The 42640-nt window shown below is 48.7% G+C and carries 12 protein-coding genes and 1 pseudogene (1 of these 13 running past the window's edge); 11 read left to right on the top strand and 2 right to left on the bottom strand.

What is annotated here, in order from left to right; translation table 11 throughout:
• A pseudogene (locus tag KY305_RS17250) lies at window positions 1-150 on the bottom strand (T7SS effector LXG polymorphic toxin); the annotation flags it as partial.
• Entirely contained in the window at window positions 143-427 is a 285-nt protein-coding gene (locus tag KY305_RS17245; protein WP_223063586.1) for a hypothetical protein, read from the bottom strand. The gene KY305_RS17245 and the pseudogene KY305_RS17250, both read right to left, overlap by 8 nt.
• 552 nt (window positions 428-979) lie before the next feature.
• Between KY305_RS17245 and KY305_RS17240 the strand changes: the two genes are divergently transcribed.
• The 11 genes from KY305_RS17240 to KY305_RS17190 all read left to right on the top strand — a co-directional run.
• Entirely contained in the window at window positions 980-1657 is a 678-nt protein-coding gene (locus KY305_RS17240; protein WP_223063585.1) for an MBL fold metallo-hydrolase, read from the top strand.
• A gap of 326 nt (window positions 1658-1983) precedes the next feature.
• Window positions 1984-2853, top strand: a complete 870-nt coding sequence (gene fabD, locus KY305_RS17235; protein WP_223063584.1) for an ACP S-malonyltransferase — start codon at window positions 1984-1986, stop codon at window positions 2851-2853.
• A 136-nt stretch (window positions 2854-2989) separates the two neighbouring features.
• Window positions 2990-3964 carry an acyltransferase domain-containing protein gene (locus KY305_RS17230; protein ID WP_223063583.1) on the top strand — a complete coding sequence of 325 codons (975 nt, stop codon included), beginning with the start codon at window positions 2990-2992 and terminating at the stop codon, window positions 3962-3964.
• A 1-nt stretch (window position 3965) separates the two neighbouring features.
• Window positions 3966-6206, top strand: a complete 2241-nt coding sequence (gene fabD / locus KY305_RS17225) for an ACP S-malonyltransferase (protein WP_223063582.1) — start codon at window positions 3966-3968, stop codon at window positions 6204-6206.
• Window positions 6207-6274: 68 nt separating this feature from the next.
• A complete protein-coding gene (locus KY305_RS17220; protein ID WP_061520602.1) occupies window positions 6275-6523 on the top strand; it encodes an acyl carrier protein in 249 nt (82 codons plus the stop codon).
• A gap of 53 nt (window positions 6524-6576) precedes the next feature.
• Window positions 6577-7839, top strand: coding sequence for a hydroxymethylglutaryl-CoA synthase family protein (locus KY305_RS17215; RefSeq protein WP_223063581.1), 1263 nt, complete (start codon window positions 6577-6579; stop codon window positions 7837-7839).
• On the top strand, window positions 7836-8609 hold the full coding sequence (locus KY305_RS17210) for an enoyl-CoA hydratase/isomerase (protein WP_223063580.1): 774 nt from the start codon (window positions 7836-7838) through the stop codon (window positions 8607-8609). Before KY305_RS17215 ends, KY305_RS17210 begins: the two co-directional genes overlap by 4 nt.
• Before the next feature lie 9 nt (window positions 8610-8618).
• Window positions 8619-9368: a polyketide synthase gene (locus KY305_RS17205; RefSeq protein ID WP_223063579.1), complete on the top strand. Its 750-nt coding sequence runs from the start codon at window positions 8619-8621 to the stop codon at window positions 9366-9368.
• A 38-nt stretch (window positions 9369-9406) separates the two neighbouring features.
• Complete coding sequence (locus tag KY305_RS17200; RefSeq protein ID WP_223063578.1) at window positions 9407-24370, top strand: non-ribosomal peptide synthetase; 14964 nt, start codon at window positions 9407-9409, stop codon at window positions 24368-24370.
• Window position 24371: 1 nt separating this feature from the next.
• Window positions 24372-37796: an SDR family NAD(P)-dependent oxidoreductase gene (locus KY305_RS17195; RefSeq protein ID WP_316252459.1), complete on the top strand. Its 13425-nt coding sequence runs from the start codon at window positions 24372-24374 to the stop codon at window positions 37794-37796.
• A gap of 17 nt (window positions 37797-37813) precedes the next feature.
• Window positions 37814-42640 carry the 5' portion of an SDR family NAD(P)-dependent oxidoreductase gene (locus tag KY305_RS17190; RefSeq protein ID WP_223063576.1) on the top strand. Its footprint extends 5700 nt past the window's final position, so 4827 of the gene's 10527 nt are visible here — the first part of the coding sequence; it begins with the start codon at window positions 37814-37816; its stop codon lies off the right edge, out of view.

Below are 42640 nucleotides of genomic sequence, written 5' to 3'. Positions count from 1 at the left end.
ATAAGAATCTGAAAGCCCGGCATCTTCAATCATAGCTTCTATGCTTGTGAGAAACTCGATTTTCATATCAATCAATTCCAGCCATTCATCTGTGACGCCTGCATGATCTTGAAATAAAGCTTTGATGTTGTCGGCGCCTTTGCTAGTAAAGTAATATAGCCGAGCCTTTGCTTACGCCTTTAACTACTCCGCCCTGTGTTACAGATGCTACACCGCTCGAATCAGAGGAATAGTAATAGGCTACTGGGTTAGAAATGACTTTTAATGTGATGGAATAGTCTTGAGCCTTAATCGGGCCTGAGAGAACAATAGAATTTGTTTTTGGAACCGGAGATGTGTTTATTTCTTTTGCAGATGCTGCCCCGCCAACCGCCAAGGCCAATGCCGAAATAGAAAGCGCTGAAACTACAGTTTTCTTTACATTCATTTTAAAACACTCCTTAAAGATTTTGTCTTGCATAGTAACCATTAGATATTTTCTATATTTCCAACTGTAAATAATTATTAATTATTTGTGAACGATTTAAGCAGAACAATACGGGGGTACTTATGTAACTGTTTCCTTGGGGCTTTAAGGTAAGTTATATCATCATAATTCAACCGGTTAAAATACTATTCTAATATTAACGTTATAACATTTTGATAAAGTGAGGCTGCGATGGTAATGGTTCATAATTACTGGTTCTTCGGTCGTGTCTTTTCATTTCGTTTTTCTTACTATCCCAATCTCAAAAACATCCTTCATTTTCTGAATAAAATTCCCTAAAGTATTCAGGTAAATGAATATTCTTATTTCCTTATATATTAAGATAACAAATTGCCAAAAAGCCTGCCGCTGGGGCTTTTTGTTGATTTGAACAGTTTTTTATCTTTACCGGAAAATCCATGGAAAATCAATGTGCCATCTGATAAAGTGGAAACAGTAGGCCGGACGGGTGTTCATTTGTATGTCCGGATATTACAAATAGGAATGGTGACAATGGATCATACATATGAAGTTCATCAAATCAAAACATTTCACCAGATGTGGTCCAACTATTGTTATATCATCGCGGATCGTGTCAGAAAATCTGCGATCGTTGTTGATCCGTCGTGGGAAATCGATAAAATCACAAATACGTTATATGAATTGGATGTTGATTTGTCCGCTATTTTATTAACTCATTCTCATTATGATCATGTGAATCTAGTCGAACCTTTGCAGCAGATCTATCATTCTGATGTGTACATGTCGGCAGAAGAGATCAGCTTTTATCAATTCCGGTGCAGAAATTTAATAGCTCTCGAAGACGGCCAGACCTTTGCGGCAGGAGGCTTTATAATCAGAAGTATACTGACCCCGGGACACACGGCGGGCGGAATGTGTTATTTGCTTTCTGACCATCTTTTTACCGGGGATACAGTGTTTATTGAAGGCTGCGGCATATGTGAGGACAGAGGGAGCTCTGCTGAAGATATGTTTGACAGTATACAGCGGATTAAAGCTCTCATTCCCCCTGACGTGCGGGTGCACCCGGGGCATTCATTCGGAGAAGAGCCGGGCCAAAAGATGGAACGCCTTCTGAAGTATAATATTTATTTTCAAATTGATAAAAAGGAACATTTCGTGAATTTTCGCAACAGAAAAAATCAAAAAGGACTGTTCGATTTTAAATAACATGTCGGTATAGGGAATTTAGTTCTATTTGACTGTTTTTGCTTATATCTGAAAGAAAATCTATAAAGAAAATGATATATTGTTACCGGTTTTCGGGCGGGATTTGGCCGAGTAACAGGGATTTGCGAGATTGTGCGCAAAATGTGTCGAATGGGCCGTTCTGCTTATTTCCGTTTCGAAAGCCCTGAATCGGCTGCCGGCCTGGAGAAATTAGGCATTATGAAGGAGCGGCCGTAGGAGAAATTAACTTGACATGGTATTTTTGTGAAGTTACTATCAACATGAACATGCTTTCTATCTGAATCCGAGGAAGGATGGCTGAGAAAATGATCACATACTTATTCCCAGGGCAGGGCTCTCAGAAACAGGGAATGGGAAGTTCACTCTTTGACGAGTTTAAAGAATTGACTGAGCAGGCTGATGAAACGCTCGGATACTCTATGAAACGGCTTTGTTTGGAAAATCCGTATTCTAACCTTCACAAAACACAATTCACTCAGCCTGCTTTATACGTTGTCAACGCGCTAAGCTATTTGAAAAAAATCCAAGATTCAAACATTCAGCCCGATTATACGGCCGGCCACAGTCTGGGAGAATATAACGCGCTGTTTGCAGCGGGAGCATTTGATTTTATCACGGGCTTGCAGCTTGTCCGCAAAAGAGGCGAATTAATGAGTATGGCCACCGACGGAAAAATGGCCGCCGTAATGGGTTTAACTGAAAGCCAGGTCGCGGACGTACTCCAAACACATGAATTACATACGGTTGATATTGCCAATATCAATTCCCCTCATCAAGTTGTCATTTCTGGACGTAAAGAAGATATTGAAAGGGCGAAAGCTGTGTTTGAAGGAATAAAAAGTGTTACGATGTTTCACCCTTTAAACGTGAGCGGCGCTTTTCACTCCAGATATATGAGCGAAGCAAAAGAAGAGTTCAAAAAATTTTTACAGTCATTTCATTTTTCTGCTATATCAATTCCTGTCATTTCGAACGTACATGCCAGACCTTATGAACAAGACGGAATCCACTCGGTTCTGGCCGATCAGATCGACCATTCAGTCCGGTGGAACGAAAGCATCCATTACCTGATGAACAAAGGACGGATGGAATTCGAAGAAGTAGGCCCGGGCCATGTGCTGACAGGTCTCATTCACCGCATCAAAAAAGAAACTGAACCTTCAGGCGCCGTTTAGCGGCCCTTAGGAAAAAGTCACCACCTTTTCACAATATGTGCAAGTCAAAAATCATCATGACCACCTCATCTGCACACAACATCATGAATCTCATAAATCAATATTTTAAAAAAATAAGCAGCTAAAAGGAGAACAAATGAATCAGCCAATTGTTTTCATGTTTTCTGGACAGGGCTCCCAATATTATCAGATGGGAAAAGAACTGTTTAACCATAACTCCGCTTTTCGGGAAAAGATGCTGGATATGGACGATTTTGCTGCGAGGCGTACCGGTTTATCTGTCATAAAAGAAGTTTATCATTCGGGCAAGCGGCTGTCTGATCCGTTTGACCGCATTCTTCTTACTCACCCTGCGATTTTTATGGCTGAGTATGCACTTGCTTACGCGATGGAGAAAAAGGGCATCCGGCCTGATTTCGTCATCGGGGCAAGCCTCGGAGAATACGCCTCGGCGGCCGTATCTGGTGTGATGAGCCCGGAAGATGCCTTGGATTGCGTGCAGGAACAGGCCGGAATCATTGAACAAACATGCCGCAAAGGAAGTATGCTGGCGATACTGGGCGATCCGCAATTATATCAAGAATCTCCGATGTTATATGAGCAGAGTGAATTGGCTTCTGTTAATTATCATTCTCACTTTGTCATCTCCGGAGAGCGGGAAAAGGTAAGAGGGATGATGGAATTTCTGAGAGAAAAGCAGATTCCTCATCAGCTTTTACCGGTTTCGTATGGGTTTCACTCAGCGCTTATCGACCCGGCGGAGCATGCATTTAAGCGTTTTTTAGACACGAAGTCAATGCAGCCTCCTTCGATACCCTATATTTCCAGTCTGTCGGGCGGCATCGTAACAGACGTCCAAAAAGATTTTTTCTGGGATGCAGTAAGAAAGCCCATCCGATTTCGGGAAGCGCTTCAATATGCAGAAAGCCGCCAGCAAGGCATGTATATTGATGCAGGACCGTCCGGAACTTTGGCGGCGTTTGCCAAACAGCTGCTTCCCGCAGATTCGGCAGAGCGCATCCGCACCATTATGACGCCGTTTCATAAAGAAATAAACCATTTACAGCAAATAGAAGACATCATTTTATCATCGCCCGGAAGGAGACAATGAGATGATTACCTTTGTTTTTCCCGGCCAAGGTTCTCAGCAAAAAGGCATGGGGGCCGATTTATTTGATCAATATCCCGAGCTGACTGCAAAGGCCGATCATATTCTCGGATACTCGGTGAAAGAACTGTGCCAGGATGGGGGACGTTTACATCAGACACAGTTCACCCAGCCGGCGCTGTATGTCGTCAACGCTCTCTGTTATTTGAAAAAGACAGAGGAAACCGGACTGAAACCGGATTTTGTGGCAGGACACAGTTTAGGAGAGTACAACGCTTTATACGCAGCGGGAGCATTTGATTTTGCGGAAGGCTTACAGCTTGTCAAAAAAAGAGGCGAGCTGATGAGCCGTGCATCAGGAGGCGGCATGGCAGCCGTGATCGGCCTGAATCATCAGCAGGTGACAGACGTTTTAAGAGAATATCAATTACATATGATAGATATCGCCAATATCAACACACCTCAGCAAATCGTGATTTCCGGATATAAAGAAGATATAGAAAAAGCCGCAGCCGTATTTGAAGCGGTCAAAGGCGTAAAAATGGTCCATCGCTTAAATGTCAGCGGAGCCTTTCATTCCAGATATATGCGTGAAGCGAAGGAGGAGTTTACACATTTTATTGAGTCCCTTCACTTTAATCCGCTGTCGATTCCCGTTATTTCAAATGTCACGGCAAGGCCGTATGAACAAGCAAGGATAAAGGAAACGCTGGCGGAACAAATCAGCGGCACAGTGAACTGGACAGACAGTATCCGTTTTTTAATGGGCAGAAAAGACATGAGCTTTGAGGAAATCGGCCCGGGAAAAGTGCTGGCCGGACTTATTCAGAGAATTACGGCTGAAGCAGAGCCGATTACAGAAGAAGCAAAAGCTCCCGCAGTCACCGCCCGGCCAGCCGTTACAGCGGCGTCATTAGGAAATGAAGAGTTTAAACGCGATTACCAGCTGACATACGCTTATCTGGCCGGCGGCATGTACCGGGGAATCGCTTCAAAGGAAATGGTCGTAAAACTGGCCAAAAAAGGCATGATGGGTTTTTTCGGAACAGGCGGTTTAAGCATCCCGCAGGCTGAGGACGCCATTTTGTCGATTCAAAACGAACTTCAGTACGGCGGCGCCTTCGGCATTAATGTCGTACACAGCATGAAGCATACAGATTCAGAAGAAAAAATGATTGACCTTTTACTGAAACACGGGGTCATAAATCTGGAGGCGTCGGCATTTTTAACGGTTACTCCTGCTTTAGTAAGGTTTCGCGCTAAGGGAATAAAGCGCGGTAATGATGGCAAGGTCATTCCGCGCAATCGTATTATTGCGAAGCTGTCACGGCCTGAGGTAGCGGAAGCGTTTTTAAGTCCGGCTCCTGAACATCTTCTTCAAAAACTGGCGGCGGAAAACAAAATTACGGCTGAAGAAGCAGACCTTATGCGGGAAATCCCGGTTGCGCATGACATCTGCGTGGAAGCGGACTCAGGCGGCCATACAGACGGGGGGTCCGCATACAGTCTTATGCCGGCGATGCTGCTGCTGCGGGACGAAATGATGAAGAAATATCAATATGATAAAACCATCCGGGTCGGGGCGGCAGGCGGAATCGGGACTCCGGAGTCTGCGATGGCGGCATTTATGCTGGGGGCTGACTTTATTGTGACCGGCTCGATCAACCAATGCACCGTTGAAGCCGCAACGAGTGATAAGGTAAAGGATCTGCTTCAGCAGATGAATGTGCAAGACACAGCTTACGCGCCCGCAGGGGATATGTTTGAATCAGGCAGCAAGGTGCAGGTATTAAAGAAAGGGCTGTTCTTCCCGACCCGAGCCGGCAAGCTGCATGATTTATACCAGCGTTACAGCTCGCTTGAGGAAATCGACGAAAGAACACTCACCCAAATTGAACAAAAATATTTCAAGCGCAGCATAAGAGACGTGTACGAAGAAGTAAAGGCACGACTTTCAAATGAAGAGTTGTTAAAGGCTGAGCGGAACCCGAAACATAAAATGGCGCTCGTATTCAAATGGTACTTCAGGCAGAGCTCTTCTTTAGCGATTAAAGGAGACCCTGAAGCTAAGGTGGATTACCAAATTCACTGCGGACCTGCATTAGGCGCATTTAACCAATGGATTAAAGGAACGGAACTGGAATCATGGAGAAACCGCCGCGTTGATGAAATCGGCTGCCGTCTTATGGAAGAGACAGCCTCGCTTTTAAATAAAAAAATAAGCGCGTTTCTGGAAATGTGTTGACAAGACGAAATGATAGATTGAAAACATGAAATATTCATAAAACGAAAGAGGACTAGGAGGAAATGTCAATGAATAAAGAGAGAATTTTTGAAATGCTGCAACGCAATATATATGAGGTTTTGCCTGAATTAGAAGGCAGGGAGCTTTCATTTGAAGACCGCTTGGCTGATTTAGGGGCGGATTCCGTTGACCGGGCTGAGATTATTACGATGATGCTGGAGGATTTATCGCTGCAGATTCCCCGCGTTGAGCTGACGGGAGTTACGAATATCGGCGAATTAGCAGAAAAGCTGTATGAAAAAGTACAGGCTGTCTGATTTAAAAAACGAACGAAAAACGGGAATTTAATACATATGTGGAGGCGAAGATCATGGCTGCGGCCGGAATAGAAGCAATCAATGTGTTTGGCGGTACGGCTTATCTCGATGTCATGCAGCTGGCGGCATACAGAAATTTAGACCCTGCCAGATTTGAAAATTTATTGATGAAAGAAAAAGCGGTAGCGCTTCCGTACGAAGACCCCGTTACATTCGGTGTAAATGCGGCAAAGCCGATTATTGACCGCTTGACAGAGGCTGAAAAAGACCGGATTGAACTGCTGATCACCTGTTCGGAGTCGGGCATTGACTTCGGAAAATCACTCAGTACATATATCCATGATCACTTAGGACTGAATCGGAACTGCCGTTTATTTGAGCTGAAACAAGCCTGTTATTCGGGAACGGCGGGTTATCAGATGGCGCTCAACTTTATTTTGTCTCAAACATCCCCGGGAGCCAAAGCGCTTGTCGTTGCGACTGATATTTCCCGGTTCTTAATTGCCGAAGGCGGCGATGCGTTAAGCGAGGATTGGTCTTACGCAGAACCGAGTGCCGGAGCGGGTGCGGTTGCCTTATTGGTAGGTGAAAATCCGATCGTTTTTCAGGCGGATGCGGGTGCAAACGGCTACTACGGCTATGAAGTTATGGATACGTGCCGACCGATTCCCGACAGTGAAGCGGGAGATGCGGACCTGTCACTGATGTCCTATCTCGATTGCTGTGAACAGACGTTTCGGGAGTACAAAAACCGTGTGCCTCTTGCCGATTACAAGGATACGTTTCACTATTTGGCCTATCATACGCCGTTTGGCGGCATGGTAAAAGGAGCGCATCGTACGATGATGCGCAAGCTCGCGAAAGCGAAAAGCGCTGAGATTGAACAGGATTTCCAAAGCAGGGTAGAGCCGGGATTACGTTATTGTCAGAGAGTCGGAAATATTATGGGAGCCGCCGTCCTTTTGGCGCTGGCAAGCACCATCGACCAGGGGACATTTGAAACCTCAAAACGGATCGGCTGTTTTTCTTACGGATCAGGCTGCTGCTCGGAATTTTACAGCGGCATCGTTACGCCTGAGGGACAAATACGGCAGCGGTCATTTGGAATAGAAGAGCATTTGAACAATAGGTATCGACTGTCAATGGAAGAGTATGAAGAATTATTTAAAGGAAGCGGCATGGTGAAGTTCGGCACCCGTAATGTAAAGCTGGATATGAACATGATCCCGGGCATCTCAGACCATCACAAAGGAAGCCCGCGTTTATATTTAGAAGAAATCAGCGAATTTCATCGGAAATACAGGTGGCTGCCGTGACCTATGACACGATACAAGTCCGCTTTCAGCAAAATGTCTGCTTCATTACCTTTTACCGCCCTGAAGCCAATAATACGATTAATGACCGTTTAGTGGAGGAATGCCTGCATGTTCTTTCTGAATGCGAGGCATCGGTTACCGTCGTAGTGCTTGAAGGGCTGCCTGAGGTGTTTTGTTTTGGGGCAGATTTCGGCGAGATGTATCAGAAGATGCGGCAGGGGATTCAGCATGCGGAGACGCAGGAACCGCTGTACCGTTTATGGCTGGCATTAAAGTCGGGGCCGTACATTACAATCGCCCACGTCCGCGGAAAAGTAAATGCCGGAGGAGTTGGCTTTGCTGCCGCCAGCGATATTGTCATTGCAGACGAGTCCGCTTCATTCAGCTTATCTGAACTGTTGTTCGGACTTTTTCCCGCGTGCGTTCTGCCGTTTTTGATTCAGCGGATCGGGTTCCAAAAGGCGCATTATATGACAATCATGACAAAACCCGTTTCCGTCCGGCAGGCACAGGAATGGGGGCTTGCGGATGTTTGCAGCCCGGAAAGCGGCGCGGAGCTGAGAAAGCATTTGCTTCGCCTCCGCCTGCTGTCGAAAAAGGCCGTCATCCGCTACAAACAATACATGGACTCGCTGAATGACCTTGTTCATCGCTCTAAATCAATCGCTTTAGCGGAAAACCAAGCTATGTTTTCAGACCGGGATAATCAATCGGCCATTATCCGTTACGCAGAAACGGGCCGGTTACCATGGGAGAATGAAAACAGTTAGGAGGATATCATGCCGCACGCTGCAGTTGAACTGCTTGAGATCGAACCGGATATTGTCCAAGTGACGATGCAAGACAGAGCTCACAAAAACGCCTTTTCACAAGAGCTGACAGATGGATTAATGAAGGCGTTTGAACGGATACAGGCATCTTCAGCCTATAAAGCCGTTATTTTAACCGGGTATGATAATTACTTTGCTTCAGGAGGCACGCAGGAAGGTCTGCTGAGGATTCAGCAGGGCATTACGAAGTTTACAGAAGACCGCATGTACTCTTTGGCGCTGGAATGCGATATTCCCGTCGTTGCCGCTATGCAGGGACATGGAATCGGCGGCGGGTTTGTCATGGGGCTGTTTGCTGATTTTGTCATTTTAAGCAGAGAAAGTGTGTATACCGCAAACTTTATGAAATACGGGTTTACCCCAGGAATGGGCGCTACATTTATCGTCCCTCAAAAGCTCGGCTTCAGCCTTGGGCATGAGATGCTGATGAACGGCGGCCATTACCGAGGCGGTGAATTGGAGAAAAGGGGAGTTCCTTTTCCGGTGCTGCCGCGCCAGCAGGTATTAAGCCATGCGAAGGAATTGGCCCGTGAGCTTGCGGAAAAGCCTCGAAACTCTTTAATCACTTTGAAAAAACACTTAGTGGCGCCGATTCGCGAGCAGCTGCCTGCCGTTATTGAAAAAGAATTAATCATGCATGACAAAACCTTTCATGATGAAGAAGTGAAAAAACGGATCACGACCATGTACGGAGTGTAAAAATACATCATACATACAGATGAAATGGAGGCAGCTCTATGAAAAGGGATATGAATGAAAGCGGGTTACTCAAACCATCTGTCAGTTATGGAAAACCATTGCGGCTCTCTGCGGATCAGCCGATGACGATTCCTGAAGTTCTGCATAAAACTGCCGCGGCGGCGGGAGACACAAAGGGAATCACTTATATCCAGCCTGACGGTACTGAAGTATATCAGACGTACAGCGGTCTGAGAAAAATCGCTCTTTCAATTGTAAAAGGGCTCCGGCAATCAGGAGTGAAAGCTGCAGATGAAGTAATTTTGCAGCTCAGCGACAATTCTCAGCTCATCCCCGCTTTTTGGGGCTGTGTTTTAGCGGGCGCCATTCCGGTGCCGCTTGCAGCCGCACCGGCTTATACGGAAATGAACAGCGGCACTCAAAAACTGAAAGACGCCTGGACGCTTTTGAATAAGCCGTTTGTCATCACAAGCCGGGAGATGCTGCCGGAAATGACAGAATGGGCGAAGGAGCAGAAACTTGCCGGGTTCTGTGCTTTAGCCGCGGAAGATCTGTCAGCGGCAGATATGGAAACAGACTGGCACCATCCCCGTCCGAAAGACTTGGCGATGCTGCTGTTAACATCAGGGAGCACGGGCACGCCGAAAGCCGTTATGCTCAGCCATGAAAACATCGTGTGCATGGTGAAAGGAAATATTCAAATGCAGGGCTATACAAGTGATGACGTCACGTTTAACTGGATGCCTTTTGACCATGTCGGCGGCATCGGAATGCTCCACCTGCGCGATGTTTACCTTGGGTGTAAAGAAATCAATATACCAAGTGAGTCTATTTTGATGGACCCTTTGAAATGGCTCGATTTAATTGATCATTACCGCGCTTCCGTTACGTGGGCGCCCAATTTTGCTTTCGGTCTTCTTGCAGACTTTGCAGAAGACATTCAAACCCGGAATTGGGACTTATCCTCAATGCGTTACATGCTCAATGGCGGCGAGGCCGCGGTTGCAAAAGTCGGGCGCAGAATCATGGAGCTGCTCGAACCGCACGGTCTGCCCGCTAATGCGATCCGGCCGGCATGGGGAATGTCTGAAACATCTTCAGGCGTGATTTTCTCAGATGAGTTTACACGGGCAAACACGAGCGATGAGGACCGTTTCGTCGAGATCGGGCTTCCGATCCCGGGATTTAACATGAGGATTACGGATGAGCGGAATCAAGTAGTGGAAGAAGGAGAAATCGGCCGGTTTCAAGTGTCGGGACTGACTGTTACGAGCGGCTACTATGAGCGGCCGGATTTAAATGAGAGTGTCTTCACAGAAGACGGCTGGTTTGAAACGGGAGACCTCGGCTTCTTGCGTGAAGGCCGCCTGACGATAACGGGCCGTACAAAAGATGCCATCATCATTAACGGCGTAAACTTCTACAGCCACGCGATTGAATCGGCCGTTGAGGAATTACCGGAAATTGAAACGTCATTTACAGCTGCATGCGCCGTCCGGCCGAATCAAAGCACGACAGACAAGCTGGCGATCTTCTTTGTCACGTCCGTTCAATTGGATGACAACCGCATGGCCAAGCTGCTTCAAACCATTCATCAGCATGTGACACAGAAAGTCGGCGTCACACCTGACTATTTATTGCCGGCGGCAAAAGAAGACATTCCGAAAACGGCGATCGGAAAAATCCAGCGCACCCAGCTGAAAACGTCTTTCGAACAAGGACAATTTGATTCTTTACATAAAAAGAGACAAGGTGCGGACATCTCTTTTTCTGCTGCAGCAGAAAAAGAGATTCAAAATGAATTTATCCGCTTATTGAAAAATGAACTTGAAATAGCAGATGAACTCATCGACGCAGATACTCCGTTTCAAAGCCTTGGAGTAAACTCCATAAAAATGATGAGACTCGCCAGATCGATTGAAAAAACGTATCATATCAGGCTTACGGCGAGGGAGCTGCACCAGCATCCGACGATTGGCGCATTAGCGGCCTATACAGCTGAAAAAGCGCCTGATCAGCTTAATCCGGCGCAGCCTGCACCGTCTGTGGAAACAGAGAAAAAGCAAACGGCGCTTCCTCTTTCTGAGGTTCAAAAAGGGCTGTGGACCCTGCAAAAAATGTCGCCTGAATCATCTTCTTATCATGTTCCGCTCTGTTTCCGATTCACATCAGTAATAGACAAAGAGAAACTAAAGCAGGCTTTTCAGCTTGTATTAGAACAGCACCCGATGTTAAAGCGTGTTGTGAAAGAAACAAAAGGCGATGTTTATTTAATGGAAACAGCGTATCCCTTTGGTGTATCGGAGGAAGACATTTCTGAAGTAAAAGAGTCAGATATACCTGCTTTTATCAGAAAAAAAGTGAAAGAGCCGTTCGTAAAGGAATCCGGCCCGTTACTTCGCGTACAGCTGTTTTCAAAATCGGATACGGAGCATTTCTTACTTACGGTGATCCATCATATCATCTTTGACGGCGTTTCTTCCATTACATTTATTCATAGTCTGCTTGATCACTATCAGGCGCTGCTGCAAGGGAAAGAAGATGATCAATCTGTTTCCTCAGTCACGCACTATGATTTTGCGGCATGGGAAAAGCGGTACTTAGCAGGTGAAGAAAGCAAAGCCTCCCGTTCCTACTGGAAAGAACAGCTCGGAGGAACATTGCCGGATCTTCAGCTTCCGTCAATGCGCACAAGCCGAATGGCACCGGAGTTTGCAGAAGATACGTATACACGCCGCCTCCCGGATCGGCTGCTGCACGGATTGACATCATTTGCTAAGGCTCATTCAACTAATCTGTCAACCGTTTTGCTGAGCTGCTATATGGTGCTGTTAAGCAAATATACGGATAAGGAAGACATTGTGGTAGGCATGCCGGCCATGGTCAGACCGGAAGAGCGTTTTGATGCGGTAATCGGCCATTTTCTCAATATGCTTCCGATCCGAAACAGAGTGAATCGAAAAGAGCCGTTCGCACAGTTGGTGAAAAAGGTGCAGGATACCGTCCTTGACGGGCTCGATCACTCGTTTTATCCGTTTCCGAAAATGGTGCGGGATGTCAATGTGAAGCCGCAGCAAATCGGGTCGCCTATTTTCACTACGGCCTTTTTCTATCAAAACTTCCTGCAAAATACAAGCTATCAATCTATGCTTGATCAATATGAAGAGTTTTCTTGCGAATTTGTCAAAGACATTCATCAAGAAGGCGAATACGACCTTGTGTTTGAATTGTGGGAAGAGAAATCAGGCATGGATCTCACGATGAAATACAGCACAGAGTTATTTGACGAAGCTGGTGTTTCCAGGCTTTTTGACCAATTTGTCCATGCAGCTGAATCATTGACGGGGCAGGCGGACCTGCCGCTGGGGGACATTTCCCCGCTTCCTAAAGAAGAGGAGGAGCTGATCCTTCAGACGTGGAATGAGACAAGCCGCGAGTATCCCGATGTATGCTTCCATGAACTGTTTGAACGGCAGGCGGCAAAAACGCCGGACGCTTGTGCGGTCGTGTATGAAAAGGAAACACTGACGTACCGCGAGCTTGATGAGAAGAGCACGAAGCTGGCGCTCTTTTTACAGGCGCACGGCGCAGGGCCTGACGGTCTCATCGGTATTTATACAGATCGTTCATTAGAAATGGCTGTCGGCCTTCTCGGCATTTTAAAAGCCGGAGGGGCATATGTGCCGCTCGACCCTTCCTATCCAGCAGACAGACTGGAATATATGATTGCCGACAGCGGGATTACGATGGCGCTGACGACGGCTGATTTGCAGGATTCATTAAACTGGAGCAGCGTTCAGGCCGTGGCGGTTGATCGCGATTGGCATGAAATAGAACGGACGACATCAGAAAGAACGGCGTTGAAACGCTTGGTGACACCTGATGATTTGGCATACGTGATTTACACGTCAGGCAGCACGGGTAAGCCAAAAGGCGTAATGATTCCGCACCGTGCGCTGACAAACTTTTTGACTTCCATGGCACAAGAGCCGGGTCTTTCATCAGAAGATAAGCTGCTTGCCGTGACGACGTACTGCTTTGATATCGCTGCTTTAGAGCTGTATCTTCCTTTAATTAAAGGAGCAGAGTGCAACATTTGTAAAACAGAAGATACAAAAGACGCCAAGAAGCTGAAAGAGCTGATAAAGGAGTATAAACCGACGATCATGCAGGCGACTCCGTTTACGTGGAAAATGCTCTTTCATTCCGGATGGACAAATGAAGAACGAATGAAAATTCTTTGCGGCGGCGAAGCGCTTTCTGAACAATTGAAGCAGCAGTTTCTGAGTACCGGCAGTGAGGCTTGGAATATGTTCGGTCCGACGGAGACGACGATCTGGTCCGCGGTTCAGCGCATATCTGAAAACGAAAGCGCGCTTACGATCGGCCGCCCGATCGCCAACACCCGGATTTATATATTGGATTCTCAGCTTAAGCCTGTTCCTCCGGGGGTGTCCGGAGAGCTCTGCATTGCAGGAGACGGACTGGCAAGAGGCTATTTTAATAAGCCGGAGCTGACGGAGAAAGCCTTCGTCAATCATGAATTGGAGCGTGATTCAAAGCTTTACAAAACAGGGGATATGGCGCGCTGGCTTCCTGACGGCCGTATCGAATATATGGGACGGATGGACAGCCAAGTGAAAATCCGCGGCTACCGGATTGAACTGGGGGATATTGAGAGTAAGCTGAATGCCCATCCGGACGTGCAAGAGAGCGTGGTTGTGGTCAACAGTCACACCGGAAGTGAACGGCTGGCAGCTTATTATATCGTACAAAACGGGAAATCACTTCTTTCAGTAAAGGAATTGCGGAATCATTTGAAAAAAGCGCTGCCTGCTTATATGGTGCCTGCTTATTTTATCCGGCTTGAAGAGCTTCCGCTCACGCCAAACGGAAAAGTAGACCGCAAGCGGCTTGCGCAGCGTGACCTGACGGAAAATCCGGCAGAAACGAAAGCTTTCTCTTCATCAGATATTCAGCATACAGTGCTTGCGATTTGGCAGGATGTCCTGAAAAACAGTGAAATTGAGCCTGATGACCGCTTTTTTGACGCCGGCGGAGATTCGCTTCTTGCCGTCACCGCGGCTGATCGGATTACCCAGGAACTGCATTGTGAATTCAGCGTGACAGAGCTTTTTGAATATGCGACGGTTAAAGAAATCAGCCGGTATATAGCAGATCAAAAACCAAAAGAAGCTGCTCTCTCGGCTGTACTGCACAAAAAAACGCGGTCAGATTCCCGGAAAAGGCCGTCTCATGATCTTCCTGATTATTATGAGGACAGTGTCGCGGTTATCGGTATGTCCTGTGAGTTTCCCGGAGCTGAAAATCATTTTGAATTTTGGGATAACCTCAAAAAAGGCAAAGAAAGCATCGCATTTTTTACGAAAGAAGAGCTTCGCCGTTTCGGCGTTTCAGAAGAGCTTGCTGATCATCCCGGCTTCGTCGCGGCGAAATCAGCTATAGACGGAAAAGAGATGTTTGATCCCGGTTTCTTCGGCTTTTCTCCAAAAGATGCCGAATTTATGGACCCGCAGCTGAGGATGCTTTTGCTTCATTCTTGGAAAGCGATTGAAGATGCAGGCTATGTCTCAAAAGAAATTCCTGAAACAAGCGTTTATATGTCGGCGAGCAATAATTCTTACCGCAGTCTATTGCCGGAGGAGACGACAGAACAGCTGGAAACGCCTGATGGCTATGTGTCATGGGTGCTTGCCCAAAGCGGTACGATTCCGACGATGATTTCTCATAAACTTGGGCTGAAAGGGCCGAGCTATTTCGTTCATGCCAACTGCTCGTCTTCCTTAATCGGTTTGCATTCGGCATACAAAAGCTTACAATCCGGCGAATCAAAGTACGCGCTTGTCGGCGGTGCGACCCTTCATACTGAATCAAATGCCGGGTACGTGCATCAGCCGGGACTGAATTTTTCAAGCGACGGCCATATTAAGGCCTTCGATGCATCTGCTGACGGAATGATGGGCGGTGAAGGAGCCGCAGCCGTGCTGTTGAAAAATGCTGCGGACGCTGTAAGGGACGGAGACCATATTTATGCGCTGCTGCGCGGAATCGGCGTCAATAATGACGGTGCTGACAAGGTTGGTTTTTACGCTCCGAGCGTCAAAGGACAGGCTGAAGTCATTCAGAAGGTCATCGATCAAACGGGCATCAATCCTGAAACCGTCAGTTACGTCGAAGCCCATGGCACAGGCACGAAACTCGGTGACCCGATTGAACTGTCGGCACTGGGATCGGTATACGGACAATATACAGATCAAAAACAATTTTGCGGAATCGGCTCGGTAAAAACAAACGTCGGTCATTTGGACACGGCGGCGGGAATGGCCGGATGTATCAAGGTTGTGATGAGCTTATATCATCAAGAGCTTGCGCCGAGCATCAATTACAAAGAACCGAACCCGAACCTTGATTTAGAAAATTCTCCATTTTACGTCGTGGAAGAAAAGAAAGCATTAAGCCGGGAGATCAACACCCACCGCATGGCGTTAAGTTCGTTCGGTCTCGGCGGAACAAACACGCATGCGATTTTTGAACAATATCAGGCATCATCCCGGCAGGAAGACTGGAAAGGCCCGTTCATTATTCCGATGTCGGCCAGAAAGAAAGAGCGGCTCAAAGAGTACGCAAGGCAGCTTTTGGCTTTCTTACAAACGAAGGAGACGACGGACGCTGATCTCGCTGATGCCGCCTACACATTCCAGATCGGAAGGGAAGCGATGGAGCAGCGGGCAGTCTTTATCACAAGCAGCATTGCGGAGCTGAAGCAGCAGCTTGGCGACTTTGTAAACGATAAGCCGTCCATTAAAGGCTGCTTCAGGGGAGAAAAACAGCAGGCGAAAGACATCGCATGGCTTTCCGATGATGATGACAGCGCTGAACTCATTGAGAAATGGCTGGCGAAAGGAAAAGGAAACAAGCTGGCTGAGATGTGGAGTAAAGGCGTCGATATCAATTGGCATAAGCTCTATAAAGATAAACATCCTAACCGCATAAGCATGCCGGTATATCCTTTTGCGAAGGAACCGTATTGGCCGAAAAAAGCAGAGCCGAAAACACCGGCAGCCCAAGCCGGAATCTCAGCTTTACATCCGCTCGTGCATCAAAATACATCTGATTTGTCCCAGCAGCGATTCAGTTCACTGTTTACAGGCTCAGAATTTTTCCTGGCAGATCATGTGGTCAGAGAAAAAGCGGTGCTTCCGGGAGCGGCGTATGTGGAAATGGCATATGAAGCCGTAAAACGGGCGCTTGGCGGTTTATTAGAACATGATGACAGAATCACGTTGCATCATACAGTGTGGCTGAAACCGATTGTTGTCCATGAACAACAGCGGCAAGTGCATATTGCGCTGTTTCCTGAAGAAGACGGAATCATCTCATATGACATATACAGTGTAATGGAAAACGAAGAAGTGCTGCACAGCCAAGGGCGTGCGGAAATCATCAAAGCTGATAAACATCCTAAGGCGGACCTTGCCGCTTTACAAAGCAGATGTGCAGCGGACAAGCTTGAACCGGCCGCCTTTTATCAAGAAGGCAGAAGCAGGGGAATGTTCCACGGCAAGGCTTTCCAAGGCATTAAGGCAGCCTTTATCGGCGAAAAAGAAGTGCTGGCCGAATTACAGCTGCCGTCTTCCGTTTCTCATACGGGCGGACAATTTACACTCCATCCGAGCATGATTGATTCAGCCGTCCAGACAGCCACGATCTGCATTATGCAGGAGTTTGCCGGGCACAAGCTGATTTTGCCGTTTGCGCTTGAACACCTTGAAGTCGTGAAACGATGTACGCCGAATATGTGGGCCCATGCCCGTTTTAGTGAAGGATACCAAAGCGGAGATCCGGTTCAGAAAGCAGACATTGACCTGTTCGACGATACAGGGGCGGTTTGCGTCAAAATGAGAGGTTTTTCAACGAGAGTGCTTGAGGGAGATACAGAATCCGTTCAAACGTTTTCCGTTTCTGAAAAAATCATGTTTGAGCCAGTCTGGAAAGAAGCCGAGCTGTCTCAGGTATCCGGTTTACACGCTGACGAGCATTTGGTCATTCTTTGTGAAGAAGCACGTCATGCAAACGGAGATATTGCTTCCGGCTTGAAAGACGCCGGCTTACTGATGCTCGATAGTGCGGGCAAAACGGCGGCTGAGCGCTTCCAAACGTACGCGCAAACAATCGCTGAGCGGATTCAGCAGATGATGGGCGAAAAACGAAAAGGGCGCATTCTGATTCAAACCGTTATTTCCGCTGACGGCAGCCAGCAATTGTTTGCCGGCTTGTCAGGCCTCTTAAAAACAGCAGAATTGGAATACGGAAAACTGACGTGTCAGCTTATTGAAATGTCAGCGATAGAAGAAATGCCTGCTATAGCCGGGAAGCTGAAAAACGACAGCCAAAGACCTCAAGATAAACATATTCGTTACAAAGGAGAAAAACGATATGTGAAGGCTTGGAAAGAAATACAGCCGGCACTTGAAACCGACGCTGTCTGGAAGGACGAAGGCGTGTATTTGATTACCGGAGGCGCCGGAAGCTTAGGTCTTATGTTCGCAAAAGAAATCACAAATCGTGTGAAACAGCCGAGTCTCATTCTGACCGGCCGCTCAGATATAAACGAAGAAAAACAGCGTGAGATCAGCATGCTTCAACAAGCGGGCGCCAATGTCGTGTATAAAAAGCTTGATGCTGCTGATCGGCAGGCAAACGAAGCACTCATTCAAGAGATAATGCATGATTTCGGGAAGCTGAACGGAATCATTCACGGTGCGGGAGTCATCAAAGACCGTTTTCTGATCCAAAAAACGAGTCAGGAATTCCAAGAGGTTCTGGCTCCTAAAGTATTAGGCGCTGCTTATTTAGATGAAGCCAGCAAAGACTGCGAGCTCGACTTTTTTGTTCTCTTCTCCTCTGTTTCCGGAAGCCTCGGCAATATCGGCCAGGCAGATTACGCCGCCGGCAATGCGTTTATGGATGCATATGCCGCTTACAGAGATTCATTGACAGCTGCCGGCTTGCGGCACGGAAAAACGATTTCCTTTAACTGGCCGCTGTGGAAAGAAGGCGGGATGCAGGCCGGAGCTGAGACTGAACAGATGATGGCTAAAACCTTCGGAATGATTCCGCTTCAAACGGAGACCGGCTTAGCCGCATTTTATGAAGGAATGGCCCATGCGAAGCCTCATCTTTTTGCAGCGGAAGGGATTGCGGCAAAATTGAAACAGACATTCCTGCCCGTTTCTGAACCTGAATCGCCAGAAGAGAAACATACGGCGGCATCCGCCGTTTCAGAAAGCAACTGGCATGATCCGCTGACTCAAATGGTAAGTTCGATCTTAAAAGTCAGCCGTGAGGACATTGATATTGATACAGAGCTGAGCGAATACGGTTTTGATTCAGTTTCTTTCACTGTCTTTACAAATCAATTAAATGAAGCGCATCAGCTTGAGCTTGCGCCGACGATTTTCTTTGAACACGGAACCATCCGCAGCTTAGCAGAATATTTGACGGATGAAGTGAAAGCAGAGCTTTCTTCTGCGGCAAGAGATCCGGAACATGCAATACCTCATCAAGCGCTTCATACCTCTTTGACAGGTATGGTAAGCGAGATTTTAAAAGTTGACCGTGAGGACATTGATATTGATACAGAGCTGAGTGAATACGGCTTTGATTCAGTTTCCTTCACCGTCTTTACAAACCGGATTAATGAAACGCACCAGCTTGAGCTTGCGCCGACGATCTTCTTTGAATACGGAACGATCAACAGCCTAGCCGGGCATTTGGCAAAAGAGTATCACGGCCGATTTGCCGAGACGAAGCCGAAAGAGGTTTCAGTACAAGAGCATCCGGTAGTCCAAAAGCCGAAAGCGGCAAAAAGAAAACGTTTCGCATCGGTTATTACCGCCAAGGCAGAAACACCGAAGCTTACGAAACCTCGTTTTGAACCGGTTGCCATTGTCGGCATCAGCGGCCGATTCCCCGGCGCGAAGGATGTTGATGAATTTTGGAGCAATCTGAAAGAAGGGAAAGACTGCATCACAACGATTCCGAAAGACCGCTGGGATTGGGAGGCGTTTGATGGCGACCCGAATCTTGAAGAAAATAAAACGAATATCAAGTGGGGCGGATTTATTGACGGCATCGCTGAATTTGACCCGCTGTTCTTTGGCATCTCACCGCGGGAAGCTCAGTATTTGGACCCGCAGCAGCGGTTATTATTGACCTTTGCCTGGCGTGCGATAGAAGATGCGGGATGTAAACCGGAGAGCCTTTCCGGCACAAATACGGGTGTCTTTATCGGGACGGGAAATACCGGATATAAAGATTTATTCACAAGAGCCGGACTGCCGCTGGAAGGCCATGCGGCGACAGGCAGCATGATTCCTTCAGTAGGGCCGAACCGCTTAAGCTATTTATTAAATCTTCACGGTCCGAGCGAGCCGGTTGAAACGGCGTGCTCAAGCTCGCTTGTGGCGATTCACCGCGCGGTTTCCGCTATGCAAAACGGAGAGTGCGACATGGCGATCGCCGGCGGGATCAACACGATTTTGACCGAGGAAGCGCACATCAGCTACAGCAAAGCGGGCATGCTCAGTAAAGACGGAAAATGCAAAACTTTCTCTAAAGATGCCAACGGATATGTCAGAGGAGAAGGCGCCGGGATGATCATGCTGAAAAAACTGGCTGATGCCGAACGGGACGGCAATCCGATTTACGGCATTATCCGCGGTACGGCGGAAAATCACGGAGGCCGTGCCAACACATTAACATCGCCGAATCCGAAACAGCAGGCTGATTTATTGGTGAATGCCTACCGGAAAGCGGAAGTTGACCCGAGCACCGTCACTTATATTGAAGCGCACGGAACGGGCACTGAATTGGGCGATCCGATTGAAATAAACGGTTTAAAGGCGGCGTTTCATGAGCTGTCAAAAACAAATAAAGAGCCTGAGGCTGCCAATCATCGCTGCGGCATCGGCTCAGTCAAAAGCAATATCGGCCACTTAGAGCTGGCCGCCGGGATTTCGGGTGTTATGAAAGTGCTTTTGCAAATGAAGCATAAAACATTGGTCAAGAGCCTGCATTCCGAAACGATCAATCCTTATATTCAGCTGAAAGACAGTCCTTTCTATATCGTGCAGGAAAATCAGGAATGGAAGGCTTTAGCGGACAAAAACGGAAAAATCATTCCGCGCCGCGCCGGAGTCAGCTCATTCGGTATTGGCGGCGTCAACGCCCATATTGTCATTGAAGAGTATATTCCGGAAGAAGCCGGTCACCCAGTGCATAAAGTAAACCCGGACAATCCGGCGATTATCCTCCTGTCTGCCAAATCAAAAGCAAAACTTCACGAACAGGCAGTACAGCTGTTGGAGGAGATTCACAAAAAGCCATACACCGATAAGGATTTGGCCGCTATCGCTTATACGCTGCAAACCGGAAGGGACGAAATGGAAGAACGCTTGGCATTTCTCGCAGCAACGATGTCGGAGCTGGAAACGAAGCTGTACGCTTTCACGGAGAATCAACAAGACGCTCAAGGGCTTTACACCGGCCAGTCTCGCAATAAAGAGACGTTTGCCCTGTTTACGGCCGACGAAGATATGGACATCGTCATCGATGCCTGGCTCAGAAAAAGAAAATACGCCAAGCTGGCAGAGGTATGGGTAAAAGGCGGCATGATCAATTGGAACCGTCTGTATGATGACAACAGGCCGCGTTTGATCAGTCTTCCATCCTATCCGTTTGCAAAAGACACGTATTGGCTGCCTGAACATAACAAAAAGCATCAGCCTCATATAGAGAAACGGTCAAAGAGCGTGTTGACGAAACAATGGGAGCTGAGTCCCGCAGAATATCGGGAACCAAGCACACGCCCAGTCGCGATTTTGGCTGACCGGGAAACGATGAATCTGGCAGAAGAAGTTTCAGCGCATTTTCCGAATCACAAGATAATCGGCACGGCAGAACTGTCTGCTGAATATGATTGGAAACGTTTTGCCGGAGTCATCGATCTTCTCGGCGCAGCGAAAGAAGACCATGGAGACATGATTGGAATGAAGTGGCTCCAAAAGCTGATTGAGCATGGCCGTAAAGACGGCATTACGCTGCTTTGCGTAACGAAAGAGTTGGAGTCGTTAGGAATGAAAGGAGCCACTCAAACAACAGGGGCAGGACGGGCCGGCCTGTACCGGATGCTTGCATGCGAGTACAGCCACCTCGTATCGAGACATCTCGATCTTGAAGCGTCTCTGAAGAGTTCGCAGGCCGCGAAACAAATCGCGGATGAATTTAATGTCCGCTCCGATGATGCCGAGATTTGCTGGAGGGACGGCATGAGGTACCGCGCCGTATTAAAAGCCTCTGAAAATCAAGATGTACATGAAGAGCGCCGGACAGATTTCCCTGAAGATCATGTACTTTTCATTACCGGCGGCACACGGGGAATCGGACTGTTATGCGCCCGCCATTTTACCGAACATTACGGAGTGAAAAAGCTCGTGCTCACAGGCCGTGAGACGCTCCCGCCGCGAAAAGAGTGGACGGGCGGCTTGAAAGGGGCTCCGGCTTCTGTAAGAGAGAAAATTCAAGCTGTGCTTGAATTGGAAGCAAAAGGCGTAAAAGTACACGTATTGTCCGTCCCTTTAGCGGATGAAGCAGTGTTAAAACAAGAACTGAACCATATGAAACAGACGCTCGGACCGATCGGAGGCGTTATCCATTGTGCGGGTGTGACCGATAAAGAGACGCTGGCGTTTATCAGAAAAACCGATGAAGATATACAGCGCGTGCTTGAACCGAAAATAGACGGGCTTCAGGCGTTATACAACGTGTTTAGCGGCGAGCCGCTGAAGTTTTTCGTTCTGTTTTCATCCGTTTCAGCGGCAATTCCGGCGCTTTCGGCAGGACAAGCTGATTATGCCATGGCGAATGCGTATATGGATTACTTTGCGAATGCATTCCGCGAGCTTTCGCCGATCGTCAGTATTCAATGGCCGAACTGGAAAGAAACCGGGATGGGCGAAGTGACAAATAAAGCTTATAAAGACAGCGGCTTGTACAGCATGACGAATGCAGAAGGATTACAGTTTTTAGACGGCATTTTAGCCCGATCAATCCGGGGAGCGGTACTGCCGGCTGTTTCAAATCCAGAGCTTTGGAAACCGGAACAATTCATGCGGCGCAGCAAACAGGTTGTGCACGAAAAGAGCCCGGCGGATCAAAAACCGGCGGGGAAAATCGCCGATCCGGCCGAAGATCACACACGATTAGCGAAGAAAACAGAAGCTTGGCTGACAGAGTTATTTTCTCAAGAGCTTCGGATTGATCAAGATCAGCTTGAGACAGATGTATTATTCCAAGATTACGGTGTGGATTCCATCATTCTTGCGCAGCTCTTGCAGCGGATTAACCGGAGCCTCGAAGCGTCATTGGATCCGTCGATTCTTTATGAATACCCGACGATTCAAAGCTTCGCCGTCTGGCTTATTGAAGGCTATGCCGAGTCTTTGTCAGGCTTGTTTAAGATAGAGGCGCCGGAGCCTGCTTTTAAAGCACAGGCTGAGCCGGAAGGTGAAAAACCAGCCGTTGCATTGCAAGAAGAACCGTTTGACGGAGGACCGCACGGTGAGGATATTGCGGTAGTCGGCATGTCGTGCCGACTACCGGGGGCAGACACTTTAGAGGCGTACTGGTCGCTTCTTGCGGAAGGCCGTTCGTCAATCCGTCCGGTTCCGCCGGAGCGCTGGGGTTCAGAGACGTCTTATTACGCAGGAGTGCTTGATAGCATTCATGAGTTTGATCCGGAATTCTTTTTACTTCCTGAAGAGGATGTAAAGGCGATGGACCCGCAAGCTTTGGCTGCGTTAGAAGAGTGCCTGAATCTGTGGTATCACGCGGGATATGCACCGGAGGAAATAAAAGGGGAGCCGATCGGCGTTTACCTCGGCGGACGAAGCCGTCATAAACCGGGTGAAGAGAATCTCTTGGATGCGAAAAATCCGATTGTCGCGGTGGGCCAAAACTATTTGGCGGCCAACTTGTCTCAGTATTTTGACATGCGCGGCCCGAGTCTTGTGCTGGATACGGCTTGTTCCTCTGCTTTAGTCGGCATGAATATGGCCGTTCAAGCCCTTTTAACCGGAGAAATTAAAGCAGCCGTTGTGGGCGGCGTGAGCCTGTTCGAATCTGAAGAAACCCATAAGCTGTTTGATCAGCGCGGTATTTTAAGCGAAGCTTCTTCCTTCCATGTTTTTGATGAACGTGCCGATGGAGTCGTGCTTGGCGAGGGCGTCGGAATGGTTCTGTTAAAAACGGTGAAACAGGCGCTCAAGGACGGGGATTCCATTTATGCCGTAGTGAAGGCGGCTTCTGTCAATAACGACGGAAGAACGGCAGGACCGGCTACGCCAAGCCTGGATGCCCAAAAAGCCGTCATGAAGGCGGCTCTCGCTAAAAGCGGCAAACAGCCGGAAGATATCAGCTATATCGAAGCAAACGGTTCCGGGACAGTCGTAACCGATCTTTTAGAACTGAAAGCCATTCAATCAGTCTATCGGCCTCAAGACGCCGGTCCGCTCGGAATCGGTTCTGTGAAGCCGAATATCGGGCATCCGCTATGCGCGGAAGGCATTGCGAGCTTCATTAAAGTCGTTCTCATGCTGAAAGAGCGCAGCTTCGTGCCGTTTTTATCCGGCGAACAAGAAAATGCACATTTTGACAGAGAAAAGGCCAATATCATATTCAGCCGCGCTCTGACGGAGTGGCCGTCATCCATTCCGGCAGCAGGGATAAACTGCTTTGCAGACGGCGGAACGAACGCCCACGTCATTATAGAAGCGTGGCAGGAAGACGGAGGACGCAAGGTCAAGCGCCAACCTTTGACGCCGCCTGTATTAAAAAAGCGGCCGATTTCGCCGGACAGCCGTGAGCAAATAAAAGAGAAAACCGCGGCAAACATCTGGGATACCTATGAAGTGGAGGTTTAACGTGAAGAACTTCAATAAGCAAATCACTTTATCGCTAAAAAATCCGTTTATTTTTCACCATGCCGTTTACGGACAAAAAGTACTTCCGGGATTGGCTTATATAGATATGTTTTATCAAATTTTCAAAGAGCGGGGCTATTCTTACGCTGAGCTTCAATTGCGCCATTTGTCAATCTATCAGCCGCTTATTGCGAAAGAGGACACTGCCATTAAGCTTACGATCGACTGTACAGAGGTAAAAGAGGGGCGCTGGAAAATCGCCGCAAAAGGAAAAGAGTACAGCGGGGGGCGATTGTCACCGGAAGAACACATATACGTAAAAGCTGAAATGCATTTGGTTTCACCCGCGGTATTTCATGACACGCTTGATCTCAGCCAAATCAAACATGCTGCCGAACAAACTGTCAATTTGAATGGACTGTATGAGCAGTGCAGAAGCCAGGAATTGGTTCACAGCGGATATATGAAAGCGGAGGGAGAAGTGTTTGAGGGGGCAGACGGTGTAACGCTTGCTTTGTCCCTCGGGAAAGACGCGATGGAGCAAGCGCATGGTTTTCTGTTCCATCCGACTCTCCTTGACGGAAGCGGTGTAGGTGCCAATAAATTGATTTCGTCTATGTTAAATGGGGAAAAGAGGCTGTTTCTGCCTCTTTTCTATGAATCTTTTACCGCTTCCGAACCCTTGCAGGCCGGGTGCATCACGAGGATCAAACGTTCGTCGCTTCGGCAGGAAAAAGAGCTTATTTACATCATGCTGGAGTTTTTCAACGCTTCCGGCCAAAAAGTAGCTGAGCTGAAAGATTTCACAAGCAAGCTCGTGCGGGGTGCCGAGCTGATTAATAAAAACCATAAGCCCGAGGCGAAACCTGCGCCTCCCGCTTCCGGCTTAACGGAAGTCTCCGCATCTCTTGAAGGAGAGAATCCGTACGAGGAAGCAGAACAGTATGTCAGCAAACTTATGGCGGGAAAAATGGAAAAGACGATTGAACAGATTGATACGCAGGCCGGCTACTATGAGATGGGTCTGACCTCTTCGGGATTGCTTGACGTCGTCGAAACCATAAGTGAAAAAATCGGTGAAACCCTTTCTCCGACCTTGCTGTTTGAATATACAACCGTAGCAGAATTAGCTGCCTTCCTTACGAAGCAATACGGGGAACATTTCAGCGCGTCACCTGTATCGCCGGAGAAAAAAAGCGAGCCGGCGGTGATGAAACCTGAAATCGGGCAAAGCAGCGTTCCGCAAGATGAGGATATTGCGATTATCGGCATGGCGGGCCGCTACCCGAAGGCCGAGAATATTCATGAATTTTGGGAAAACCTTAAAGAAGGAAAGAACTGTGTCAGCGAAATCCCGGAATCCCGCTGGGACTGGCGCCGTTTTGAAAATGCAGAGTCGCCTTCGGGGAAGAAAATATCAAAATGGGGCGGATTTATTGATGATCCGGATTGTTTTGATCCTCAGTTTTTCCGAATTACGCCGCGAGAAGCTGAAACCATGGACCCTCAGGAGCGGCTGTTCCTCCAAACGTGCTGGGAAACGATTGAGGATGCCGGCTATACGCCGAAGACGCTGGCAGAGCCGCGCGGACGGAATAAGAGGCAGCGTGTCGGTGTTTTTGCCGGGGTGATGCACAAGGATTATACATTGGTCGGAGCTGAGGCTTCATCTGAAGACCATGTGTTTCCGCTTTCTCTTAATTATGCGCAAATTGCAAACAGAGTTTCATATTTTTGTAATTTCCACGGGCCGAGCATGGCGGTTGATACGGTTTGCTCTTCCTCGCTGACGGCAGTGCATCTGGCGCTTGAAAGCATTCGCCGCGGAGAATGTGAAACGGCAATAGCCGGCGGGGTCAATCTGTCGCTGCATCCGAATAAATATTTGACCTACGGCTTGTGGGACATGTTTTCCACCGACGGCCTTTGCCATACGTTCGGGAAAGATGGAGACGGCTATGTTCCGGCAGAAGGACTCGGGGCTGTTTTATTAAAGCCGTTAAAGCAGGCGGTAAAAGACGGCGACCGTATTTATGCTGTTGTAAAAGGCAGTGCCGTTAACCACGTGGGGGCAGTGAGCGGAATTTCTGTCCCGAGTCCTGTTGCCCAGGCCGATTTAATTGAGACGTGTCTGGACAAAGCGGGAATCGACCCGCGCACGGTCAGCTATATCGAGGCGCACGGAACGGGTACTTCTTTAGGTGATCCGATTGAAATTCAAGGGCTGGTGAAGGCGTTCCGCCAATATACACAGGACAAGCAGTTCTGTTCCATCGGTTCAGTGAAATCCAATATGGGGCATGCGGAATCAGCGGCGGGCATCAGCGGTTTAAGCAAGGTTGTCCTGCAGCTTCACCATAAAACACTGGTGCCGTCTTTACATTCAGAGGAGCTGAATCCGTACCTAGACTTCAAACAATCGCCATTTTACGTCCAGCATCAAACAGAAGCGTGGCAAAAGCCTGTCATGACAGAAAACGGAAAAGAGGCTGTGTACCCGCGCCGCGCGGGAATCAGCTCGTTCGGGGCAACGGGTTCAAATGTGCATATCATTCTGGAGGAATTTGTTCCGAATGAATCAGAGCAGAAAAAAACAGAGCCGTCAGAAGATCAGACATTTCTCATTCCGCTTTCTGCCCGAAATGAGGAGCGGCTTCAGGCGTACGCGGCAAAGCTGTCCGAATTTCTCCATTCCGGCCTGCAGCTGAGAGATGCGGCATACACACTCCAGATCGGCCGTGAGCAAATGGAGGAACGGGTTGTTTTCCTCGCTGAGGATATGACTCAGCTGACAGAGCAGCTGAAGGCTTTTGTTCTAGGCAAAGATATCAGCGGGTGCTTCAGAGGCAGGGCGGATAAAGATAAACGGACAGAGCTTGCTCCCGGCTTGATACATCATTTGCTTTCTGACGGCGGGCTGGAGACGATTGCTGAAAGATGGGCCGGCGGCGGCACACTGGATTGGAATCTCTTATATGGAGAAAACAAGCCAAACCGCATAAGCCTGCCGACCTATCCGTTTGAAAAAACACGTTATTGGGTGCCTCAGGCAGAGCCGAGAGAAAAGACGCAGGAACAAACCGCCGGCATTCTGCACCCTTTGCTGCATCAAAATGTATCAAACATGTCAGGTGTCCGCTTCCGGTCATCCTTTAGCGGCACTGAATTTTTCCTGAAGGATCATATCGTAAAAAACGAGCGTACTTTACCGGGCGCGGCCTATCTGGAAATGGTGCGGGCAGCTGTTGAACAAGCGGCAGAAACACGGGAAGAAGGCGTAATCCGCCTGAAACATATCGTGTGGATCCGTCCGTTTACGGCAACGGAAGAAAGCGCCGAATTGTATCTTCGCTTATATCATGAAGAAAATGGCGAAATGTCATATGAGATTTATAAAGAGCCGGACCACCCAGAACAGGAGCCTGTCCTCTGCGCACAAGGAAGCGCCGCTTTTGTTCAAGCGGAAGAACCGGCCGGAATCGAGATTAGGAAACTGAAAGAATCACGCCGTTTGATCACGCCTGCCGAATGTTATCAGGCTTATAAGCAGATGGGGATTGAATACGGAGACGCTCATAAAGCGGTAACGGAAATGTATGCAGGGGAAAACGAAGTGCTGGCAAAGCTGTCACTCCCATTTACAGCTGCGCATACAAAAGATCAATTTGTCCTGCATCCGAGCCTGCTTGATGCGGCATTCCACGCGACGATCGGTTTGAAGCTTGAAAAAGGCGGGATTGACAAAAACCCAATGCTGCCGTTTGCCCTCGAACAGATTGATATCTTCAGAGGCTGTGAAAGCGATATGTGGGTATCGATTACATACAGCGGGGAAAGTAAGCCGGGAGATTCCGTGCAAAAACTGGATATTGACTTGTGCGACGAGCACGGCAATGTATGTGTGAAAATGACGGGCTATTCTGCAAGAACGATAGAAACGGAAAAGACTGAGACACTGTTATTTGAGCATGTATGGGAAGAAAAAACCGTTTCACAAATGAAGGCGCCGATCCATTACACAGCGCATCATGTCCTGATTTCTGACAGGTTTACAGAACAGATGAATAGAATGAAAGCAGACTTCAGCTGTAAGGTGCTCCATGATCATCAAAAGAGCGCAGACGAACAGTTTGAAGCCTGTGCGCTCCAAGCTTTTGAAGTGGTGCAGCAAATCCTCGCCTCAAAATCCGGAGGACGGGAGCTGCTTCAAATTGTTGTGCCGGCTGAAGCCGATACGGAGCTCCTCAGCGGTTTAACGGGGCTTTTGAAAACAGCAGCGCTCGAAAACCCGAACCTGACCTGCCAGCTCATCGAATTGGAGCCCGGCATTAAGGCCGGTGTGCTGTCTGAACACTTGACAGAAAGCAGCTTCTGTCCGGATGACAAGCATATACGCTATCAAAACGGCAAGCGATATACGGCTGAGTGGAAGGAGACCGGTCTGGAACGGTTCGGCGCCGAAAAGCCTTGGAAGGACAAAGGCGTTTATCTGATTACAGGCGGCGCGGGAGGCCTCGGCTTTTTATTCGCACGGGAAATCGCGCAGCAAACGAAAGATGCCGTGCTCATTCTCACGGGGCGCTCTTTGCTTGATGATCAAAAGAAAGCACAGCTTCAAGAGCTGTCCGCGCTTGGCGCGCACGCAGTCTACAGACAAACGGATATGGCCGAAAAACAAGAGGTTCAATCACTCACGGAGGATATCCGGAAGCAATACGGCGGCTTACACGGCATCATCCATAGCGCCGGAACGATAAAAGACAATTACATTTTGAAAAAACAGCAAGGGGAAATCCGGGAGGTGCTGGCTCCGAAAGTCGCCGGCCTGGTTCATCTCGATGATGCGACGAAGCACATTCCGCTGGACTTTTTGATTCTTTTCTCCTCAGGCGCGGGAAGTGCGGGGAGCGCGGGCCAAGCGGACTACGCGATGGCGAATGCGTTTATGAACGCGTTCAGTGAAAAAAGAAACCGGCAGCAAGCGGCGGACGAGCGGTTCGGCCGCACCCTTTCTGTCTGCTGGCCGCTTTGGAAAGACGGCGGCATGAGGGTGGATGCGGAAACAGAAGCGATGCTGACAAAAGAAAGCGGCATGGTTCCTATGAAAACCGAAAACGGTATTCAAGCCTTGTACCGCGGATGGGCGGCAAAGAAAGCCCAAGTCATGGTAACAGAAGGATTCGCGGCGAAAATCCGCGCGTTTCTGCGAAAAACAGCAAGCGATCACAAAGCTGTGAAACCAACGAATCTTTCAGCGGACAAAGAAGAAATGCTCAGAGAAAAAGCAGAGCATTATTTGAAAGACGTGCTTTCCGAGGTGATAAAACTTCCGGTCAGCCGGATTGACGCCAAAGCGCCTATGGAAGACTACGGAATCGATTCCATTATGATTATGCATTTGACGGGCCGTCTGGAAAAGAGCTTCGGTTCATTATCAAAAACATTGTTTTTTGAATACCAAAATATTGAATCATTAACACAGTATTTTATCGAAGCACACCGTGATACCTTACTGGAAATCTTAGGAGTGGAAACTGAGGAAGCCGTTTCAGCGGAGCCTGCTGCTCCTGTGAAAACGGAGGTCAGACCTGCTTCCTTCAAGGCCAAAGGCAAAAAGGGTTTCGCCCGCACACGCACAGAGGCGCCCGAAAAACAGCAGCCTGAACGCGAAGATATCGCCATAATCGGTGTGTCAGGACGTTATCCGCAAGCCGAAAACCTTCAGGAGTTTTGGAAGAACCTGAAGGAAGGCACAGACTGCATTACAGAAATTCCAAGCGAGCGCTGGGATCACAGCCTTTATTATGACGCTGATAAAGACAAAGAAGGCAAGACCTACGGGAAATGGGGAGGATTTCTGAAAGACGTGGATAAATTTGATCCGCAATTCTTTCATATTTCACCCCGAGAGGCAAAAATGATGGACCCGCAGGAGCGGTTATTTTTGCAATGTGTCTATGAAACGATGGAGGATGCCGGCTATACGCGGGAAAATCTGAATAAAAAAGCCGGTGATCCGCTGGGAGCAAATGTCGGTGTTTATGTCGGCGTCATGTATGAGGAATACCAGCTGTACGGAGCCGAGGAACAAGCGCGGGGAAAATCGCTTGCCCTGACCGGAAATCCGTCGTCAATCGCAAACCGGGCTTCCTATGTTTTCGGATTTAACGGGCCCAGCATCGCTTTAGATACAATGTGCTCCTCCTCTTTGACAGCCATCCATTTGGCATGCCAAAGCTTAAGAAACGGGGAATGCGAGGCCGCGTTTGCCGGGGGTGTCAATGTATCCATTCACCCGAATAAGTACTTGATGCTCGGGCAAAACAGATTTTTATCAAGTAAAGGCAGATGTGAAAGTTTCGGAGAAGGGGGAGACGGATATGTGCCTGGTGAAGGCGTGGGCGCTGTTCTCCTCAAACCGCTGTCCAAAGCAAAAGCGGATGGTGACCATATTTACGGCTTGATTAAAGGAACGGCCGTAAACCATGACGGAAAAACAAACGGATATTCCGTCCCTAATCCGAATGCCCAGGCTGCCGTTATAAAACGGGCGCTCCAAGATGCGGGAGCCGATCCGAGGGCGGTCAGCTATATCGAAGCGCACGGCACCGGAACATCACTCGGTGATCCGATTGAAATCACAGGACTTACGAAAGTCTTTTCAGAAAAAACACAAGATAAACAGTTTTGCGCAATCGGCTCGGCTAAATCAAATATCGGCCACTGTGAGAGCGCCGCGGGCATCGCCGGCTTGACAAAGGTTCTGCTGCAAATGAAAAACAAACAGCTCGCGCCTTCGCTGCATTCCAAAACGCTTAATCCGAATATTGATTTTCTCAGTACGCCGTTTAAAGTGCAGCAAACGCTTGAAGATTGGAAGAGACCGGTCATAAATGAAAACGGAGAAAGCACGGAATATTCGAGAATGGCGGGACTCTCTTCTTTCGGAGCAGGCGGCGTCAACGCCCATATTGTCATTGAAGAGTATCTGGAAGAAGAAAAGGATACTGCTTTTGGAGCACCGCATCCGGTCATGATTGTCCTTTCTGCAAAAAATGAAGAAAGGCTTCAGCAACGGGCAAAACGGCTGCTTGAAGCGATTCAAAGCGGACATTATCAAGAGTCAGATCTGAGCCGGATCGCTTATACGCTGCAAATCGGGCGTGAACCGATGGAGGAGCGTCTCGGGCTGATTGTCCGCAATTTACGGGAGCTTGAAGAAAAGCTTGGTGAATTTACCAGCGGCAAGGATTCGATTGACCTGCTGTACCGCGGACAGGTTAAACAAAATAAAGACACGATGGCGCTGTTTGCGGCTGATGAAGATATGGAAAAAACCATTGATGCCTGGCTTGCAAAAGGCAAAGCCGCGAAAGTATTAGAGCTTTGGGTCAAGGGTCTTCCGCTTAATTGGAACAGGTTATACGAGACCGGCAAACCGCGGAAAATCAGTCTCCCGGCTTATCCGTTTACGAAAGACCGCTATTGGATTGACAAATCGGCGGATATGCCTTCCGGCAGACAAATCGAAAAACGGCCGGAGCCGATCACACCGGCAGCCGTCGTAAAGCCGGCCATTGAAGCGCCGCCTGCGGATGAGACTGTTAGTCAGAAGCCGGCACATATCGCATTACAGCCTTTAAACAGACCGGAACCGAAAAGAGCTGCACAGCCTGTTAACCATTCGCCGGTTTCGGCTGAAGCCTTAAGCGGAGAATTAACGGCAAGTTTGGCAGATGTCTTATATATGGATCTTCATGATATTGACCAAGACGACACGTTTATTGACATCGGCATGGATTCGATTACCGGACTGGAATGGATAAAGGCGATTAATAAAACATACGGCACATCCATTACGGTCACAAAAGTATATGATTACCCGACAATCCGCCAATTTGCAGATTTTTTAAAAGACGAGCTTGGCGCGGAAACAGTACATGACCATGCTGAGGCCGTACAGATTGAAATACCGGCAATAGAAAAGCCGTCAAACATTTCGTTACAGTCTTTGACTGAGCGGCAAGGTGTACAGGCGCATGCAGTTGCTGACATCAGAGAGGCGATGTCTGAAACAGCTGCATCTTCTGAGACAGATGAACCGGTTGAGGCGCTGCATGACGAGTTATCAAAAGCGCTGGCTGATGTTCTGTACATGGAGCCTCATGAAGCAGACATTGATGAAGCATTCATTGATTTAGGAATGGACTCCATTACCGGTCTGGAATGGGTCAAGGCCGTCAATAAACGGTACGGCACAGACTGTAACGTCACCAAAGTGTATGATTATCCGACAATCCGCCAATTTTCAGACTTTCTGCATTCAGAGCTGGCCGGCAGGGGCGGAAAAAAGCAGGCGCCTCCAGAACGCCCGCCCGAACTGAAAAAGGAAGCGGCGTCTTCGGAAAAAAAGCAGGTGCAGCCGATCCAAATAACGGTTCAAAAGGAACGTGATACGGAACCTGTTAACTCAGCGCCGAAAGAGGAGAGGCAGGATGCGATCGCCATCGTCGGTATGTCGGGCAGGTATCCTGATGCGCCGGATCTCGGCAAGTATTGGGACAATTTAGTTCAAGCGAAAAACTCAATCCGCGAGATACCGCCTTCCCGGTGGGATGTGAACAAATATTACGATCCGGCATTGAACAAGAAAGGCAAAGTGTACTGCAAATCAATCGGCATGCTGGATGATATTGAGGAGTTTGATCCGCTTTTCTTTAATATTTCTCCTTCAGAAGCCGAACTGATGGACCCTCAGCACCGGATATTTTTACAGGAGGGCTATAAAGCCTTTGAGGATGCGGGTTATAACGCAAGGACATTAAACGGGAAAAAATGCGGCGTATATGTGGGAATTATGAACAATGAATACGGCATGATGCTTAACAAACATCAGTCAGGGGGAAGCGCCACGGGCAACAGCTTCAGCATCGCCGCCGCCCGCCTGCCGTATTATCTCAATTTGAAAGGGCCCGCCATTCCGATAGATACGGCTTGCTCATCTTCACTTGTCGGCACTCATCTGGCGCGCCAGGCGCTGGTAAACCATGAAATCGATATGGCGCTCGTCGGCGGTGTCACCTTGTATTTAACGCCTGAATCATACATCAGCATGTGTGAAGCCGGAATGCTGTCTGCGGACGGTCAATGCAAAGCATTTGATAACAGCGCGAATGGATTTGTGCCTGGTGAAGGTGCGGGTGCGCTCGTTTTGAAAAGGCTTAAAGACGCAGAAGCCGACCAAGACCATATATACGGCGTCATTATCGGTTCAGGCATTAACCAAGACGGCAAAACGAACGGCATTACCGCACCAAGCGCGAAAAGCCAAATGGATTTAGAGCGTGAAGTTTATGAAGCGCACAACATCCACCCTGAAAGCATCAGCTATGCGGAGATGCACGGCACCGGAACGAAGCAGGGCGATCCGATTGAATTAGAAGCTCTATCGTCGGTATTTAAAGAGAAAACGGATCGCAAACAATACTGTGCCATCGGTTCTGTAAAATCGAATATCGGACACACGTCAGCTGCGGCAGGTGTGGCAAGCGTACAAAAAGTGCTGATGTCCATGAAGCATCAGACGCTTGTCCCTACGCTTCATTTCAACACGCCGAATGAACATTTTGCCTTTGATGAGTCGCCTTTATATGTCAATACAGAACTGAAACATTGGGAATCCGGCGATACGCCGCGGCGGGCATGTGTCAGCTCTTTCGGCTACAGCGGCACAAACGCCCACCTCGTTATTGAGGAGTATCAGCCGAAGACGCGCGGGAACAGGCAGCCGGATGAGACAAACATATTTGTTCTCTCAGCGAAAAAGGCGCCGCAGTTAAAGGCTTATGCCGAGTCTATGAAAAACTTCGCAAAAGCGAGCGGAGAGCTGAATCTTTCTGATGTGGCGTATACCCTTCAAACCGGGAGGGACGCAATGGATTACCGCCTCGCTGTTACAGCAGATTCGAAAGAAGAGCTGATCAGGCGTTTGACGGATTTTATCGACGGCAAAACGAGCGAGGGCGTATATTCTGCCCACGTAAAAGCCTCTAAAAGCGAAATCAAAACATTTGAAACGGATGATGATCTGAAGCAGCTGCTTGGATCATGGTTTCAAAAGAAAAAATGGTCCAATATCGCTGAATTATGGGCAAAAGGGCTTCAGGTTGATTGGGACAGGCTCTATAGCGGCGAAAAGCCCCGCCGAATCAGTTTGCCGGCTTATCCGTTTGCAAAAGAGCCGTATTGGCTGCCCCAGCCGAAAGCTGGATTACAAGAAGACGGAAACATGCGGGAGACCCGGCTTTTACAAAAGCAGTGGGCACCGTGCCAAATCCAATCAGTCAAAAGCAAAAACCGCCAAACCGTCATTTTATTAGCTGATCAGAAGACAATAGGGCTTGCTGAGGAAACCGCTAAACATTTTGCTGAATCTGCCATTCTTGATATCGAATCGGCTGATGACGCACATACTGAATGGGATCAGATAGCGGGCGCCGTTGATCTGACCGGATGCGGGGACGAAACGGAGACTTTACAAGGGATCAGCTGGCTTCAGAAACTGATTGAGAACAGCCGCCGTCAAGGGCGTTCAGTAACGCTTTTAAGTGTTACAAAAGGCTTGGAGCCGTTTCAGCAGGAGACGGTTCATCTGTCGGGAGCAGCGAAAAGCGGGCTGTACCGAATGCTGCAAAGTGAATACAAAAGCGTGGCATCAAGGCACATGGATGCAGATCCTTTTACTGAACAAAAGGTGCTTGCCAAGCAAATTGCGGATGAATTTTTTGCCGGCAGCACAGAGCCGGAAGTCTGCTACCGAAACGGGCAGAGATACCGGGCTTGCTACCGGGAAATACCGATGGGTGAGAAAGCTGAGTTGAAGCCCGCTCCGTTTCCGAAAGACCGCGTGCTTCTGATTACAGGAGGGACGAGAGGACTGGGCCTCTTATGCGCCCGCCACTTTACAGAAAAGCACGGAGTGAAAAAAGTAGTGCTGACAGGCCGGGAGCCGTTCCCTCCGCGTGAGGAGCGGGCATCCTTCAAAGCGGCAAACACACCGCTTGCAGAGAAAATACAGGCGATTGAAGAGCTTGAAGCAAGAGGCGTACAAGTTACGGTACTCAACATGACTCTGTCTGACCGCGATGCCGTACAAGCCGGTATCGAAACCATCCGGCGCACGATGGGGCCGATTGGCGGCGTCATTCACTGTGCGGGATTAGTAAATACAACAAATCCCGCGTTTATCAGGAAGACGGCCGAAGACATACATGAGGTGATGGAACCGAAAATCGCCGGTCTTCAAACATTAAGCAGCCTGCTCACAAACGAGCCTTTGCAATTTTTCATCTTATTTTCATCGGTATCAGCCGTCATTCCGGCTCTCGCATCCGGACAATCGGATTATGCGATGGCGAATGCGTACATGGACTATTTCGCGGCTGCTCATCAAGATCAATACCCGATGGTCAGCATTCAGTGGCCGAATTGGAAAGAAACCGGATTGGGGGAAGTCCATACAGAAAGCTTAAAGCAGACTGGACTGTTAGGTTTGACAAATGCGGAAGGGCTTCAGCTTTTAGACAGCATCTTATCGGAAAACATCCGTCCCGCAGTCCTTCCGGCCGTCATTCATGCAGACGGATGGAATCCCGATAGGCTGTTAAATCAAGAGGCCATACAGAGAGAAGCAAAAGACAGCGTGTATAACGGAACAGTGAAACAAACGGCAGGCTCAAGTCTTCTCACTGACACAAAAGCTTGGCTTGTGAAACTGTTTTCCGACGAGCTGAAAATCGCTCCTGATGAACTGGAAACCGATGAACCGTTCCAGGATTACGGAGTGGATTCCATCATATTAGCCCAGCTTTTACAGCAAATGAATCAAGCGCTCAAAGAGGATTTAGATCCGTCCGTTTTATATGAGCATCCGACGATAGATGCGTTTGCAGCATGGCTTGTCTCAAATCAGAAGCCGTTGTTTACAGAACAGCAAGAGCCTGAAACAACAAAACAGCAGCCTGCCGTCCAAGCGGCGGACGATGCTCCTCAGCGGAAGACGCAAACAGAAGACATCGCCGTTGTTGGTCTAAGCTGCCGATTTCCGGGAGCGGAATCCCTTGAACAATATTGGGACCTGCTGTCTGGAGGCCGTTCTGCGATAAGCGCAGTGCCTGCTGAACGTTTTGGGTATCCAAATGAGTTTGTAGCGGGAATGATTGACGGCATGGATCACTTTGATTCCGAATTCTTCTTCATACCGGAAAACGATGCGAAGGCGATGGACCCTCAAGCATTGGCGGTATTAGAAGAAAGCTTAAAACTTTGGTGCCACGCCGGCTATATCCGTGAAGAAATAAAGGGCATGCAGGCCGGTGTGTATATCGGCGGACGCAGCCAGCATCAGCCTGATCAAGAAAGTCTTGCTAAAACCCGCAATCCGATCGTCGCGGGGGGACAAAACTATTTAGCCGCAAATGTGTCGCAGTTTTTTGATCTGCGCGGTCCGAGCATCGTGCTGGATACGGCTTGTTCATCGGCGCTGGTCGGTATGAACATGGCCGTTCAGTCACTAAGGAGCGGTGATATCGAAGCAGCCGTGGTGGGCGGCGTCAGCCTGCTCCATACAGACGCGGCGCACCGGATGTTCCAAGAGCGGGGGCTATTAAGCAAGAAACCGTCATTCCATGTGTTTGACAAACGGGCAGGCGGCGTTGTCTTAGGAGAAGGCGTCGGTATGGTGCTGTTAAAGACGGTAAGCCAAGCGAAAAAAGACGGTGATTCTATATACGCTGTCATCAAGGCCGCCGCCATAAATAATGACGGCCGGACGGCAGGACCGTCTGCACCTAATTTGCAGGCGCAAAAAGACGTGATGCAAACCGCGCTTGAAAAAAGCGGTAAAAAACCGGAAGACATCACCTACCTTGAAGCAAACGGATCAGGTTCGGCGGTGACAGATTTACTTGAGCTGAAGGCGGTCCAGTCCGTATACCGCTCTGATAATCATGAGCCATTAGGAATAGGCTCCATTAAGCCGAACATCGGGCATCCGCTGTGCGCAGAAGGCATCGCCAGTTTTATTAAGGTCGTCCTAATGCTGAAGCATAAAGAAACGGTTCCGTTTTTGTCAGGAGATGAGCCGATGCCGCATTTTGATATAAAAGAAACTGATTTTTATTTTCATAAAACAGCCGGCCCTTGGGCTGCAAAAAGACCGGCCGCAGCCATAAACTGTTTTGCCGACGGCGGGACAAACGCCCACGTCATAGTAGAAGCATGGCAGGAGGAAGATCACACCATAGAGAAAAGACAGCCGCTAGCGGTACCGCCATTAAGACGGAAGGCAATAGCAGAAAACACGGCCCGTCCAGTAAAAGAAAAAGAACTTCCTGCGAAAGAAATGTTTTGGAAAACATTCAATTAAGAGAGGAGTGGGAAGAAATGATAACGGAAAAAATCAATTTCTCATTGGATCATCCTATCATGAGAGGCCATAAGGTTTTTGGTGAAGCGTTATTACCCGGTCTTGCCTATATAGATTTGATGTATCAAGTATTTCAAGAGCACGGCTGTGCGTACAATGAGCTCGAACTGAAACACGTGACGATTTATCAGCCTTTAACCGTCAGTGAAACGGATAAAATCATTCTGACCATTCAATGTTCAGAAAGCGGAGATGGAAAGTGGTCCATCTCCCTTTCAGGGCAGAAACAGCAAGGAGATGAGCTGTCAGAGCCAATCCAATATGCGACGGCCGAAATGCATAAAAGAGATGCAGTCACGTTTGACGAAACCATTGACTTCAACGATTGGAAACAATCAGCACGCTCCTCTGATCTGAATGATATGTATAATCGCTGCCTGGGCCATGACTTGGCGCACTCTGGCATGATGAAATCAAGCGGGCGGCTGTATGAAACGGACGACAGCGTGCTGATTGATCTGTCAGCCGAAGAAGGAAAGGACGCTTTTTTGTTCCACCCGGCTCTTTTGGATGCGAGCGGCATAGGGGCAAGCGGTTTGCTGTCTGAAACAAACCGCCTTCACCTGCCCTTATACTATGAATCGTTTGCGGCCGCGGACACTCTGCAAACAGAGTGCGCGGCGCGTATCCGGTCTTCGGCCGTCCGTCAGGAAAAAGAACTCACATACATGACGATTGAGTACTTTAACAAATCCGGACGAAAGGTGGCCGAGCTTAAAAACTTTGCGGGAAAAGCGGTGCGTGACAAAGAAGCCGTACTCACAGAAAAAGCTGAACAGAAAACAAGTGAGCCGGAAAGCGCAAACGAGAAAGAAATCATCCTTTTCCTGCGCAAGCTCTTAGCCGAAAAACTGGACAGGCCCGCAGAAAAACTGGATATCCTTGCCGGCTACTATGAACTCGGTCTGGACTCTTCATCTTTACTTGAAATTGTTCAGGACATCAGCATGAAGACGGGCGCAGCCCTTGCGCCCACGCTTCTCTTTGAATATACGAACATAAAAGAACTGGCAGCCTATCTGAAAGAAACGGTTTCAATTGAAGGGGCGGCGAATCCCTCATGCACACCTTCTTCTGAAGCTGAAACAGCGTCCGAACCGGCAGATCGTGAAAAAGCCGGAGATATCGCGATTATCGGAATGGCCGGACGCTATCCGAAAGCGAAAAATGTGGCAGAGTTTTGGGAAAATCTCAAGGCCGGAATTGATTGCATCACCGAAGTTCCGAAGTCCCGCTGGGATTGGCGGACATATGCAGACGTGACGTCTCCGTCAGGAAAAACAGTGTCGAAATGGGGCGGTTTTATCGACGATGCCGACTGCTTCGATCCGCAGTTTTTCAGAATATCGCCGCGTGAAGCAGAAACGATGGACCCGCAGGAACGCCTGTTTTTAGAGACGTGCTGGGAAACGATTGAAGACGCGGGTTATACGCCTAAGACGCTTGGCGGAAACGAACGAAAAAAACACCCAATCGGCGTATTTGCGGGCGTGATGCATAAGGATTACTCATTGATCGGCGCAGAACAATTATCGGAAACAAATCCGTTTCCCGTCTCGCTTAATTATGCTCAAATCGCCAACAGGGTGTCGTATTACTGTGATTTCCACGGCCCGAGCATCGCGGTTGATACGGTATGCTCCTCGTCATTGACAGCCGTTCACCTGGCTATTGAAAGCATCCGCAGCGGAGAATGTGAAGCGGCGTTAGCAGGGGGAGTAAACCTGTCTTTGCATCCGGCGAAATATATCAGCTACGGAAGCGTGGGCATGCACTCAAGTGACGGGCGGTGCCGCACGTTTGGCAAAGATGGGGACGGCTACGTTTCCGGAGAGGGCGTCGGAGCGGTATTACTGAAGCCTTTACAGAAAGCCGAACAAGACGGCGACCGGATTTATGCCGTGATTAAAGGAAGCGCCGTTAACCATGTAGGAAAAGTAAGCGGAATTACCGTTCCTAGCCCTGCGGCACAGGCAGATGTCATTGAGGCATGCCTGAAAAAAGCGGGTGTCAGTCCGCGGACAGTCAGCTATGTGGAAGCCCATGGAACGGGAACTTCGTTAGGAGATCCGATTGAAATTGAAGGGCTGGCAAAAGCATTCAGCCAAGGAACGCACGATAAGAAATTTTGCTCAATCGGTTCAGTAAAGTCAAATATCGGCCATGCCGAGTCTGCGGCCGGCATCAGCGGGTTAACCAAAGCGGTGCTCCAGCTTCATCATAAAACGCTTGTGAAATCCCTGCATTCCGCAGAATTAAATCCGTATGTAAAGCTCGATCAATCACCTTTTTACGTGCAGCAAGAAACAGCTCCGTGGCAAAAGCCGAAAGCTGAAGAGAACGGACAAGTGACTCATTACCCGCGCCGAGCCGGACTCAGTTCCTTCGGGGCATCAGGCTCAAACGCGCATATCATCTTAGAAGAATACATTCCGCCTGCACATCAAGGCACTGTATTAGAAAACGACGTATGCAAGATCATTCCGCTTTCCGCGAGAAATAGAGACAGGCTGTCAGCGTATGCAAAAAAGCTTGCCCAGTCACTGCCTGAAAAAGCGTCACTTTCTGAAATTGCCTGCACGCTCCAGACAGGCCGTGAAGCAATGGAGGAACGAGTTGTCTTTTTCGTTAAAGACATCCATGATCTAAAGCAGAAGCTGAACGATTTCGCAAACGGAAAAGAAAACATACCGGACTGCTGGCGCGGACAAGCCGAGATGCCGGAAAGCACCTCCGCTCCTGAAACGGATAATGTGAAGCAGCTTGCCGAGGCATGGGCGGAAGGGAAACATGTGGATTGGAGCAAGCGGTACGGCAAACATAAACCGCTGAAAATCAGCGTTCCGACTTATCCGTTTGCCAAAGAGCGTTATTGGATTCCGCAGCAAAAGCAACAAGAAAAAAGTCCGTCAGGCATCGTGCTGCACCCGCTTTTACAACAGAATACATCTGATTTTTCACAGCAGCGGTTCACTTCTGTCTTTACGGGAGATGAATTTTTCCTTTCTGACCATGTCGTAGACGGCAAAAAGATATTGCCGGGAGTCGCCTATTTGGAAATGGCCGGAGAGGCTGTGAAAAAAGCGGCGGGTGTGCAGGAAAAACATCAATGCATCTCACTCAAAAATGTCGTCTGGGTCCGTCCGATCATCATTGAAAACGAACCGAAGGAAATACATATTGCCCTTTATCCTGAGGATAATGGAGAGATTACCTACGAAATATACAGCGAGGCGGAAGGAAGAAATGAAGATCCTGTCATTCACAGCCAAGGTGAAGCGGTCATTACAGCAGCCGAAGATGTACAGTTAGATATCGCGTCTTTACAGGCGCAATGCAGCCTGGAGACGGTGACTGCAGCTGAGTGCTATGATGCATTTCAAAAGATTGGGCTTGATTACGGCGCGGCTTATCGGGGCGTTCAGAAATTGCTGATCGGAGAAGACCGATTGCTCGCCAATATTTCACTTCCGTCTGCCGTAAAAGAGAGCAGACAGCAATATACGCTTCATCCGAGCATAATGGACGCGGCTTTTCACGCCTCCATCGGCTTGCTTGTCCGCTCGATTCATGACGATGCCAAAAGCCATCAGCTCTCTTTGCCGTTTGCGATGCAGGAAGTGGAAGTACTCGGTGCGTGCCCGGAAGCGGTGTGGTCATATATCCGCTACAGTGAAGGAAGCAAAGCAGAGGACAAAGTAAGGAAGTTTGACATCGATATTTGTGATGATACCGGTACGGTTTATGTAAGGATGAAAGGCGCGTCTGTCCGGGCGCTTGACAATACCCAAACCGGTCAGCCGCCCGTCGGCCATACGATGATGATTCCTGCTTGGGAGCCGGTTGCAGCTAAACGAAACGGCAATGTCAAAACGCTGGCAGGACAAGCTGCAGTATTCGGAGGAACCGAATCCCAGCACACGCTTATCAAACGGCATTTGCCAAACGCGGCATTTTTGCCTATCAGAAGCACGGATGATATCACCTTCATGACGAAAATGCTCGAAGCATCAGCATGGGAACAGATCATTTGGCTCGCCCCGCAGGCCGATTCAGCGGACAGTCTCAAAGAGCAGGAACGCAACGTTTTTCATGTGTTTAAGCTGATGAAAGCTTTGCTTACATTGGGATACGGGGAGAAAAACCTAAACTGGTGCTTTGTCACAGAGGAAGCCCAGCCGTTTTGTGAGCATGACGGCGCCAATCCGTCTCAAGCTGCCATTTGCGGCTTAGCGGGAACGATGGCGAAAGAATACCCGCATTGGAATATCCGCGTGATCGACACGGAAAAGGACGGCATCTGGCCGATCAACGATGTAATATCTCTGTCAGCTGAGAAAAACGGGCAAATTTGGGCGTACCGCCAACAGCAGCTGTTCGAGCGGCAATTGATTCCGCTCGCAAACGTTCCGAAAAACGGCTCGTTATATAAAACAGGCGGCGTATATGTCGTCATCGGAGGCGCCGGTTATCTCGGCGAGGCGTGGAGTGAATATATGATCCGCCGCTATCAGGCCCGCGTCATTTGGATCGGAAGAAGCCGGATAAATGAGTCGATACAGGCAAAGCTGGACAGGCTTGCCGCATACGGTCCGGCTCCTGAGTATGTTTCAGCCGATGCCGCCGACAGTGCCTCATTAGAGCGGGCTTATCACCGTATAAAAGAGCGCTGCACAAACATTAATGGTGTCATTCATTCGGCAATGGATCTTTCTGAGCAAAGCCTGAACAGTATGGATCTAGATGAATTCAGATCGGTGCTGAAGGCAAAAGCCGACGTAAGC

This window comes from Bacillus sp. YC2, assembly GCF_019891195.1.
Lineage (GTDB): Bacteria > Bacillota > Bacilli > Bacillales > Bacillaceae > Bacillus.
This window is presented reverse-complemented; position numbering and strand designations above follow the sequence as displayed.

Coding starts and splice junctions, on each gene's coding strand:
- KY305_RS17230 (WP_223063583.1), top strand. CDS start 2,990: ATGAATCAGCCAATTGTTTTCATGTTTTCTGGACAGGGCTCCCAATAT.
- KY305_RS17205 (WP_223063579.1), top strand. CDS start 8,619: ATGCCGCACGCTGCAGTTGAACTGCTTGAGATCGAACCGGATATTGTC.
- fabD (WP_223063582.1), top strand. CDS start 3,966: ATGATTACCTTTGTTTTTCCCGGCCAAGGTTCTCAGCAAAAAGGCATG.
- KY305_RS17240 (WP_223063585.1), top strand. CDS start 980: ATGGATCATACATATGAAGTTCATCAAATCAAAACATTTCACCAGATG.
- KY305_RS17220 (WP_061520602.1), top strand. CDS start 6,275: ATGAATAAAGAGAGAATTTTTGAAATGCTGCAACGCAATATATATGAG.
- KY305_RS17245 (WP_223063586.1), bottom strand. CDS start 427: ATGAATGTAAAGAAAACTGTAGTTTCAGCGCTTTCTATTTCGGCATTG.
- fabD (WP_223063584.1), top strand. CDS start 1,984: ATGATCACATACTTATTCCCAGGGCAGGGCTCTCAGAAACAGGGAATG.
- KY305_RS17200 (WP_223063578.1), top strand. CDS start 9,407: ATGAAAAGGGATATGAATGAAAGCGGGTTACTCAAACCATCTGTCAGT.
- KY305_RS17215 (WP_223063581.1), top strand. CDS start 6,577: ATGGCTGCGGCCGGAATAGAAGCAATCAATGTGTTTGGCGGTACGGCT.